Origin of the sequence: Streptomyces sp. NPDC059452, assembly GCF_042750035.1 — a bacterium.
Lineage (GTDB): Bacteria > Actinomycetota > Actinomycetes > Streptomycetales > Streptomycetaceae > Streptomyces.
On the sequence record NZ_JBHYVE010000039.1, the window covers coordinates 1 to 51051 of the forward strand.

The window sequence follows — 51051 nt, forward strand, 5'->3', positions numbered from 1 at the left end:
GGACAATCCCGCCCACGCGGGATTGTCCGACACCCCCTAGGCCCGCCGTCTCGCACCCCGCCCGGGGAAGAGCCTCACAAGCGGTTCCCCCCGCCCCACGGGCTGATGCCCACCGGACGTCCGCATCCGGACTCGCCCGGACTCCCTGCCCGGCGAGCCGTCCCGCACGGCCGCGCTCGCCCCCCGGCGCCTCGCCACCCCTTCAGCCCCGCCCCCGTCCGCCCGCAGCCGGCGGACACCTCCGCGACACAGGCCTGGTTACTCTGAGCACCGAGGGACGCGATCGATATGACGGCATCCGACAGCAGTATCCGCATCTTCACGGAATGGCTTCTGGACCATCAGTCCGTCCTCGTCGAAAAAACACTCACAGCGATCTGGCGCGACGGAATACCCACGAGTCCGCTCGCGACCGATCCAGCGCTGACGAGGGTGGTCCGGCAGGAGACCGAGATGCTCGTCGCACAGTTCCTGCGAGGGCTCGGGAACCGGCAGAGAGTCCCCATACAGTCGCACGGGGCCCGGCATCTCGCCCGTCTCGCGGCGTTGCACGGTACGCCGCTGGAGGATGTCATATCGAGTTACCGGATAGCGCACGGCGTGGTCCAGGACTGCTTCTTCCAGGCAGCACGGGAATCGGGAATAGGCCCCTCCTGCGCATTGAGCGTCCTGCAGTTCTGTTGTCTTCAGTTACTGCGCCAAACGGAATCTCTCATCGGCCTCGTGACCACTGAGTACATGGACGAGATGGAGATGATCGGAAGCGACGAGAACGCGCTGCGGCTGCAAGCGGTACGGTCGGTTCTCGACGAGGCGGAGCCCGCACCCGAACTGCCCTCCTACGACCTGAGCGCGGAACATGTCGCCGTCGTGGCCCAGGGCCCGACGGCGACGAGTCTGGCGGCCTTCGCGCACCAGTGCAAGAACAACGCGATCTCCATGTTCACCGACCGCAACATCGTATGGGCGTGGTTCAGCGGTTCCGTCGGCCCGACGGACGTCCATGAGGCCGTGACGGAACGGACGCAGCGCGGCTGTCTGGGTGCCGGGGAGCCGGGCAAGGATGTCGCGGGGTTCCGGCGGTCCCACCGGGAGGCCCAGTCCGCCTTCCGGGTGTGCGACTGGACGGGACGCAGGAGCGCGCGTTTCGCCGACATCGAACCGGAGGCCATCGGCCTCGCGGATGTCGATGCCACCCGCGCCCTGGTCCACCGCCGCCTCGGCCAGCTGGTGGGCGGAAGCGCCCGGCACAAGTCGCTCCGGAAGACGCTTGAGGTCTACCTCGCGTCCGGACAGAACGCCCGGTCCGCGGCCTTCAAACTCGGGCTCACGGAGCGAACGGTCGCCAACAGGCTCCAGGCGGCACGTGCACTCCTGCCGCCGGACACCCGGATCTCCTCCCTCGAACTCGGGCTCGCGCTTCGACTGCTGCCCCTGACCATCAGCAGGCCGACGGTGCGCCCGTAGGGTCTTGTCACGTCTCCGGGTAAGTGGACACGGTTAGGGGTCAGGTGTCCACGCGGCGTCCGACAGCGCGTCCTGCCCTCTGTCCTGGCGGCTGCTCCTGCCCGGCGGCTGGGACCAGCCGGAAGCCGCCGGTCGGCGGGCCCGCTGCCGGATCCCCGAAGGTGAGCATCACCACCCGAAGTGGCAGCTCGCGCTGGACATGCTCGGCGAACTGGCTGTGGCCGGCCTACGCACCGCAGGTCAAGGGCGAGATGACCGCCCAGACCAAGTCGGCCGTGCCTGGTCGGCCGTCTTACGGCGGGCTTGGCCGCGTCCGCCGCCCCGCTACCGCCCCCGCCCGGTCAGCCTGCGCGAACACGCCCTGACCGCAGGCCGCGACAAGGCACTCGCGGTCACCTGGCACAGGGGATCGAAAGCCGCCATGTCCGCCCTCTCCGTGTTCCTGCAGGTCCGCCTCGCCTGCCGCCGCCCGAAACCCGCCCCGGACGGTGTCATCGCACTGCGGTGGCTGATCGCCCAGTGGCCCGAGGGAGGGAACGAGCCGGTCACGTACTGGATCTCCAACCTGCCCGCCGGAGTCGCGCACGGGCGGCGCCGCAACGGCGCCCCGTCGCGTCCCGGCCTCCGCGTCCCCGGGGAGGACCGGCAACGGTCCGCCGGTCTCAGGGCCGCTGATCCCGGCCGTCCGGGTCAGCGGTTCCCAGGGTCTCCAGCAAGCGCAGCGCGAGGGCGGTCTCCAGCGATCCCGCGTCCGTGCCCGGCGGAAGGAGGTCACCGGCGTGCTGGAGCCGGTAGGCGACGGCCCGGCTGCTGACGTGCAGACGCCGCGCGGTCTCCCTGGCGTTCGACCCGCAGCCGAGGTAGATGCTGAGCGTCTTGCGGGCGGTCGCCGCCTGGCGGGTCGGCTGTGACAGATCTCCGAGCTGCCGCCGGATCAGGGTCTGCGACGCCTCGATGTCGGCCAGCGCTATGGCCTCGGGTGCCGAGGCGGAGAACCGCAGCACGGGCCGCTTCTGGTACGCGGCGACCCGGAGGGCCATGCGTGCCTCCGCGTGTGAATCGCAGAAGCCCTTGGGCCCCCGGGCCGGCTCTCCCACGCCGACCCAGCAACCGCTCTCGGCGGCTGCCTCCGCCGCGGCGATGACCACGTCCGCCTGGGGGACGGCGATCCATATCCAGCTGAGCTCCTCATCCGGCCGGACCACGCAGTGCGGTGCCTTGACCGAGCGCACCAGCGCCCGTACGACCCGCTCGGACTCCGGACCCGACGCGGCCAGCGCGACATGGTCGCCGCGCACGTTGTAGAAATCCAGACTCGCGGGACGCTCCCCGCTCAGCACCGCCCGGACCGCGCGGAGCTGACGCGGGCCCCGGGCGCGCATGATCGCCTCCGACTCCTCCCGGTACTCGACGACCACCAGCTCGCAGAGGTGCTCGATCTCGGCGAACAGGCGCCTGGTACCGAGCCGCACCGCGCCAAGGGCCGCGTACGTGTCCGCGGAGTCCGGTACCGCGTCGATCAGCGCCTCCTCCAGGAAGCGATGGCCCACGCGATAGGCGTCCAGCACCTCGCGCTCCGGTGTGCCGTTGCGCGCCGCCAGCCGGGCTATGTGGCGTGTCTCCGGGGGGCGCAGCGGCTCCGCGTCGTCGGTCAGCGCGTTGATCAACTGGTGGATCACCGCACGGGTCTCGGCCACCACCGTGTCCGCGAGCCCTGGCTCGTCGATCAGTTCCCGGCCGACGCCCAATCGCCTGATCCCGTCGATGACCCTCTCCGCCAACTCATCTCTGGACACAAGGAGTTGATCCCTGGCAACACACAGCAATTCGGCCTCATCAGTCACAGATGAAGCTTCTCAGGGTGCGCAGCTTTACGTCGAGGCTTGCGCACCCTGCACATGGCATCGCACGCATCGAGCCACCACAGTTGGGTCATGAGCAGCACCGAAAACAAGCCGCGGGCTTCCTTGTCCGAGATCACCGAGTTATGTCTGACCCCGGCGACCGAACTCGCGAGCCGGATCCGCCGACGTGACATCTCGCCACGCGAATTGACCGCGGCGTTCCTCTCCCGTATCGAGCAGCGCAATCCCGCGCTCAACGCCTACGTTCACGTGGCGGCAGACCAGGCGCTCGCGGCAGCGGCCGAATCGGAGCGGCAGCTCATGCGCGGGCGCCTCGCCGGCCCCCTGCACGGGGTGCCGATCGCCATCAAGGATCTGTTCGACTACAAGGCCGGTATGCCCAACACGTTCGGGGTCACGGCCTTCCGGGATTACGTGCCGGAGCAGACCGCCCGGCATGTCGCCGCGCTCGAGGACGTCGGGGCGATCGTGCTGGGGAAGACCAACACGCCCGAGTTCGGGCACAAGGGGCTCTGCGACAACAAGCTGTTCGGGCCGACCAGTACGCCGTTCGCCCTGGGAATGAACTCCGGTGGTTCGTCGGGCGGTTCCGCCGCCGCGCTGGCCGATGGGCTGTGTGCGCTGTCGCAGGGCTCGGACGGTGGCGGGTCGGTGCGGATCCCGGCCGCTCTGTGCGGCGTGGTCGGGTTCAAGCCGAGCTTCGGCCGGGTCGCGGACGCGGTGCGTCCTGACGCGTTCCTGTGCCAGACCCCGTACATGAGCAACGGCCCCTTGGCACGTTCGGTCGAGGACTGTGCACTGCTGCTGTCGTGCATGGTCGGCGACGACCCTCGCGACCCGACCAGCGTCCCCCACGACGGCACGGACTTCCTGGCGGCCACGCGCAGCGATCCGGGTGCTCTGCGCGTGGCCTACCTGCCCACCCTGGGCGGGTTCCCGGTCGAGGCCGGTGTGCGCGCGGTGGTCGACGACGCGGTGGCGGCCCTGGCGGAGGCCGGCGTTCACGTGGACAGGCCGCGGTTCGTGCTCCCGGTCTCGCACCGTGAGGCCACCGACCTGTGGGTGCGCAACGCGGGCGCCATCGCCTCGACCGTCGTCGAGGCGTTCGCCGCCGAGGGCGTCGACCTGCGCGACAAACCGTGGGAGGACTTCCCGTGGGCCCTGCGCGCGATGATCGAGCGCACCGACGGACGCACTCTGATGGACGGACGCCGTGACCAGGTCGTACGAACGGTGATCTACGACGCCTTCGCCGACCTCTTCGACCGCTACGACCTCGTCATCAGTCCCACACTGGCCATCGCCGGCTGCAACAACGCGGACGACGGATGGACCGTCGGCCCGGACAACGTCGACGGCGAGGACGTGGATCCCATCCTGGGCTGGTGTCTGACCCAGGTGTTCAACTTCACGGGACATCCGGCCATCTCGGTGCCGGCGGGGCTCACGGACGACGGTCTGCCCGTCGGCCTGCAGATCGCAGGCCGGCGCTTCGCGGACGCCGACGTCCTCTCGGCCGCGGCGGCCATCGAGCGCATACGGCCCTGGGCCCCGTACTACCGCACGATCGCGGCGGTCAGCCGCTGAGACCGTTCTCCCGCGGCCGGATCCAGGCCGGGGAGGCGTACAGGTACGGCCGGCGCGCCGCCCGCAGCGGAGACGGGCCGCGCGGGCGGGAGGCCGGGGTGAAGGCGCATGAACTGCGCCCACCGCCCTCCGGCGCCGGACCGTACCCTCAGGCGTCGCGTCGCCTCGCGACGCGATACGACGGCCGGACCATCCGTTGTGTGTCCTCATGACGGATCGGTGCGCTCGTCACACCATCGCCCGGCCGGCACGGCCTCGGCACATGCCGCGGCCCTGTCCGGGGCGATGAGCACGGTAAACACGTTCACGACACAAAGCCCACGGAGCCTCTCCGGGTGCACGGCCACTGTCACGCCTCCCCCCACACGGCCAGAACGTCACCGAGAAGCAGCACCGGACGAGGTATTCCGGGCCCTGGGGGAATGGAGAAAATGGTGGCACAAACTTCTCGACGCGATTTCCTGAGATCGGTGGGGATATCGGGGGGCGCCGGTGTGCTGTATTCGGCCATGGGGGCACTCGGATTCGCACCGGCTCCTCAGGCACACGCGAGTGAATTCCGTTCGCCGAGGCAGGGCGACTTCACCTCGGTCGGTATGCGGAACGGCAGGAAGGTCATCATCCTCGGTGCCGGCATCGCCGGCCTCGCCGCGGCGTACGAACTGGGCAAGGCCGGATACAACTGCCGCGTCCTGGAAGCGAAGAACCGTCCGGGCGGCCGTAACTGGACGGTCCGCGGCGGAACGACGGAGACCGACCTCGACGGCCACACCCAGACGGCGAATTTCGCTCCCGGCCACTACATGGAAGCCGGACCGGCCCGAATACCTCAGTCGCACGTGACGCTGGAGTACTGCCGTGAACTGGGCGTCCCGCTGGAGGCGTTCGCGAATCAGAACGCCAACGCGTACATCTACCACGAGAACAGCGCGGCACTCGCCGGGAAGCCGGTACGCTGGCGGACCGCGAAGGCCGACGTGTACGGCTATGTGTCCGAACTTCTCGCCAAGGCCACCGACCAGGGCGCGCTGGACCAGACGCTGACCGCGACCGACAAGGAGCGGCTGCTCGAATTCCTCAAGGACTTCGGTGATATCAAGGGCCGGGACGACAACTGGGCGTATACCGGCAGCAGCCGGCGCGGCTACTCGGTCGAGCCCGGAGCCGCTTTGGAGGCCGGTACGGTTCTCGCCCCGCCTCCCTCCCTCTCCGATGTCATCGCGAGCGGACTGGGACTCCGCTTCTCCTTCGAGTTCGACTACCAGCAGGCCACGATGATGTTCCAGCCGGTGGGCGGCATGGATGCCATTCCCAAGGCGCTGGCCAAAGCGATCGGCAGGGGCCGCATCGAGTACGGAGCCCGTGCGACCGCCGTGACCAACCGCTCGGACGGCGCCTCGGTCACCTGGGTGAACGCACAGGGGAGGTCCGTCACGGAGCACGCCGATTTCGTGGTCGCGGCCATCCCGCCGATGGTGATGGCCCGCGTCCGGCACAACCTCGGCCCGGACGTCACGGCCGCGCTCCTGTCACCCCAGCCATGGGAGGCCGGCAAGATCGGCCTGGAGTACCGGAGCCGGTGGTGGGAGACGGATGAGCGCATCTACGGCGGCGTCACACCGACCGACAACGACCTGTGCACCATCTGGTACCCGTCGTACGGCTATCACGGCAACCGCGGTGTCATCATCGGCTACTACAACGCCCTGGAACCCGCTGCCGCCTACGGCAGGCTGTCACACGCCGACCGTGAGCGCAGGGCGGTCAGCCAGGGGGTGAAGATTCATGGCAAGAAGTACCGCACCGAGCTGGCCTCCTCCTTCAGTGTGGCGTGGCATCGCACCCCGTTCATCGAGGGCGGCTGGGCAGGATGGTCCTCACAGACGGGGACCGAGTACCAGACCCTGAACCGGCCGACCGGGAACGTCTATTTCGCCGGTGACTGGCTCAGCAACACCATCGCCTGGCAGCACGGAGCGTTCACCTCCGCCCGCAAGGTCGTCACGGAGATCCACACCAGGGCGCTGGCCCGATAGGCCGGTGCGGCGTCGCCGTTCCAGCGGACCGCGAGAGGCAACGGCGCCGCCGCGCGTGGGCGGATCGTGGACGCGATCATCTGTGGAGTACGGCACCGGGTGCGCCTGGCGTCGGCTGCCGAAAGACATCCCGCTCCGGTCGACGGTGTACCGGTGTCCCACTGCGGGATGACGGACTCGCGGCATTGGTCACCGCCGTCGGCGTCTCCGACAACGCCGGCGGCATCCATCTGCTCCCGAACGATCCTGCGGGCCCACACGATCCGATCGTCATGACCCGCCGGCCTCGGTCAAAAGCGCCGGACCTCATCTGGTCCCCAACCGGTCCCCGGAAATGATCAAGGGCCGGTTTCGGATTGCTCCGAAACCGGCCCTGATCTGCGACTGTCTCCAGTCGGGACGACAGGATTTGAACCTGCGACCCCTTGACCCCCAGTCAAGTGCGCTACCAAGCTGCGCCACGTCCCGATGCTCTTCCGCCCGGTTGCCCGGGGCGGCGTCGCAGGACAAACATTACCTCACTCCGAGGACCGGATCGACGTCCGTGCCTGCTGGGCGCGGGCTGCCAGGCCCTCGGCTCCGCAGGCCATGGCCTGCTTCTGGGCCCGGGCGAGCTCCCGGTGCGAGCCGGTGGCGATCCCGTAGTCGACGCGGGCGAGCGCGTGCTCGTAGGCGGAGGACGACCTCTCCAGGTGGCGCACCGCGTCGGCGAGCAGTTGCTCCGCCTCCTCGGGCGGGGCGAAGAGGGAGACACAGCGCAGGGCTTCGCCGATCGCGGTGTCCGTGCCGAACCGTTCGGCGTGCACCCGGGCGCGGGCCGCGAGATGTGCCGCGCGGCCCGGGTCGTCGTCGGCCAGTGCCCGGGCGAGGTCTCCGGCCCAGGGTGCCCAGATGCCGTTGAACCGTTCGCGTGCCTCCAGGCCGGCGCCCGCCGCTTCGAGTTCGGCGATCGCCTCCTCCTTACGGCCTTCGGCGAGCAGCAGGCGGCCCCGGATGCAGGGGCCGTCCGGCAGGACCATGGCGCTGGGGTAGGGCGGGCCGAAGGCGTAACGGTCGGCGATGACGCGGGCCTCGGCGATGCGGCCCCGGGCCAGCAGGGTGTCGATGAGCAGGCAGGCCGCGTCCCAGTGGACGGGCAGGCCGGAACCGACACGGTCGGCGAGGCGGAGCCCTTCGCGCAGGAAGCCCTCGGCCTCCGCGAGACGGCCGCGACGGCGGTGGACCATGCCGAGCAGGGTGTGGGCGAACGCCAGGTGGGCCCCGCTCCAGCCGGAGATCTCGAAGGCGCGCACGGCTTCGCCGAAGAGGCTCTCGGCCCGGTCCAGCTGGTCGGTGAAGGCGTAGGTGATGCCGACCATGGTGGGCAGCTCGAAGCCCCACTCGGAGTCGGTCCAGCCGAGGCCGCGTGCGGGGCTGCCGTCGATCAGGGCGCGCTCGCACAGGTCGACGATGACCTGGGCGTTCTCGCCGCGCAGCATGGCGTCGAAGGCCCGCAGGGTGAGCAGGGCCCGCTCCGCGTTGTCGCGGCCCTTGAGGTGGTCGGCGTTGCGGGTGAGGCGCCGGGAGCGGGCCGGGCCGTCGTCCTCGGTGACCTGCATGCCCTCCCACATGAAGTGCGCCGCCTGCAACCGCATGAGGCCGGGTCCCGGTGCCGTACGGGCCGCCTCGGCGGCCAGGGAGAGCGCCGCGTCCTTGAGCTGGTTGTTGTGGGCGAGCGCGGCGGCGAGCCGGAACGTGGCGTCGACCCGCAGGCCGTCGTCGAGCCCCGGCATGTCCAGGGCCGCCCGCAGGTGCTGCACGGTGGTGGGCGGCGAGCTGAGCAGGGTGGCGCAGCCGAGCTCGTACAGCAGGACGGCCCGGTCCTTCGGGCGCGGCGGCTCCTCCAGGGCCCGCTCCAGGCAGCGCCGGGCCGCTTCGGGGGCGCCGACGGCGAGGTGCTGGCCCGCGGCCTCGCGGAGCTGGGCGACCAGCTCCTGGTCGTCGTCCGGGTGGACCTCCAGCAGGTGCCGGGAGGCGGCCGCGGCACCGAGACCGGCCCGGGTGATGGCCCAGGCGGCGCGGCCGTGCATCGCGGTGCGGGTGGCGGGCGGGATGGAGCGGTAGACGGCGGTGGCGATCAGCGGGTGGACGAACTCCAGCGGGTCGAAGCCGCTGACGATACGGGCGTCGCGCAGCCGGGCCGTGCAGTCGGCGGCCTCCGCCGAGCTCATCCCGGCGAGGGTGGCGGCCAGCTCCTGGGAGATGTCGGTGCCGAGCACGGCGGCGGCCCAGGCGAACCGGTTGGCGTTGGTGCCGAGCCGCTCCAGCCGGGCGACGAGCCCGCTGCCCCGGGCGGAGGCGCCCAGCTCCCGCAGCTGCCCGGCCGATTCCTCGACCGGGGCCAGCTCCTGGTCCTGGACCTTGGCGACCAGCTCGACGGCCTCGTACGGGTTGCCCCCGGTGACGGCCCACACCTCGCGGCAGAACGGGTCGTCGGCGTGCTCGCCCAGGGCCGCGCGGGCCAGTTCGGCGGTGGCGTCCGGGGTCAGCGCCCGCAGGGCGACCCGGGTGACCGTGCTGTCGCCGTCCGAGCCGCGTTCGGCCTCGCGGTCGGCGACATAGCTCGCGTTGCGCTCGGCCATCTCCTGCGGCCGGTACGCCTGGACGACGAGGAGCGGCAGTTCACCGAGGCGGGCGGTGAACGAGGCCAGCCAGGACAGGGATTCGCCGTCCGCCCAGTGGGCGTCGTCCACCAGAAGCAGTAACGGCCGGTGGCTGAGGCGGGAGGCGAGCCGGGCGACGACGTAGTCGAGGCCGTCCCGGACACCCTGCGGGTCGGGCTGCGGGCCGCTGGGCTCGGCCAGTCCGAGCGCGGGCGCGGTGGTGTCGTACCAGTCGCCGAACAGAGCCCGGGTCTCGTCGGGCGGGAACCGGTCGAGGGCGGGCTGCAGCAACTGCCGTACGACGTGGAACGGTACGGAGGTCACGGTCTCGCCGCCACGGGCGGACCAGATGGTGCAGCGGTCGGCGGCCATCGCCCGGATCTCGGCGAGCAGGGCGGTCTTGCCGAGCCCCGCCTCCCCGCTGAAGACCAGGAGCCCGCCGACGGCCTGCGCTCCGCACAGATCGTCCACCGCCTTTGCGGCAGCGGCGAGTTCCGGTTCACGCTCGTACAACGGCCGGGACGGCTTCATGCCCACCCTTCCCCAAATGGCATGCAGTGACGTCGGCCGAGCCTAGCCGTGCGCGGGTGCTCACCGACAGGGTTCGGCCCATTCCTTGCAGGTACGAGGCACAATCGAGTAGTGAACGAGACGCGCAGGGACCGTGACACCGAGGGCCGGGCGCGCAACGCGCGCCCCCGGGACGGCCTGGGGCGCCCGCTGCCGTACGGGACGCCCGGGGTCGAGCGGCAGCCGGAGGGCGTCCTCCGCACACCGCCCGAGACGCTGCGGGAGGCGCAGCGTCTGCTGGACGCGGGGATGCCGTTCCACGCCCACGAGGTGTTCGAGGACGCCTGGAAGTCGGGACCGCAGAGCGAGCGCGAGCTGTGGCGGGGGCTCGCGCAGGTGGCGGTGGGGCTGACCCACTCCGCGCGCGGCAACACGGCGGGCGGGGCACGGCTGCTGCGCCGGGGCGCGGGCGCCCTCACCCCGTACGCGGCGGCCCGGCCGCACGGCATCGCGGTCGGCGGACTGGTCGGCTGGGCGCGGGAGTTGGCCGTCCGGGTGGAGTCGGGACCGATGGTGGACGCGGCGGCCGAAGCGCCCCGGCTGCTGGGGTAGCGGGGACCTCCTACGGTCGGGAGCGGTGGCGGAACACCCGGTCCGCGAACCGGGCCGCCGCGCAGCCATTACGATCCGGCTCCATGAGCACTTCTGACCAGGACCAGGACCGGGACCAGCGCAAGGGCCGGGCCCGGGGCACCGACACCCCGATAGCCGAGGCCGCCGACGGCGAGCCCGCCGGGGGAACGAACGAGCACGGAACGCCGGACGCGGATGGCGCGGAAAGCGCGGGGGGCGTGGAGGGCCCGGGGAGCGTGGAGGACCCGGGGGCCGTGGCGAGCCCGAGGAGCGTGGAGAGCCCGGGGGCCGTGGAGGCCGCAGAGCGCCCGAGGGGCGCGGAGAGCGCGGAGGCCGTGGAGATCCCGGCGGGCGTGGCGAGCCCGGGGAGCGTGGCGAGCCCGGAGGGCGTGGAGGGCGCGGAGAGCCTGAGGGACGTGGAGGCCCCGCAGAGCGCGGCGGGCGCGGCGGGCGCGGCGAGCCCAGGGAGCCCGGGGGACGCGGAAAGTTCCGGGGACGTGTCCGACCCCGAGGCCCCCGGCCTCGGGAAGAGGCTCACGCCCCGTCAGGCGCGGCGGCTGCGTATCGTCCTCTCCTCCGTGGGCATGGTCGCGATGGGCGTGGTCCTGGCCCTGCGTATCGCGAGCCGGTCCTCGGTGCTGGTCGTCGGTGTGTACGGGCTCGCGCTCATCCTGTGCGGCCTGGTGATCGAGCTCAGCAGGAACGGCCGCACCCGGCTCGGCAGCTGGCTGCTCGGGGCCGGGCTGGTGGCCGCCGTGGGCGCGGACTGGCTGCTGCTTCCCTGAGGATCGGAGACGTATGACGACCTTCCCCGCCCCCGCTTTCCGACTCCCGCCGGAGGACCGGGCGTCGAGCCCTCGCACCGGGTACACCAGGGCCCACTGGGAGGCCGCCGCCGACGGGCTGCTGCATGCCGCCCGGCGGTGGGCCACCCCCGGCGGGGCGCTGCTCGACCTGCCCGGGCCCCCTTCGCACTCCGGTGTGCGCTCCGACGGGCTGGAGGGGTACGCGCGGACCTTCCTGGCCGCCGCCTTCCGGGTGGCCGGGGCCGAGGGGAAGGACCCGCACAATTGGCTGGATCGTTACGCCCGGGGGCTCGCATCCGGGACCCGTACGCCCGGGCGGGACGACGCGGAGTCCTGGCCCCTCATCCTGGACCACCATGTGCAGGGCCAGCCCATGGTGGAGTCCGCCTCCGTCGCGCTCGGGCTGCGGCTCACCCGGCCCTGGCTCTGGGACCGGCTGGAGCCCGGGGTCCAGGACCGGGCCGAGCAGTGGCTGCGGGGTGCGCTGCGCCACCTTCCGGCGGGCAACAACTGGTACCTCTTCCCGTACACGGTCGCCGGGTTCCTGGAGTCGGTGGGGCGCGGCGACGCGGAGACGGCCCGGGCGCGCGAGCGGGCGCTGGAGCTGCTGGAGGGCTGGTACCGGGGCGACGGCTGGTACGCCGACGGGGACGGGCGCGCCTTCGACCACTACAACGGCTGGGCGCTGCACCTGTATCCGGTGCTGGACGCCCATCTCGCAGGCGACGAAGGGGAGTCCGCGCGCCACGGGGCGCGGCTGCGTGAGCACCTGGAAAGCTTCTCGCTGATGTTCGGCGGCGACGGGGCCCCGCTGCACTTCGGGCGCTCGCTCACCTACCGCTTCGCCGCGAGCGCGGGCGTCGCCCTGGGGGCGGTCTCCGGCCACACACCACTCGCCCCCGGGGTCTCGCGGCGGCTGGTCAACGGGTCGCTGCGGTACTTCCTGGAGCGGGGCGCGAGCGGCACCGACGGACTGCTGAGCCTCGGCTGGCACGGGCCTCACACCGCGACACTCCAGTCCTATTCAGGTCCCGCGTCACCCTATTGGGCATCGAAGGCGTTCGTCGCGCTGCTGGCCCCCGCCGGACACCCCCTGTGGGCGTCGGTGGAGGAGGCGGCGCCGAGCGAGGGCCCCGACCGAGTGCTGTCCGTACCGGCCCCCGGCTTCCTGGTGCAGTCGACGCGCGCGGACGGGATCGTACGGCTGCACAACCACGGCAGCGACCATGTCCGGCCGGACGAGGGCGAGTCGGCGGCCGACACCGACCCGCACTACGCGCGGCTCGCCTACTCCACCGTGACCGGTCCGACCTCGGCGGCGAACCCGGCGGACAACCACCTGTCGGTGACGGTCGGCGGGGTACGCAGCACCCGGCGCCGTATCCATCCGCTCGGGACCGGGCACGGCGACGGCTGGGGCTGGGCCGGGTCCTGGCACGTGCCCGTGTTCCCGGCGGGCCCCTCCACCGCCCCCGGGCTCCGGGTGGAGAGCGTGACGGTGGCGCGCGGCCGCTACGAGCTGCGGGTGCACCGGGTGCTGGGCGCGCCGGACGGGGCGCGGGCCGAGCTGACCGGCTGGGCGGCGGAGCCCGGGGGTCCGGTGCGCTCCGAGCTGTACGGGCTCCACGGCTGGGAGACGCGCGAGGAGGTACGGGCTCCGCAGGGCACGGCGTTCACGCGCTGGGCGGTGCTCCCCCGGCTGGCCGCCGACACGGCGGGGACGGTGGTCCTGGTGGCCCTGGCCTCGCTCACGGCCGATCCGGAACTCACGGCCGCCCCGGAGCTCACCTCCGACTCTGCGCTCGACGCCGACTCTGCGCTCGCCGCCGCTCCGGGGTTCACCGCCGCTCCGGAGGCCGGGTCGTCGGAGTCCGTCGTGGACGAGGTGGACGTACGGCCCGGTCCGAACGGTGACACGGTCGGGGTCCGCTGGGCGGAGGACGGTACGAGGACGCGGATCACCTTCGGCCGGGGGTCGGTCGCGGTGGACCACGCGTAGCCGGGCCTCAGGCCGAACCGCGGAAGCGCCCCGGAACAGGGAGGACCCTCGGCGGGCCCGGACCGCCCGCAGAAGCCCTCCCCCGAGCACGCGAAGGCCCCGACCGGTTCGGCGGTCGGGGCCTCGGTCGGCCCGTGCGGAGGCCGTCGGCCCGTGGGAGGGCCGGGGTGCGGCGGTGCGGGCGCCGCAGGTCAGGTGGTGTCGGGGTTGCCCTTGCCGTGGTTCGGGAGGTCCTTGCCGCGCGGTCGGCCGCGTTGCGGGCCGAAGAGGTGGGCGGCGGCTCCCGCCACCACCAGTCCCGTGGCGATCAGGAGGCCGTGGCCGATGGCGATCCCCATGCCCAGGGCGGTGAGCCCGAAGGTCATCCAGAGCCAGGCGTTGCGTCGGCGGTACTCACGGGGGCTGCGCGGGGTGCCGTCGGCCATCGCCGCCGCGAAACCGGGATCGTCGCGATGCAGCTGCTCCTCAAGGGCGCGAAGCTGTTCGTCGTACGTGGGCATGGTGTCTCCCTCCCGGTACGGAGACCTCTCGGTCCCACCAGCGCCGGCCCCGTGGATACGGCACGGGCAGGGCCCCCGGGGCCCTGAGTTCATGATCGACGGGGGTGCCGGGAAGGGCCATCGGGGGCAGCACCCATATCCGGGCCGTGCACCATGTAGATGTGCGGCGGGCCGTGCGCGCCACCACCGGCGGGCGGGGGCGCCCGGGCGACGGCGTGCTTCCCGCGCGCAGCGACGATAGTGGAGGCTGTCAACGCCCGCAGGCACCCGCGCGCGAAGGCCCATGAACACCTGTAAACGTCCATGAACACCCGCGAACGTCCATCAGTCCATCACCGTCCGCGAACAACCGCGAACCCTTCCGACGCCCGATGGAGGCCGTGCTCCCTTGTCCCTCTTCTGGCGGATCTTCCTGCTCAACGCCGCTGTGCTGGTCGCCGCGGGCGCCTTGCTGCTGCTCGGCCCGATCACCGTCTCCACACCGGTCCTGCTCACCGAGGCGATGATCCTGACCGGCGGGATCGCCTTCATGCTCGCCGCCAACGCGGCCCTGCTGCGGCTGGGCCTCACCCCGCTCCAGCGGGTCACCCGGGCGATGACCACGACCGACCTGCTGCGCCCGAGCCCGCGTCCCGAGGTGGCCGGGCACGGGGAGATCGCCGCCCTGATCGAGACGTTCAACACGATGCTCGACCGGCTGGAGGCCGAACGCGCCACCAGCAGCGCCCGCGCCCTGTCCGCGCAGGAGGCCGAGCGCCGCCGGGTGGCCCAGGAGCTCCACGACGAGGTCGGGCAGACCCTTACGGCGGTCCTGCTGGAGCTGAAGCGCGTCGCCGACCAGGCCCCCGAGCCGCTCCGCGGCGAGCTGCGGCAGGTCCAGGAGATCACCCGGGGCTCGCTGGACGAGATCCGCCGGATCGCCCGTCGGCTGCGCCCCGGGGTGCTGGAGGAGCTGGGCCTGGTCAGCGCGCTGACGGCCCTCATCACCGAGACTCCGAAGCCCGACGGGCTGACCATCCGTCGGCAGACGGGCAAGGATCTGCCCGAACTGGACGCCGAGGCCGAGCTGGTCGTCTACCGGATCGCGCAGGAAGCGCTCACCAACACCGTCCGCCACGCCCGTGCCTCCCGGCTCGAACTCTCGCTCCGCCGCAGCCCGAGCGGGGTGGAGCTGCGCATCCGCGACGACGGCCAGGGGCTCGGGGACGCCCCCGAGGGCGCGGGACTGCGCGGAATGCGTGAGCGGGCCCTGCTGGTCGGCGCCGAGCTGTTCCTCGGCCCGGGCCCGCAGGGCGGTACCGAAGTACGTCTCGATGTGCCCGTCCGGAACGGAAGCCGCTGACCATGCCCCACTCCCCCTTCCCGTCCCCGTCCCGGCCCGCCGCCGCGCCGACCCGGATCCTGCTGGCGGACGACCACGCCCTGGTACGCCGGGGGGTGCGGCTGATCCTCGACGGCGAACCGGACCTCACGGTCGTGGCCGAGGCGGGCGACGGTGCCGAGGCCATCGAGATGGCCCGCGCCGAACGGCCGGATCTGGCCATTCTGGACATCGCGATGCCCCGGCTGACGGGGCTCCAGGCGGCACGCGAGCTGTCCCGGGTCCTTCCGGGCCTGCGGATCCTGATGCTGACGATGTACGACAACGAGCAGTACTTCTTCGAGGCGCTGAAGGCGGGGGCGGCCGGATACGTCCTCAAGTCGGTCGCCGACCGGGACCTGGTCGAGGCCTGCCGGGCGGCGATGCGGGACGAGCCGTTCCTCTACCCGGGGGCGGTCACCGCGCTCATCCGCAACTTCCTCGACCGGGCCAGGGACGGCGAGGAGCTGCCGGCCCGGGCGATCACCGAGCGCGAGGAGGAGATCCTGAAGCTGGTCGCGGAGGGGCACTCCTCCAAGGAGATCGCCGAGCTGCTGGTCATCAGCGTCAAGACGGTGGAGCGGCACCGGGCCAACCTGCTCCAGAAGCTCGGCCTGCGCGACCGGCTGGAGCTCACCCGGTACGCGATCCGCGCGGGCCTGATCGAACCGTGAGCCCCCCGGGGCCCGGGCCCGGTCGGTCGGTCAGCCAGTCGGTCAGTCGGTCAGTCGGTCAGTCGGTCAGTCGGTCAGTCGGCCCGGACCATCGCAGGCACCGGGCAGTTCATGTGATTCTCACCCTTCCCGCATAAGGTGCACCCGTGACCCAGATGACCCCGCCCGGCTGGCACCCAGACCCCGGGCATTCAGGTAAAGGCCCCGCTCAGGAACGCTGGTGGGACGGAGCGCAGTGGACCGGCCACGTCCGCCCGTCGCCCGCTGCGGCCCGTCGGCGCGGAATCCGTATCGGCGTCGGAGTGACCGTCGGCGCCCTGGTGCTCTCCGCGATCGGGGGCGGGATCTACCTGCTGGGTGAGAGCAACGGCGGACGGCCGGGCACCGCGGCCACCTCACCGTCCGCCACCCCCTCCGCCCCCGGCGGATCCGGCGGTTCCGGCGCACCGGACGGCGGGAACGGGGACGACGGCGGCGGCGGCGGGAACGGGGACGACGGCGGGGAGAACGGCGGCAGCGGCCACCCCGGCGAGCAGGTCCCGCCCGGCGAGCCGGGCTACGCCACGGACCTGGCCGCCGGGATCAGCATGCCGGTGCCCAAGGGGTGGACGGGAAAGTCGGCTCCGATCGGCGCCGGTCTCACGACGGGTGAGCACCCCTGCCCCGGCGGCTCCGACAAGACGTGCGTACGCGGAGGGATCTTCTCGGCCCCCGCCGTGGCCCTGAAGCTGACGGCCAAGACCCCGGAGGCGGCGGCCAAGCAGGACATCGCCGTCAACGCCGAGGAGTCCTACGGCGGGGACGCCTACGGGAAGGTCAGCTCGCACGAGGAGCTGAAGTCCGGTCCGGTCACCGTGGCGGGCCGACAGGGGTACGCGGTGCGCTGGAAGGTGGTGACGGAGAAGGGCGACGACGGTTACGTGGAATCGCTGGTGTTTCCCTCCCCCGCCTCCAAGGACATGCTCGTCGTGGTCCGATCCGGTTTCGACATCAACAAGGACGCGCCGAAGTTGTCCGTCCTGGACGAGATCGTCCAGGGCATCAAGGCCGCACCGGGCGCGGGCAACGGCGGAGCCGCCTGAGCCCCACGGCGTACAGGGGGCCGGGCGGGACCTCGATTCGGTGTCCCGCCCGGCCCCTGTCCCGTTCAGTCCGTACGCATCAGTCCGTGGCGTTGGCCCGCGCGTTCAGCCCGTCGCGGTCGCCGGATCGCTGACTCCCGCGGCCCCCGTCTCCACATGGCCCGCGAACCGGCGCAGGAACCCCGGCTCGCCTCCGACGGTGACGGACACGTCGTACCAGCGCCGCCCCGCCCGCAGGTCCACCGTGCGCGACACGGTGGCCCCCGGCCGTACGGTGACCGTCTGCTCCGCTCCCCCGTAGGCGCTGGCGTTGACGATCGTCAGTACGGCGTCCGTGACACCGGAGTTGGTGAGCGTCAGGTCCAGGTTGCCGCTGGTGGCGTTGTGGCGCGCGGTGGCCTCGGGCCCTGCGGTGGCACCCGGGCTCCGGAACGTACGCAGGAATCCGTTCGGGCCGTGGGCGGTGAGGTCGTGGCTGCCGCCGGACCAGGCGGAGTTCCAGCTGTCGGTGAGCGTCCGGCCCGCGCTCGCGGTGTACGTCCACGGGGCGTCGGTGCGGTTGCCGGAGGTGACGTAGAACTGCGCCCCGGCGGCCGTACCGGGGCTGAACGTCAGCGCGATCTTCCCGGTGGCCGGATCGACGGCTCCGTCGACGTACGGCTCGTACGGCAGCGGCCGGGTCGGCCGGCTCCCGGGCTCCTGGACGGGCATGGCACCGACCGCCGGCGGGGTGGGCCGGTAGTCGGGGTGGCGTTCGCGGTCCGGGGGCTCGTACGCCGAGGTGTCCGGCAGGTCGTCGGGCGCGGGCGCGGTGCGGCCGAAGTCGAAGGCGGAGGTGAGGTCGCCGCAGACCGCGCGCCGCCAGGGCGAGATGTTCGGCTCCTGCACGCCGAAGCGCTGCTCCATGAACCGCAGCACGGAGGTGTGGTCGAAGACCTCGGAGCAGACGTAACCGCCGGTGCTCCAGGGCGAGACGACGAACATCGGCACGCGCGGGCCGAGCCCGTAGGGACCGGGTCCGTACGAGGGTCCGCCCGGGTAGATCTCCGTGGTGGTGTCGGCCGTGGACAGGCCCTGGGCGGGCGAGGCGGGCGGGTAGGGCGGGACGACGTGGTCGAAGAAGCCGTCGTTCTCGTCGTACGTGATGAACAGGGCGGTACGGCTCCACACCTCGGGGTCGGAGGTGAGGGCGTCGAGCAGCCCGGCGATGTACCAGGCCCCGTAGTTGGAGGGGAAGTTGGAGTGCTCGCTGAAGGCCTCGGGGGCGGCGACCCAGGAGATCTGCGGCAGCGTTCCGGCCCGTACGTCGGCGGCGATCTCGTCGAAGTAGCCGCCGCCGGCAGACACGTCGGTGCCCCTGCGCGCCTTCTCGTACAGCGGGTCACCGGGCTCGGCGTTGCGGTAGTTGTGGAAGTAGAGCAGCGAGTTACAGCCGTAGTTGCCCCGGTAGGCGTCGTTGATCCAGCCCCAGCGGCCCGCCGCGTCCAGTCCGTCACCGATGTCCTGGTAGATCTTCCAGGAGACCCCGGCCTGTTCCAGCCGCTCGGGGTACGTCCGCCAGCCGTACCCCTGCTCCTCGTTGCCGAGCACCGGCCCGCCGCCCGTACCGTCGTTGCCGGTGTGACCGGACCAGAGGTAGTAGCGGTTGGGGTCGGTGGCCCCGATGAAGGAGCAGTGGTAGGCGTCGCAGAGGGTGAAGCGGTCGGCGAGCGCGTAGTGGAAGGGGATGTCCTCACGGGTGAGGTAGGCCATGGTGGTGGGGGTCTTGGCCGGTATCCACCGGTCGTAACGGCCTCCGTTGTACGCCCGTTGGCCGCCCGGCCAGTCATGGTTGAGGCCCTGGAGGAACTGCATGCCCAGGTCGTCGGCGGTCGGGTGGAACGGCAGCGTCACCTTGCCCGCCGCATCCGCCTGGTGCCAGACGGGCTTCCCGCTCGGCAGGGTCACGGGCCGGGGGTCGCCGAACCCGCGGACGCCCTTCATCGCCCCGAAGTAGTGGTCGAAGGAGCGGTTTTCCTGCATCAGGACGACGATGTGCTCGACGTCCTCGATCGTCCCGGCGGCCCGGTGGGCGGGGATCGCGGCGGCGCGGTCGATGCTGCCCGACAGGGCGGTGAATCCCGCGGTCGCACCGGCGAGCTGGAGAAAGCGGCGCCGATTCATCTCACTCATGCGTGGGGCCTCTTGGAGTGGGGGAACAGAAGCGAACAGAATGTTCCAAGGGAAACGAACAGAAGGGAAGAGGTCGTGACGGGCCGGTGAATGCGGACCGTACGGCCCGCCAAGGGGGGCCATCCGCGGGCCGGGACAGTTCGAACGGATCAGGCCTGAACCGTTCGGCCGGGGGTATGCGGGTGGAGCGACGGCTGCACGGGGCGGCCGGTCCGGCGGGGGATGGGTCATGGAGCAGTTGATGCAGTTGATGACGAGCGGCACCAGCGGGCAGGACGGGCGGGAGGCCCGCACGGCCGCCGTGCGGGGCAGCGCCGCGTACGAGATGGATTCGGGCGAGATCGCCCGGGCCCGGGGCTTCGTACGGGACTTCCTCACCGACGCCCGGTCGCTGCACGGCCTGCCCGTATCGGCGCGGGCGATGGATGTCGCACAGCTCGTGGTGAGCGAGCTGGCCACGAACGTGTGCAAGTACGCGCCGGGCCCGTGCCTGCTGGACCTCGAAGCGGACGAGGACCTGCTGACCGTCACCCTGTGGGACTCGGGCTCCGTGCTCCCCGCCGCCTCCCAGGCCGACCCCCGGCGCACCGGCCAGCACGGTCTGGAGATCGTCCTCCTGGTCTGCCAGAGCTTCGAGGTGCGCCGCGATCCGGTGGGCAAGCGCGTCCGCGTACAGATCTCGCTGGTCGACGACCTGAACGGGGACCCGGCCGGTCAGACGTCCTGGTAGCGCTCCATGAGGTTCCGCCCGGCATGTTCCGTACGGCATGTTCAACACGGCCGGGCTGGAGCTGAGGGCACGCGAAGAACGCCCAAAGAACAAGGGCCGGTCTCGGATTTCTCCGATACCGGCCCTGAACCACGACTCTCACGAGTCGGGACGACAGGATTTGAACCTGCGACCCCTTGACCCCCAGTCAAGTGCGCTACCAAGCTGCGCCACGTCCCGTTGCCCGTCTGACCTGGGGTTTCCCCTGGCCGAACGCGCATGAGAACAATACCGCACTTGAGCAGGTGGTCACGAACCCCTTTCCCCTCTTGACCTCAACCTTGGTTGATGTTGAACGCTCGGTGGCATGACGAATACGACCGCCGCCCCGGTACGCGGCCTCCCCGGCTTCCACGACCTCGACCGGCTGATCACCCTCATGACCGGCGCCGAGAAGCACGCCCCCGCCGCACATTCCACGACGGACGCCCTATGGGTGCTCTACAGCAGGGTGCTGCGCGGCTTCGGGACGTACGACTCACCGCTCGGCCACCACCCGGACCGGCTGCTCGTCCCGGGCGCGGAGATCGGCAGCGGCTCGCTGGGGCACGGGCTGCCGCTGGCCGTCGGGACCGTCCTCGGGCTGCGCACCCAGGTGCTCACCGACCCCCGGGTGCGGGTGCTGGTGGGGGACGCCGAGCTGGACGAGGGCAGCACCCACGAGGCCATCGCCCATGCCGGACCGGCCGGTCTCGAACAGCTGCACACGCTGGTGATCGACAACTCCTCCGCCACCCACGGCCGGCCCGGCGGCATCTTCGGCACCGCCCACTGGCTGCTTGCCGACCGCGCTCCGCAGCCCGGCGGCGATGCCCTGCCCTTCGACGCGCTGGTCGTCTCCGTCCATCCGGGCGGCGACGTCGAACTCACCGAGCTGAGCGCCGTGCGGGCTCGCTGGCCGCACCTGGACCGCCTGCCTGACGGCGGGTTCGTCGTCGCAGCATCCCGCGCCCGCCGGTACGAGGACGCGGATCAGGTCCAGGTCTTCGACGTGCTCGGCCGCGAGGCCTCCTCCTTCTCCGTCGGGGACGCCATCGAGCACATGCTCGTGGACGAGGCCGGCCATATCTGGGCCGGGCACTTCGACGAAAACCCGGTCGGAATCCGCCGCTGGAGCCCTACAGGCCACATCTACTGGACGTCCGACGGCGCAAGCTCCCTGGCCTCTTCGACTGCTACGCCCTGAACGTGTCGGGCACCACCGCCTGGGCGTGCACGTACACCGACTTCCCGCTCGTCGAGATACGCCCCGACCGGCCCGTGAGGGTGTGGCCGAACCAGGTACGGGGCGCCAAGGCACTGGCCATCCACGGCGAGCGGGTCGCCTTCTACGGCGGCTACGGCGAAGAGGTGGACCGGCTCACCCGCGGAGAACTCACCGAAGCATCCGTCGAGCCAACGGACGTCGGCCTGCTCACCCTGCCCGACGGCCACCTGCCCGGCCGCCGCCGCGCCGTCAGCCGAGGAAGCAGGATCTATGTCCAGGCCGAGCCGTTCACCGCGTGGGGCGTGGTTGACCTCAGCAGCTGAGCCCCGAAAGGAGAGACATGCGGCAAGATGCGGACGCATGCCCCTCTCAGCGCGTTTCACCATGCCGGGCCAGGTCCGGGCTGTGGCCACATCCGACCCCTCTGGGCCACTGACCGTGACCGGTTACGGCCCGAATCCGCTGGCGACCGTCATCACGAGGGTCGACCTTTCAGGCAAGGTGGAGTGGCAGCGGACCTACCCCGGGACAGGCAAGCCGCAATCCCGTCTGGCCACGGACGGCGCGCTGTGGCTCGCCTACCCAGACCGCGACGGTCAGCTCCTGGAAGGTGTTCTGCCGGACGGTTCCACCGGGCCCACCGCCCGCCCGGAGTGCCATGCCGATGAGGAGATCGGCGCATTCGTCCTCCTCGACGACGGGTTCGTCATTTCCTGGGTCAGCGGCTCCCGCATGGTCCGTAGGGAACGAAGCCGACCCACCTCTGTACCGGAGCCTCGCGTGGCCCGGTACACGAGAGAGGGGGAGTGCCTCTGGTCCACGCCGATTGCGCTCGGTGCTGTCTCGTTCCCGGGTGTGGTGGAGATGGGAGACCGGACCGGATGGGAGATCCGGCCGCGTAGACCTTGGGTCCCGGAGGAGATCGGCATTGATCACTGGGAGCCACTGCTCGTATCGGCCGACCGGATCGCAGCCAGTTTCACCGACACACGGGGTGGCATCGGAAGGACGTTCTTCCTCGACCTGGACAGTGGCGCGACCATCTCGGTCACCGCTCCCGCTCCCACAGGCCGAAAGGCGATAGCCGGCCCTGGCCAGTTCCTGCTCGGATCCCAGGGTTACGGTGCCTTCACGACCGGCCGTTTCGGCCGGGACGGTGTCGAAACCGCGCGCTGGGCCAGTCATGGGGCAATGCTCGTCGACAAGAACGGCGGCGTCTGCGGCCCGGAGCTCGAAAACAACCTGCCTTCGCGATCACGCTTCCGGCGGCTCGCACCGGACAACAGCCTTGTGGACGGGCCGCCACTGGCGGGTTACTACACGTCCTACCCCGCGATGGACTGCGAGGGAACCGCGGTGTTCTGGCGAGACGGCAAGCTGCTCGCTGTGGACACGGATCTCGCCGGACACGAGCTATTCGCCATGGATGACAGCCGAGCGGTTGTCGGTCGTGCGCTACTGCTGAGCGAAGGCAATGCAGTCGTCTCCCTGGACAACGAGGTCCTGGTCTTCCGTACACCGCTGGGGTCCCTGGCCGAGGGTCCCTGGCCGTGCGGGGAAGCGAACCTCAGGGGCAATCCTCTCCTGAGCTGAAACTGCCTGCGTGACGGCGGAGGAAACTGAAACTGAAGCTGAGCATGGAGCTGGCAGGACGGGTCGACTACAAGATTCGTTCACAGGACGCGCTCAACAGCCATGTCGCCTCACCCTTCAGGCCCTGGTCGGCAGGCTCCGGACGGGGCTGCGGTGGGTGGTGCTGTCGGTGCGCCTGTCCAGCTCGGTCCGGAGTTCGACGGCGACGCGCTCGCGAAGCCGGTCGTTGTCCTCCCGCAGGGCCTGGGCGGCGGCTTCGGCGTCGCGGTCAGTGGCCATCGTGGGGTTCTCCGGTGCGGGCGTGGGCGGTGACGATGTGCTCCAGGCGGTCGAGCTCGTGCTGTTCGCGGGCGTGTCGGAACGCGGGGGCCAGCGGGTCGTCAACGAGCGGCCGTAGCCGCTCGATCTGGACGAGGACCTGTTCGATGTCGCGGTCGGTCCGTGCGATGTTGACGCAGTTCGGGCGGCAGTCGTCGAGGTCAGGTGTGCGGCGGGTGCTGTCCTCCTCGCTGCGCAGGCGGCAGGCTGCTCGCTTGGGGTCCAGGACGCAGGTCATGCCCTTGCCGGGGAAGATCTGGAGGTCGGGGTTGGCGAGCATGGTGGTGGCGTGCCGCTTGGTGCGCAGGACTCGGCCGGCGAAGCGAGTGGCGGCTTGGACGCGGTGCCGGTAGGTCTCGGCTGCTGGGCCGCTGACCTGCTCGCCTTCACGTAGGCGCTGGTGTGCGTCGGCGAGAGTGTCCAACCGGGCCAGCCAGTCTTCGAAGGCGAGGCCGTCGGGGAAGCCGGAGGCCTAGTTTCCTAATGGTGGAGTCGGGTATTGGAACTGCCCGAATGCCTCCCAGGCCCAAGTGCGGTTGGCGGCCTGAGGAGGCCCGACCGCCTCGCTCCGGAACCTGCGGTGCAGCAGGGGGACTACCGGGTGTGCTCAATGGGATGCAGGACAGCGGCGTCGCAGTCACAGGGAGTAGACACACCACAGAAGTTGGACCAGAACCTGAAATCCAGCAACAGCCGCTTGTGGCTAGAGACCGCCACGACACCCTCGACGGCTGGACGGTCAAGGTCCCGGGCCACCCGGACGAGGCCGAGGCGCTGCTGCGGGAGGCGGTGGACGGCGACGACCGGGTGTACGTACGCCTCTCGCTCCAGGCGAACCGGGAGGCGCGGCCGGTGGGCGCGGGCACCGGGTTCTCCGTGGTGCGCGAGGGGCGGGGCGGGACCGTCGTCGCGGTCGGCCCGATGCTCGACAACGTCCTCGCGGCCACCGAGGGGCTGGACGTGAGCGTGCTGTACGCGACGACCGTGCGGCCGTTCGACGCGTTGGGCCTGCGCCGGGCTGTGGACTCGGGGGCGGGTCCGGGGCTGGGGCTGGGTGCGGGTCCGGGACCGGGTGCCGATGTGGTGATCGTGGAGCCGTATCTGGCGGGCACGTCGACGGCCCGGGCGAACGACGCGCTCATGGAGCTGCCGCACCGGGTGCTCGGCCTGGGGGTGGGGCGCGCAGAGCTTCGGCGGTACGGGCAGATGGACGAGCACCTGGCGGCGCACGGGCTCGACCCGTGGGGGCTGCGGGAGCGGATCACGGGGTTCCTGCGGGCCTGAGACGGCGGCCAAGCCCCCGCCGGGCGGACCCGGGCGGCCTCTGCTCCGTACGCACAGGGACTCCATACGCACAGGACTCCGTACGCACGAGACTCCGCCCCACGGACTCCGTACCCACGGGGCAGCGTGCCCATAGGGCAACGTACCCATGAGGCAACGTGCCCCCGGGGCAGCGCCCGGCCCCTCTCCCCACCAGGCAGCGCCCCCTCAGCCCTCCCCCGGCCGCTCCAGCTCCGGATGCGCCGCCCGCAGCCGGCGCGGGGCGACCTGGCACCAGGCGTCCGCGAGGATGGCGGCGAGCTCCCCGGCGTCCTCCAGTGCGGTCAGCCGGACCCGCATCCAGGCGTAGTGGTCGTCGTGCCCCTCCTTCAGGAAGAACTTCTCGGGCTCGGCGGCGATCAGCTCCGCCCGGTCCTCCTTGGGGCACTTCACCCCCATGGCCGTGTCGTCGTCGCCCAGCGAGGCGAAGATCTTGCCCGCCACCCGGAAGGTGGGCTGCCCCCACGCGAGCTTCTCGCTGGTGCCGGGCAGGGACAGCGCGGCCGAGCGCACCTCGGCGGCGGTGACGGGGGCGTCGTTCCTGGCGGTCATCCCGGTGCTCCGATCCGGTGGTCCCGGCGGCCGATGCCGGGCTTCGACCGTAACGCCCGGCACTGACAACCACCCGGCGTCCGCCGCAGACCTGGGCCGGACCTGACCGGCCGGACCGTGCGACGCCTCGGACCGAACCGGACAAGCCCGCAGACCGGGCCCCCCCTTCAGCCGCGGGCGGCGAGGAGTTCGCCGTACCAGGCGAGGGTGGCGTCGACAGCTGCCTCCAGTGGCGTGGGCGTCAGCCCGAAGGCCTTCTCCATGGCCGAGGAGTCGACGATCTGGGCCTCGGTGTGCTGGTAGAACATCTCCGCGTACTCCGCCATGAAGGCCTCGTCGAAGGGGCCGAACGGGCGGGGTTCGGCGATCACGGTCAGCTCCAGCGGACGGCCGGTGCGCTCCTCGACGAGGGCCAGGATCTGGCGGGTGGTGCGCGCCGGGGCGGTGGGCAGGTGCCAGACCCGGCCGTCGCCCTCGGGGCGCTCCCCCAGGGTGGCGAGCCCGGCGGCGACATCCCCGATGTACGTGTAGCTGTGCGGCAGGTCGATGTCGCCGAGGGCGGGGACCGGCCGGCCGGTGAGGGCGGCGGGGAAGACGGCGCCCCCGAGCGTGGAATTGAGGACCCCGGGGCCCACGAAGTCGGCGGAGCGCCCGAGGACGACGGCGAGCCGGCCCTCGCGGTGGGCGGCGAGATAGCGGGCGTCGAGCTCGGCCCGCATGCGGCCCTTGCGCGTGGTCGCGTTCCACGGTGAGTCCTCGGTCATCACCGCGCCGTGCGTCTCGCCGTACGGGTAGAGCGTGTCCAGGACGACGAGCCGGGCCCCCTCCCGCTCGGCCGCGCCGAGGACCGCCTCCTGGATCTTCGGCATCACCTCCACCTGGAGGTGGTAGCCGACGTTGACGCAGTGGTACACGACGGCGGCCCCGGCCACGGCCGCGCGGGCCCCTTCGGGGGTGGCGACATCGGCGGCGTACCGTTCGACGCCCTCGATCGCCGGGCCGCCGCCCGACCGGGAGACGAGCCGGACCGGGTGGCCCCGGCGGACCAGCTCCGTGGCCAGGGCCGTACCGGCGGGTCCGGAGCCGAGAACGGTGTGCCGTGCGGGTGCGGTGGTCATGGTGTTGCCCCTTCGGGATCGGTCCGGCGGTCGGCCTGTACCGCGTCGTCCTCGTCGCGACGTCGATACAGCCACTCACTTCCGTTAGAGACTGTAACCCTCGCAATGATTCATCGCAATAGCGCTTGTTAGAATCTATAACAGGCAGGAGTGAGCTCGGCCGGTGAAAGGGGTGCCGCGATGGAACGGACCCAGCAGGGACCGCGCGCCCGCTACCGGGAACAGACCCGCGCTGAGATCAAGGACGTGGCGCTGCGCCAGCTCGCGGAGGGCGGCGGCGCCCTCGCACTGACGCGGATCGCCAAGGAGATGGGGCTGTCCGGCCCTGCCCTCTACCGCTACTTCGCCAACCGGGACGACCTGCTCAACGCCCTGATCCGGGATGCGTACGACGATGCCGCCACCGCCATGGCACGGGCGGCGGCCCGCTCGACGAGGGATGCACACGGCACCCGCGCCCGACTGCACGATCTGGCCGAGGCGTACCGCGCCTGGGCGATCGCCGAACCCCACCGGTATCTGCTGATCCAGGGCGCCCCGGTGCCCGGCCATGTCGCCCCGGCCGACACCCTGGAGCGGGCCCGTGCGGTGTTGGGCCCCTTCCTGCCGCTCTTCGCCGCCGGTGAACCCGGTGCCGCGGTGGCCACCACGGTGGACGAGATGACGGCCTGGCTCGCGGCGGACGCGTCGGTGGGGGCGTGGGTGGCCCGGTACGCCCCGGAGGCGACGGGGGCTCCGAGCAGCGCTGACGGCACGACCACGGCGGCCGGGGACGTCCGGGCCGCCTCGGCACTGGCGGGCGCGGTGCTGGCCTGGGCGCAGTTGCACGGGTCGGTGAGCCTGGAGGTGGCCGGTCAGTTCGCCGGGATGGCGCACCAGGGGGCGACGCTGCTGGGCGCCCAGATGGAGCTGCTGGCGGACGCGTTCGGGCTGGAGTGAGGCCGGACGGGCGGGCAGGCCGCAGGAGGCCGGACGGGCGGGCCGGTTGAGGCCTCACGGGTCACAGTGAGGCCGCACGAGTCGCCCCGTACGCCCTGGGAAGCCGGTCAGGGGTGCCGGTCTGGGAAGCCTGTCAGGGGTGCCGGTCAGGGGTGCCGGTAGCCCTCCCGGTGGTCGATCTGCCGGACGAGCTCCTGGGCGAGGGACTTGATGGTGTCCAGCCCCGCACGTCCCCAGGGGCGCGGCACGGTGTCGACCGCGCAGACGGTCCCGAGAGCGATCCCCGTACGGTCGATGAGCGGGGCGCCGAGGTAGGAGCGGACGCCTATGTCGTCGACCACCGGATTTCCGGCGAACCGTGGATAGTCGCAGACGTCCTCCAGGACCAGGGCCTTGCGCCGCACGACCACATGCGGGCAGTAGCCGTGGTCACGGGCCATGTACCGGGCGCCGCGGTGGCCGCCCGCCGCGACGGCCCCGAGCTCCTGGCCGCCGCGGTTCCCGGCCGGGGTGTGCAGTCCGGCGAAGAACTGCCGGTTCTCGTCGATGAAGTTGACCATGGAGAAGGGCGATGCGGTCACTTCGGCCACCCTGTCGGCAAAGGCGTCGAAGTCGTCGAACGAGGCGTCGGGGCGTTCCCCGAGATCCAGCCTCCGCAGCCGTTCCGCGCGGGCCGGGCCGTCCCGGTCGGCGGGGGTCAGCAGCATCCGGCCGGTGGCGAAGGACGTCACTGGTGGGCCCCGAAGGCCTGGAGCGGTGCGGGCGCCGAGGTGGCGTTGATCAGATGCTGTACGAGGGTGACCAGCGCCCCCGTACTGGAGCTGGCGATCCGGGCGTCGCACAGGACCACGGGCACCTCGGGTCCGAGGTCGAGCGCGGCCCGGATCTCGTCGGGTTCGTAGCGGTAGGCGCCGTCGAACTCGTTGACCGCGACGATGAAGCCGATGCCGCGCCGCTCGAAGAAGTCCACGGCGGCGAAGCACTCCGCCAGCCGCCGGGTGTCGGCGAGCACCACGGCGCCGAGGGCGCCCTGGGAGAGCTCGTCCCACATGAACCAGAACCGTTCCTGGCCCGGCGTCCCGAACAGGTACAGGACGTGCTGTTCGGAGAGGGTGATGCGGCCGAAGTCCATCGCCACGGTGGTGGCCGTCTTGGACTCGACGCCCTCCAGGTTGTCGGTGCCCACGCTGACCTGGGTCAGCAGCTCCTCGGTGCTCAGCGGGGCGATCTCGCTGACCGCGCCCACGAAGGTCGTCTTGCCGACGCCGAATCCGCCCGCGACCAGGACCTTGAGGGCCACGGGGAAGAACTCGGTGGTTCCGGTACGGTCAGAGCTGTCGTCGTAAACCATCGAGCACTGCCTCCAGCAGGGATCGGTCGGTGGGTGTGTCGTGGAAAGCCGGGGCGTGCGCGGTGACCGCGCCGCAGTCGACCAGGTCGGAGAGGAGGACCTTGGTGACGACCGCGGGCAGCTTGAGGTGTGCGGCGATCTCGGCGACGGACATGGGCCCCTCGCACAGCCCGAGGGCCACGGTGTGTTCGGGGCCGAGGTGGATGTCGGGTTCGATGCCCGTGGCCATGACCAGGGAGAGCAGATCGAATCCGGTGGACGGCCGGGTCCGGCCGTTGCTGACGGTGTACGGGCGGATCAGCCGGCCGGCCGCGTCGTCGAGCAGGGGCCCGTCCTGCGGGGCCGGCATCCTCACAGCCCCGGGGTGAACGGCGTCCCGGCCGGCTGCCGGAGCGGGGTCATCAGATAGGGGCGGACGCTCTTGACCAGCATCGCCATCTCGTAGCCGAGCACCGCCGCGTCCGCCTCGCGTCCGGCCAGGACAGCGAGACAGGTGCCGGAGCCCGCGGTGGAGACGAACAGGAGCGTGGAGTCGAGTTCGACGACCACCTGCCGTACGTCACCGTTGTCCCCGAAACGCGCCCCGGCACTGCGGCCGAGGGAGTACAGCCCGGCGGCCAGGGCGGCCATGTGGTCGGCGCTGTCCGGGTCCATGCCGTGGACGGATTTCACCAGCCCGTCGGCGGAGAGAAGTACCGCGCTGCGTGTGTAGGGCACGCGTTGGACCAGTCCGCTCAGCAGCCAGTCCAGGTCCGAGACCTGACCGGACGCCATGTCGCTCGCCATCGTGTCTACTCCTTGAAGGTCGTGTCTTTACGGGGTTCCGGCACGGCGTGGCCCGGCAGGAAGGGGTCGGCCGGAAACGCCTGGGCCGGGCGGGCGGTCTGCGGGTGGTGGCCGGGGTGCGCGGGCGCTCCGGGCGGGGTGGCGGCTCCGCGTACGGGGGTGGTGGTGGCTCCGCGTACGGGGAGGGGGGCGAGGGTCTCCAGGGGGGCGTCGAGCGCGGAGGGCGTACCGCTGCGGCCGCCGTAACCGGTGCCGTTCTCCTCCTCCTGGGCGTTCTGTGCCTCGGCGAGGTCGACACCGCGCCGGAAGGCGGCCATGAGACCCGGATCGTGGAGGGCGTGCTCGTCCTCGACCCGGGGTGCGGGCGCCTCCCGCAACTGCGGGACGAGGTGTTCCTGGTTGGCCCGCTTGGGCAGCTCGGGGCGGGCGGCGGGCGGGGCGGGGCGGTCGACCCGCTCCGGGATGAAGGCGGGCGGCGCGGACCGGTCGGGGACGGACGCGGCGGACTGGGCCGGTACGGGCCGGTCGGGGGCGGACATGGCGGACGCGGCCGTTACGGGCCGGTCGGAGGCGGATGCGGCGGGCGCGGGCCGGTCGGGAGCCGACGCGGGCGGTGCGGGCCGATCGGTCCGCTCGGCGCGCAGGGGAAGGGGCGGGGCCTCGCCGCGCGGCTGCTGCGGACGGCTCTCCGGCGCGGCATGGGCGTGCGAACCCGGCGCCTGGGCGTCGCGCGGGTGACCGGCGGGCACCCCGCCGGGGGCCGCGTGGACCGCAGGCGTACGGCCCGCCTGTACGGGCGGGGGTACGGGCGGCCCGTCCTGGGCGGGCGGCCGGTGCACGGCTCCGGGCGGCGGTACGGGGGCGGCGCCGGGCGCGGTGGCGGTGTCGGGGTCGGTCCCGAGGAGGTTCTGCGGCAGGACGAGCACCGCCTGCGTGCCGCCGTAGATGTTGCTCTGGAGGCGGACCGCGATGCCGTGGCGGCGGGCCAGGGCCGAGACGACGAACAGACCGATCCGGCCGTCCTGGAGCAGGTGGGCGACGTTGACCTGGTCGGGGTCGGAGAGGAGGGCGTTCATCCGGTTCTGCTCGTGGTCCGGCATCCCGAGGCCGCGGTCCTCCACCTCCAGGGCGAGACCGGCGGTGACGCGCTGGACGCGCAGCAGGACCTGGGTGTGCGGGGCGGAGAACACCGTGGCGTTCTCGACCAGTTCGGCCAGCAGGTGGATCACGTCGGCGACGGCGTGGCCGCGCAGGGTGCCCTCCATCGGCGGGACCAGCTTGACCCGGGGGTACTGCTCGACCTCCGCGATGGCCGAGCGCAGCACCTCGGTCATGGTGACCGGGTTGCTCCACTGGCGCCGGGAGACGGCCCCGCCGAGGACGGCGAGGTTCTCCGCGTGGCGGCGGATGCGGGTGGCCAGGTGGTCGACGTGGAAGAGGCCCTTGAGCAGATCGGGGTCCTCGACCTCGTGTTCCAGCTCGTCGAGGATCTGGATCTCGCGGTGGACCAGGGACTGCAGCCGCCGCGCGAGGTTGACGAAGACCTCGACCTTCTGCTCGTTGCCCGCGGAGCTGAAGAGCTGCGAGGCCTGGACGACGGCGGCCACCGCGGCGTCCTGGGCCCGTCCCATCTCCTGGGCGAGCAGGTCGAAGGCGTCGCCCTCGGAGGCGGGCGGCGGCGGGGGGCGCCGGGTGGTGACGGGCTCTCCGGCGCGGAGCTGCTCCACCGCCCGCTGGATCTCGGCCTGGCCCTGGGCGCTGGCGCGGCGGAGCGACAGCGCCCGGTCGAGGACGCCCCCGGCCACGCGGTGGGCGCCGAGGTAGGCGGCGGCGACGGCGGCGACGGCCAGGGCGGCCGATCCGCCGAGCGCGGCCCACAGGCTCGGGGACGGGTCGACGGCGCCGTCGCGGATCGTGAAGATGACGGCTGCCGCGCCGCTGAGCAGGGCGGCGATGGTCGGCAGCAGTGCGGTGCGCAGCAACTGGGGGCGTATGCGGGACTCGACGGAAGGCTGTGCGGCACGCGGCCTGCTCGTGGCCGAGTGGGCGCGCGCGCCGGGGCGGCCGTGGCGCCCGCCCTCGCGGCGGTCCGGTCGCGCGGCGGGTGCGCGAAGTTGAGACATCAGCGTCCTCGGTACAGGGGGCACCAGGAATCGGCGTTCCTGTCGGCTTTCTTGCGGTGGCACCTACGGGGTCGGTCGGACTCGGGTCATCGGCCGGGCAGGCCCGAAGGAAAGCGTGGGAGCCCCGCGTTGATCACCGAGCACACACGGTAGTCGCGACCGACCTGTGTGCGACGGGCAGTTGTAGAACTTGCCCGCCATCCGTCCCGCTCTGGTATGACCTCTCGCACGGGCGCCCGATTACTCCGCATTGACCCCGGACCGCCCCCACCCCCGGGGCTCCGGACGGGACCACCTGAACGATGATCGGACCGGTGCGGCTACCATATGAGCGCCGCCTAGCTCGAAAGATAAACACGTGACTGTCAATGACGACTCGTTCACCAACTGGATGCACCGCGAGGAGATCGCGGAGTCGATGATCCCGATCATCGGGAAGCTGCACCGTGAGCAGGACGTGAACGTCCTGCTGCACAGCCGCTCCCTGGTGAACAAGTCGGTGGTCAGCATCCTCAAGACCCACCGCTTCGCCCGGCAGATCGCCGGTGAGGAGCTGTCCGTCACCGAGACGATGCCGTTCCTCAAGGCACTGACGACGCTGGATCTCGGCCCCTCCCAGATCGACATCGGCATGCTGGCCGCGACGTTCCGCACCGACGGCCGCGGTCTGACGGTGGAGGAGTTCACCGCCGAGGCCGTCGCCGGGGCGACCGGCGCCAACAAGATCGACCGCCGCGAGTCGCGCGATGTCGTCCTCTACGGCTTCGGCCGTATCGGCCGCCTCATCGCCCGGCTCCTCATCGAAAAGGCCGGCTCCGGCAACGGACTGCGGCTGCGCGCCATCGTCGTACGCAAGGGCTCCGGCCAGGACATCGTCAAGCGCGCCTCACTGCTGCGGCGCGACTCGATCCACGGCCAGTTCTCGGGCACGATCACCGTCGACGAGGCGAACAGCAAGATCATCGCCAACGGCAACGAGATCAAGGTGATCTACTCCGACGACCCGACCTCGGTGGACTACACCGAGTACGGGATCAAGGACGCGATCCTGATCGACAACACCGGCAGGTGGCGCGACCGCGAGGGGCTCTCCAACCACCTGCGCCCCGGCATCGCCAAGGTGGTCCTGACCGCCCCGGGCAAGGGCGACGTCCCCAACATCGTGCACGGCGTCAACCACGACACGATCAAGGACGACGAGCAGATCCTGTCCTGCGCGTCCTGCACCACCAACGCGATCGTCCCGCCGCTCAAGGCGATGGCGGACGAGTACGGCGTCCTGCGCGGCCACGTGGAGACCGTCCACTCGTACACCAACGACCAGAACCTGCTGGACAACTACCACAGCTCCGACCGTCGCGGCCGCTCGGCAGCGCTGAACATGGTCATCACCGAGACCGGCGCCGCATCCGCCGTGGCCAAGGCGCTGCCCGACCTGGACGCGCCGATCACCGGCAGCTCCATCCGCGTCCCGGTGCCGGACGTCTCGATCGCGATCCTGAGCCTGCGGCTGGGCCGTGAGGCCACCCGCGAGGAGGTCCTCGACTACCTCCGTAACGTCTCGCTGGCCTCGCCGCTCAAGCGTCAGATCGACTTCATCAGCGCCCCCGACGCGGTCTCCAGCGACTTCATCGGCTCGCGCCACGCCTCGATCGTCGACGCGGGCGCCACCAAGGTCGACGGCGACAACGCGATCCTCTACCTCTGGTACGACAACGAGTTCGGCTACTCGTGCCAGGTCATCCGGGTCGTCCAGCACGTCTCCGGCGTGGAGTACCCCACATACCCGGCCCCGGCCGTCTGACCGGGAGAGGGCCCCTCCGCCAGGAGAGGACCGCACCACCGCACGGCTTCACGGGCCGGCACCTCCGTATCCGGGGTGCCGGCCCGCTCGTGTCCGGCTCCCCCGCACAACGTGCCCGGCCCCACACCCTCGCCTGTTGCAGGACCGGAGGCACTCCGGGACAGAATGGGGCTCTGCCCTGCACAGTTCTGAGCGCAAGGAAGCCCAATTCATGACAGACAGACATGATATGGATGAATTGCATGGTGACCACGGTTCCCTGGCAGCGCAGTTGCGTTTACTGCGTACGCGCCGTGGCCTGACCCTCAGTGCACTGGCCAAGCGCACCTCCTACAGCCGGTCCTCCTGGGAGCGCTACCTCAACGGCAAGGCGCTGCCGCCGAGAACGGCGATCACCGAGTTCGCGGCAGCCGTCGGCGTCCCGGCGACCCCGCTCCTGAGACGGCGCGAGGAGGAGCAGGAGCATCGGAGACCCGGTTTCCGGAACACCCTGCTCCACCGCGAACCGATGGAGCCCGGCGGGACCGCCCACCACAACGGCCCGGGGCGCGACGGTCCGAGTCGCGACAGCCAGGCCAACGACGGTCAGCCGGGCGGCAGCCAGGCGCTCGACTGCCAGGAGCATGGCGGCCAGAGGCATGGCGGCCAGGGGCACGACGGATCGGCGCCGGACGAGGGGGAAGCCTCCGCGGGGGCCGACATGTCGACAAGTCAGGGGGCCTCGGGGGACGGTGAGGCACCGGGAGAGGTTACGGGGACGACGCCCGGCGGTCCGGTGAGGACGGGGGCGCCGGACAGCGCGCCCCAGCCGTCCCGGACGAGAATGACGCTCGTCTCCGCGGCCTCCGCCTGCACGGCGCTGGCGGCCGGAATCCTGATCGGGGGCTGGATATTCGGCGGCAGTGACGCCGAGGGCCAGAACCGGGAGAAGGCACAGGGCGATCCCCTCTGTCTGGAGTTCGAATGCCGGGACAAGGACTCGCAGCGGATGGGGTGCCACATCGGGGCCTGGACGTCCGCCGCGACCTGGTCGGGCCGCACCTACATCGAACTGCGCTACAGCCCGCGCTGCCGGGCCGCCTGGGCGCGGATCACCGATGCCCATGTCGATGACACGGCACGGGTCGTGGGCTCCCGGGGGGTCAGCAACGAGCGCTCGGTGACGTACGAGAACGACACCTACTCCCCCATGGTCGAAGCGCCCTACCCGGCCTCCGCGCGGGCCTGCGGGGTGATCCAGGGGAAGGAGACCTGCACCTCGGCGGGCGGGCCCTCGCCCATGCCGCCCGCACTCACGGACGAACGCGAACCGGCCCGCAGGCCCGCGCCGACGGAGAGCGGCTGAGGATCTCCCTGCCGGTCGGCAGGCACTGGCCGGGCCAGGTCAGAGCCTCACCGGCCCGGGGGGGGGGGGCCCCCCCCGCCCCCCCTCCCCGGGCTTCTCCCGCAGTTCACCGCTCCCCCGCCGTCACCGCTCGCCCGCCACATCGAGGTCCCGCCGCACGACCGGTTCGCCGCCCGGAACCGCGTCCGGTGTGGCGGTGGTACGCCACTGCGGGGCCGCCATCGGCGCGGAGACCGCCCGCCACCAGGGCTCCACCGGAAGCGTTCCGGCAGGCTCGAAGGGTTCGCCCGGCCGGGGGAACGCCGCCGCCTGCTCGGCCTCCTCGGCGGCGTCCTTCGTCCACTCGCCGGGCTCGGCCCAGGCGTGCGGGGCGAGGTTGAAGGTGCCCCAGTGGATCGGCAGCATCACCCCGTGCGGGCGGCCGCCCTGGAGGTCCAGGTGGGCGCGCATCCCCTCGGCGGGGGTCATGTGGATGTCCGGCCAGTACTCCGAGTAGGCGCCGATCTGGATCATCGTGGCGTCGAAGGGGCCGTGCTCGGCCCCGATGTCCTGGAAGCCGGGGAAGTAGCCGGTGTCCCCGCTGTGGTAGATCCGGTGCTCGGGGCCGGTGACGGCCCAGGAGGCCCACAGGGTGTGCTGGTTGTTGCGCAGGCCCCGGCCGCAGAAGTGGCGCGCGGGGGTGGCGGTGAGGCTGATCCCGTTGACCTTCGCCGTCTCGTTCCAGTCGAGCTCGCGCAGCCGGTCGGGGGCCACTCCCCAGCGCTCCAGATGGGCGCCGACACCGAGCGGCACGGCGAAGACGGTGTCCGTGCCCGCCAGGGCGCGGATCGTCGGCAGGTCGAGGTGGTCGTAGTGGTCGTGGGAGATCACCACCACGTCGACGGGGCCGAGCGTCGTGAGCGGCACGGGCACCGGGTGCAGCCGCTTGGGCCCGACGAACGGGAACGGGGAGCACCGCTCGCCCCAGACCGGGTCGAACAGCACCCGGCGGCCGTCGATCTCGGCGAGGACGCTGGAGTGGCCCATCCAGGTCAGCCGGAGCCCGGTGGCGGGCGGTGCGGCCAGATCGGCGAGGGTGGTGGCATGGACCGGCACAGTGCCCGCCGGCGCCCTGCGGACCCGCTGCTCCTTCTGGAAGTAGACCTTCGCGAACTCCAGCGTGGAACCGGACGGCCTGGTCCGGGCACCCAGCGGATTCTGGAACACCCCGTCGGCGAAGTTCGGCGAGCTGAGGATGCGCTGCATCCGTGCTCCCGCCGGATCGGCCCCGAAGGGCTCGGAGCGCATCGAACGCAGTTTCGTACGGAAGGGGACAAAGTAGTCGGCGCCGGTCACAACATCTCCTGGGGGAGTCGGTGTCGTCCCATTATCGTCGGACTGTCCGACAGGGCGAGAGGATCGCGGTGAACGGAGCAGCGGGTCCGGTGGGGCGGCTCAGCCACGCGGCTGCCCGTAGACGTGCTCGATGTGCAGCGTGAGCAGGACCCTGCCGTCCTCCACCATGGCCCGCCGGTAGTCCTCCCAGTCCGGGTGCTCGCCCTTCACGTCGCGGTAGAGCGTGATCAGGGCCTCCACCGTGGCATCGTCCCGCTCGGCGGCGGGCGGGGTCAGCTCGGCGGTGCCGTCCACGACGGTCCAGGCCCAGCGGTCCTCGCTCGTGACGTGGTAGCTCGCGCGGGGGTCCCGCCGCAGGTTGCGGGTCTTGGCCCGGCCCTCGGTGATCGACACCCGGATCACCTGCTCGTCGGGGTAGTAGGAGTGGTTGACGTTGGACAGCTGGGGCCGCCCGTCCCGCTTCTGGGTGACCAGCACTCCCCCGTCGTACTCGCCCACAAGGCGGAGGAGCGCTTCCTGTGCCGGTTCGAATGACGTCATGCAGGGTCCAACGTGGTTGCCGCCCCCAGGATTCCGGGCCCGGCAGCCTCCTCGGGACCGTCACATCCGGGAGCCCCCATCGCGTCGCACTGGTGACGGCAGGCGCTCCGGTGACCGGCAGTGACCGGAGCATTGACTAGGGTGGTCGCGTGGCTAGAGTCCGGTTGAACGTGGCGGAGCGGCGTGAGGAGCTGTTGCGGGCGACGGTCGAACAGATCGAGATCCGCGGGGCGTCCTCCGTGCGGATCGCCGATGTGGCGTCCGCGCTGGGGGTGAGCAATGCGCTGGTCCTCTACCACTTCTCGACCAAGGAGAGGCTGGTGGCGGCGGCCTTCGCGTACGCGGCCGAGGCCGACCTCGCCCATCTGCGCAAGCTGCTGGCCCGCCGTACCACCGCCGTGCGGCGGTTGCGGTCCGCCGTGCGGTGGTACGCGCCGACCGGGCAGGCCAAGGGGTGGCGGCTGTGGATCGAGGGGTGGGCGGCGTCCCTGCGGGAGCCCGCCCTGCGCGAGGTCGCGGGCGACCTCGACCAGCGGTGGAAGGCGGAGCTGGCCAAGGTCATCGAGGAGGGCGCCGCGGCCGGTGAGTTCCGGTGCGAGGACCCGGTGGCGGCGGCCTGGCGGCTGACCGCCCTGCTGGACGGTCTCGCCGTACAGATGACCTCGTACGCGGGTCCGCTCTCCCGGTCCACGATGCTGCGCTGGACCGACGAGGCCCTCGCCCGCGAGCTGGGCATCGACCCCACCGCGCTGACCGGCTGAGCCGCCGACCGGCGAACGGGCTGAGCGGCCGACCGGCTGAGCGGACAGCGGGCCGACGGCTGTCAGCTGTCTGCTTTCGGCTGTCGGCTTTCGGGTCAGGTCTGGCGCACCGGGGCGTAGGCGGTGCCGTCCAGGCCGAACGTCCAGGCGACCCCGTCCTTGGCGGTCCGCGTCGCGGGCGGTACGCGCAGCCAGTACGTGCGGTGCGTGCCGTCCGGCTCCGGGGTGGAGTTGACCACCTCGACCATCACCACGTCCTCGTCCCCGTCGAGCGCGATGCGCCAGAGGATGCCCGTCTCGTCGCGGTGGACGGGCTGGGCCCCCGACTCCGTGAGGTAGCGGTCGTAGCCGTAGTACTCCAGCATCACGCGGCGCAGCTCCGCGTTCTCCTCCTCCCGTATGCGCCGCGGGGTCAGGACGGCCAGCTCCGCCAGGAACGCGGCGGGCACCGGCATGCCGCGCCACGCGTACAGGGCGAACCCGTCCCCGTAGGCGAGCGCCGGCCCCTCTCCGTGGTCGAGCCTCCCCGCCTCGTCGCGGTGCAGGACCCCGGGCCGCTCACTGATCACCACGGCCCTCTCGTACGGCCACCACCAGCCGGCGTTCCGGGCGACCTCGGCCAGGCCGGTGAGCCGGTCGCCGCGCCCGTCGAAGGCTGCGAGCCAGGCCGCGTCGTGCTGCCCGAGCACCGCGTCGAGCAGCACCAGCCGCACGGCCCCCTCGTCCTCGGGCCGCGGTGCCAGGTCGGCGACGACACCGGACCGGATGCGCTCGGCGAGCGCGGCCGTGGTCTCCCAGAGCTGGGCCCCGGTGGCGGACCAGAGGGCGGACCAGCCCGCCGGGCCCAGCTCGTCGTACATCCGGCGGCGCTCCTCGGCCCACGGCCGGGTGCGGACCTCCTCGCGCACCGACCGTCCGGCGTCGGCCAGCTTCTCCACGATCTCGACGGCCGCCCGGGGCGAGGGGGCCCAGACGATCCGCTCGGGCTCGGCCAGTCCGGCGGTGCGGTAGGCGCGCCGCACGCCCTCCTCGGCGGCCGCCCGGTCCGCCGCTCCGGTCGCCGCCGCCACGTCCCGCCAGGAATTCACGTGCTGCATCGGTTGTCCCGTCCCCTGTTCCTGTGTTCCTGATTGCTTGTGGTGCTTGGTTGTCGTGCTCTGTCGTCGTGCTCAGTCGTCGTGCCTGTCGTCGTGCTCGGCCCGTTGCCGGAGTCCGTACGGGAGGTCAGTCAGCGACGATGCGGATCGCGCCGGGCGCGTACTCCCGCTGACGCACCACCCGGAACCAGCCCTGCGGCAGCGGAATCGTGGCGTGCTCCTCGTGCACCACCCGCCCGCCCTCCGGGAGATGGAGCAGCATCGGGCCGAAGGGGCCCGCCTCCCGGATCAGCCGGCCGGGTCCCTGCACGGCGTGCGCGTGTCCGGTGACCTCCCCCAGCGCGAGCACCAGCCGCCCCCGCCCGTCGCGCAGTTCGCCCGGAGCCTTGAGGAAGGGGGCGGGCACGGCCGACTCCTCCAGCGCCATGATCAGTACATCGCCCTGCCGGTACACAGACGTCTCCCCTCGGTCACGGCACCCGCTTTGCCGTCCACGGGAAAAACGCTACGGGCAGGGTCTGACAACGGGCCCTCACGGCGGCCCGGAGCGGTCCCGGTCACCGCGTTGTCAGTGCGGCTTGATAAACCTTGCGGACATCAGCCGTCCCCAGGATCAGGAGCTCAGGGCCATGTACGGTGCGCAGCATCTGCACGAGTTCGGCGGCCTTCCCGCCGTCGACTACCAACACACGGACGACCCGGCCGCCCGGCCCGCCGCCGACGCCGTGGCCTGGCGCGTCTCCGTCGATCCGTACGGCGACGAGGGCCGGGACCGGCCCTGGGCGGAGGAGTTCGCCGCCTTCCTGGACGCGGTCGACCCGGCCGGGGTCAGGGCCCTGATCATCGGCCAGTGGGGCGAGGCGTACGAGGAGGACTCCGCCGTCCCGATCGGCCTGGTGATCGCCGCCGCCGACCGGCTGACCTCGCTGGAGGCGGTGTTCGTCGGGGATCTGGAGGCGGAACAGGCCGAGATCACCTGGATCGAGCAGTCCGATGTCACGGCGCTGCTGGCCGCCTTCCCCGCGCTGACCGAGTTCGGGGCGCGGGGCGGCACCGGTCTGGTGTTCCCGCCGACGAAACACGAGCGGCTGCGGGCGCTGACCGTCCAGGCGGGCGGTCTGCCCGTCGGGGTGGTCCGGGGGGTGCTGGACAGCGAACTGCCCTCCCTGGAGCGGCTGGATCTCTGGCTCGGTGTGTCGGCCTACGAGGGCGACACCGAGGTGGCGGACCTCGCGCCACTGCTCTCGGGCACCCGGTTCCCCCGCCTGCACCACCTGGGACTGCGCAACAGCGAGGTGGCGAACGAGATCGCGGCGGCCCTCGCGTCGGCGCCGGTCGTCGCCCGGCTCAGGACGCTCGACCTGTCGAACGGGACGCTGGGCGACGAGGGTGCGGCCGCGCTCCTGGAGGGGCAGCCGCTCACCCATCTCGACGTGCTCGATCTCCACCACCACTTCCTCACCGAGGCGATGGAGCAGCGGGTCCGCTCGGCCCTGGAGCCGTACGGGGTGCGCGTCGACCTGTCCCAGCGAAACGAGCCGTGGGGCGGCCGCGGCGTCGAGGGCCGCTACACCGCCGTCTCGGAGTGAGGTGTCATGACGTACATCGACATTCAGCACCCTGAGCGCTTCCACGGTCTGCCGGTCCACACACCGGCGCCGTCCGTGCCCCTGCCCGCCGCCGACGCGGTGGCCTGGCGGCTGGAGTGCGACTACGACGAGCAGACGGACTTCGCCGTCCTGTGGCAGCAGTTCCTGGACACCGTGGACACCACGCGGGTCCGCGCGCTCCTCATCGGCCCCTGGTGGCGTGAGGACTACACCCCGTTCGCCCCGGTGCGGGACCTGATCGTCGCCCACGCGGACCGCTTCCCGGCCCTGCGGGGGCTCTTCCTCGCCGATGTGGTGGGCGAGGAGTGCGAGGTGTCGTGGCTGCGCATGTGCGACATCACGGCGGTGCTGGAGGCGTTTCCGTCGCTGGAGGAGTTCACCGTACGCGGCTGCGGCCAGGAAGGGCTGGTGCTGCGGCCGATCCGTCATACGGCGCTGAAGTCGCTGCGCTTCGAGTCCGGTGGCCTGCCCGGCGGTCTGGTACGGGCGGTCGCCGCGAGCGAACTGCCCGCGCTGGAGCGGCTGGACCTGTGGTTCGGCAGTTCCTGGTACGGCGCCGACGCCACGGTCGACGACATCCGGCCGGTCCTGTCGGGCGGCGCGTTCCCCCGGCTGCGCCATCTGGGCCTCCAGAACAGCGAGCTCCAGGACGAGATCGCGGCGGCCGTGGCGGCCGCGCCCGTCGTCGCCCAGCTGGAGACCCTCGCGCTCTCCATGGGCACCCTCAGCGACACGGGCGGCGAGGCGCTGCTCAACGGGCAGCCGCTGAACCATCTGGCCACGCTCGACCTGCGCCATCACTTCCTCACCGGCCCGGTGCTGGACCGGATCAGGGCCGCGTGTGCCCCGGCCGTGGTCGAGGGCGGCGAGGCCGAGGAGGACGACGGGGACCCGGACGAGGAACCGGAGCGCTATGTCGCCGTCAGCGAATAGCCGCGCAGGCGGGGCGGCCCCGCGCTTCGTGGTCGTGGGCAATCCGGAGAACCGCCGGGTCGCCTTCTTCCGGGAGGCCGTGCGCGCCGCCGGACTGCCCCCGGTCCGGGTGGTGTCCTGGCTCCAGGTGCTGGGCGGCGAGGCGGTGTTCGGGCCGGGCGAGACCGTACGGATCGACTCGCCCGGTGAGGACGCGGAGGTGGAGCGGCTGCTGCGCGGGGTCGACGACCCGACCCGGGTGGAGGGTTCGGCGCGGTGGTACGCCGGGTTCCTCGCGGCGGTGGGCGAGGTGGCACGGGCGGCCTCGGCGGCCGGTGCCGAGCTGCTCGCCTCCCCCGGTGACCTCGCCGCGCTCTTCGACAAGCGGCTCTGCCATGCCCTCCTGGCGGGTGCGGGGGTCCCGGTGCCCGCCTCGCCCACGTCCGGGCCCCGCGCGGCCGAGGTGCGGGGCTGGTCGGACGTACGGGCGCTGATGGCGGAGCACCGGATGCCCCGGGCGTTCGTGAAGCTCGCCCACGGCTCCTCCGCCTCGGGGGTGCTGGCCGTGGAGACGGCAGGTCCCGGCCGGGTCCGGGCGAGCACGTCGGTGGAGCGGGACGCCGAGGGGCGACTGTTCAACTCGCTCCGGGTCCGCCGGTACACCACGGAGCAGGAGGTGGGCGCCCTCGTGGACGCGCTCGCCCCGGACGGGCTGCACATCGAGCGCTGGCTGCCGAAGGCCTCCCAGCGGGGGCGGGCCGCCGATCTGCGGATCGTGGTGGTCGGCGGCCGGGCGACTCACGCCGTCGTCCGCACCAGCCTCTCCCCCATGACCAACCTCCATCTCGGGGGCGCCCGCGGCGATCTCGACGAGGTCCGGGCCGCCGTGTCGGCGGTGGGCGGTTCCTGGCGCGAGGCGCTGGCGATCTGCGAGCGGGCCGCCGCCTGCTTCCCCGGGACGCTCTGTGTGGGCGTCGATCTGCTGCCCGGGGCCGGCTGGCGGCGCTTCGCCGTCGGCGAGGTCAACGCCTTCGGCGATCTGCTGCCCGGGCTGACCGGTCTGCCGGGCAGTGGTGCCGAGGGGCTGGACACCTATGCGGCGCAGGTCGCCGCCGTACTGGACCGAACGAGGAACGACCATGCCGTCACATCTCCCTGACCCCGCCACCGCCTCGGGCCGACCCGATATGACCGAGGTCGTGGGCAGCCATGACCTGCTGCTGGTCACCCTGGACACCCTGCGCCACGACGTCGCCGTCGAGCTGGCCGCCGCCGGGCGCATCCCTCACCTGGCCGCCCATCTGCCCGGCGGCGCATGGGAGAAGCGGCACGCGCCGGGCAGCTTCACCTATGCCTCGCACCAGGCGATGTTCGCCGGGTTCCTGCCGACGCCCGCCGCCCCCGGCCCGCATCCGAGGCTGTTCGCGGCCCGGTTCGCGGGCAGTGAGACGACGGCGGACGGCACGTTCGTCTTCGACACCCCGGACCTGGTGTCGGGTCTGGCCGCCGAGGGGTACCGCACGGTGTGTATCGGCGGCGTCGGCTTCTTCAACCGGCAGGGGCCGCTGGGGTCGGTGCTGCCCGGGATGTTCCAGGAGAGCCACTGGGAGCCGGAGTTCGGCGTCGCGTCACCGACCTCGTTCGAGGCGCAGGTGACCCGGGCCGAGAAGGTCGTGGCAGAGCTCCCGCAGGAGCAGCGGCTCTTCCTCTTCGTCAATGTGTCCGCACTGCACCAGCCGAACTGGTTCCACACCCCGGGCGCAACCCGCGAGGCGGGCGACTCCCGGGCCACCCACGCGGCCGCCCTGGAGTACGTCGACCGGCACATCGGCCGCCTCTTCGCCGCCGCGAGCAGCCGCCGCCGCTGCTTCGCCGTCGTCTGCTCCGACCACGGCACCGCCTACGGCGACGACGGCTACACCGGTCACCGGCTCGGCCACGAAGCCGTCTGGACCGTGCCGTACGCCCACTTCTTCCTCGAACCGGGGGCCGCCCGATGACCACCGCCACCACCAGCAACAGCGCTCCCGCCCCGCCCGCCGTCCGGCCGTACGAGAGCTACGTCTACGCCTATCCGCACAAGACGGCCTACCGTCCGCTCCCTGCCCCACCCCCGCTGCGCGAACTGTGGGCGGCCGAGCCCAGGAACGCCCTCTCGCTCTACCTGCACATACCGTTCTGCGAGGTCCGCTGCGGCTTCTGCAACCTGTTCACCCGGATCGGGGCGCCCGAGGAGCTGACGACCCGCTATCTCGACGCCCTGGACCGGCAGGCCGTGGCCGTACGGGACGCGCTCGGCGACGACGAGCCGGTACGGTTCGCGGCGGCGGCCTTCGGCGGCGGAACGCCCACCTTCCTGACGGCGGGCGAGCTGGAGCGGCTCTGCGGCATAGCGGAGAAGCGGATGGGCGCCGACCTGCTCGCGGTGCCGCTGTCGGTGGAGACCTCCCCGTCCACCGCGACCGCCGACCGGCTGGCGGTGCTGGCGGACCGGGGCACGACCCGGATCAGCATCGGTGTGCAGAGCTTCGTGGACGAGGAGGCACGGGCCGCCGTACGCCCGCAGCGCCGGGCCGAGGTGGAGGGTGCCCTCGGCCGGATCCGGGACGCCCGGATACCTGTGCTGAACATCGACCTGATCTACGGCATCGACGGCCAGACCGAGCGCACCTGGCTCACCTCGCTCAACGCCGCGCTGGCCTGGGAGCCCGAGGAGCTGTATCTCTACCCGCTCTACGTCCGCCCGCTGACCGGACTGCACCGGCTGGGTGGCAAGGCCGGTCCGGAGGCGGAGGCCCGCGAGCAGGCGGCCTGGGACGAGCAGCGGCTGCGGCTCTACGCGGTGGGCCGGGACCATCTGCTGGCGCGCGGCTACGAACAGGTGTCCATGCGGATGTTCCGGCGGGCCGACGCACCCCAGGAGGGCCCCGAGGACTACGCCTGCCAGACCGACGGCATGATCGGCCTGGGCTGCGGGGCCCGCTCCTACACGTCCGCCCTGCACTACTCCTTCGACTACGCGGTCGACATGCGGGAGATCCGGAACATCATCGACGACTTCACCGCCACCGAGGACTTCTCCCGGGCCCAGGTCGGGCGGTACGTCGACACGGCCGAGGCCCGCAGGCGCCATCTCCTCCAGTCCCTCCTCCAGGCGGCGGGGCTGCCCGTGGACGACTACCGCGCCCGCTTCGGCACGGACCCCCGCGAGGACTTCCCCGCCGAGCTGGAGCGGTTCGCCGCCCTGGGCTGGCTGGACACACGGGCCCCGGAGGGGCTGCTGCGGCTCTCCCCGCCGGGCCTGGCCCACTCGGACGCGCTGGGGCCCGCGCTGTTCTCCCCCGGGGTGCGGGCCGCGATGGCCGCGTACGAGCGGAAGTGAGCCCGCCGTGGACCTGACCATCCTCTACCGGGGCCCGCTGGCCTCGTGCGACTACGACTGCCCGTACTGCCCGTTCGCCAAGCGGCGGGACAGCCGGGCGCAGTTGACCTCCGACCGGGAGGCGCTGGAGCGGTTCACCGCGTGGGCGGCGGCGCAGACCGGTGACCGGCTCTCCGTGCTGTTCACCCCCTGGGGCGAGGGGCTGGTGCGGTCCTGGTACCGGCGGGCGCTGACCGAGCTGTCGCAGCTCCCGCACATCGGCCGGGTCGCCATCCAGACGAACCTGAGCGGCCGCACCGCCTGGCTGGCGGACGCCGATCCGGAGCGGATCGCGCTCTGGTGCACGTACCACCCGGGGCAGACACCGTACGAGCGGTTCCTCGGCAAGTGCCGGGAGCTGTCTCGGCAGGGCATCCGTTACAGCGTGGGCGTGGTGGGGTTCGAGGCCCATCTCGGCGAGGCGCGGCGGCTGCGGGCGGCGCTGCCCGCCGAGGTCTACCTCTGGGTGAACGCCGCCGAGGGGCGGACGTACACCGACGAGGAGGCGGCCCGCTGGACGGAGCTGGACCCGCTCTTCCCGTACAGCAGGCATCCGCACCGCTCGGCCGGGCTGCCCTGCCGGACGGGCGAGTCGGTGATCTCGGTGGACGGGGACGGCACGGTGCGGCGCTGTCACTTCGTCAGGGCCGAGCTGGGCAACCTCTACGACGGCAGCTACCGCCGGGCGCTCGGCCCCCGGGCCTGTCCGCTCGCCGTGTGCGACTGCCACATCGGCTATGTGCACCTGGAGACGCTGCCGCTGTACGACGTGTTCGCGGGCGGCGTCCTGGAGCGGATACCGGCGGGGCCGGGCGCGGGCCCGGCGCCGGACGGGCCCATGGCCCCGGGTCCGGGCCCGTCCCGGCGTACGCTCCCCCTGCTCGGCCCCTGAGGTCTACAGCGGCAGCAGGTCCGGCCGCTTCGCCTCGACGTGGTCGCCGGACGATTCGCCGCGCAACCGCCGGCCGATCCACGGCACGAGGTACTCCCGCGCCCACTGGATGTTGTCGCGCCGCTCGTCGAAGGGGCTGCGCTGGGCCTGCGGCGGCCAGGGCTGGTCCGGGTCGGCCGGCACCTCGTGGCCGAGGACCTGGGCGGCGCGCAGCGCGACCCGGGTGTGGCCCTCGGGCGAGAGGTGGAGCCGGTCGGCGTCCCACGCGCGCCGGTCCTGGACCGAGCGCAGCGACCACAGGTCGAGCACGGGGCAGTGGTAGCGGTCGGCGATGGCCCGCAGATGGACGTTGTACGTGGCGATCTTGCCGCGCATGTGGCGCAGCACCGGAACGCCCCGGGTGTCGAACCCGGTGGTGACCATGACCGTGCCGACCGCGCCGGTCAGCTCCGCGACGGCCCGTTCGAAGCGCTCGGCCAGGTCGTCGGGGTCGGCGCCGGGCCGGATGATGTCGTTGCCGCCCGCGCAGAAGCTGACCAGGTCGGGGGCCAGTTCCTTGGCGCGGGGGATCTGCTCCTCGACGATCTGGTCGAGGAGGCGTCCGCGTACGGCGAGATTGGCGTAACGGAAATTCCCGTGCCGGGTTCCGTCCGGGTCGGTCGCCGCGTCGGGGGCCGGGAGCCGGTCGGCGAGGAGAACCGCGAAGCGGTCCGCCCAGCCGACGAAGGTGCCGTCGGGGCCGGGATCTCCGACGCCCTCCGTGAAACTGTCCCCGATCGCCGCGTACGACCCGATGATGTTCTGCTGCTGGGTTCTCGAATCGTCTGCCACAAGGCCATATCCTGCACCGTTCAATGTGACCTACGCGACCGTAATACGGGGTTGACGGGTGGTGAGATAGACCACCCGGTCAGATTTGGGTAAAGGCGGAATAAGTGGAGGGGCGGTGCGCCGCCGCGCACCGCCCCTCGATCACTTCATGCCGTCTCGATCACTTCACGCCGTCCGGAACGGCTGCCCCCGGGTCAGAGGGAGACGCCGTGCTGCCGCAGGTAGGCGACCGGGTCGACGTCGGAGCCGTAGCCCGGGCCGGTGCGGACCTCGAAGTGGAGGTGCGGGCCGGTGGAGTTGCCGGTGGAGCCGGAGAGGCCGATCTGCTGGCCGCCGGTGACGGTCTGCCCGGCGGAGACGCTCAGCGAGGACTGGTGGGCGTACTGGGAGTACATGCCGTCCTCGTGCTTGATGACGACCTCGTTGCCGTACGAACCGCTCCAGCCGGCCGAGACCACGGTGCCCGGGCCGATGGCGCGGATCGGGGTGCCGGAGGCGGCCCGGAAGTCGGAGCCGGTGTGGTAGCCGCTGGACCAGCTGGCGCCGGAGGCGCGGTACTGGGTGGTGACTTGGGCGTTGTCCAGCGGGGCGGTCCAGCCGGAGCCGGTGGACTCGGAGGAGCCGGTCTGCGTGGAGGTTCCGGTCTGCGCGGCGGCGTCCGACTCGTCGGCCGAGAGAACGTCCGCCTTCGGAGCAGCGGCCTTCGGAGCAGCCTTCGGGGCCTGCTTCGGCGCGGCCTGGGTGGCCGGCTGGGCCTTCTTCGGCGCGGCCTTCGGGGCAGCGGCCCGGGGAGCCGGGGCGGCCTTGTCGGCCTCCGAAGGAGCGGCGGAGCCGGACGCCTTGGCGCCGAGGGTGAGCTTCATGCCCGGGAAGATCAGGCTGGGGTTCTCGCCGACGGTGGAGCGGTTGTCCTGGTACAGCTTCTGCCAGCCGCCCTTGACCTGGTGCTCGGCCGCGATCTTCGACAGGTAGTCGCCGGAGACGACGGCGTACGTCTTCGGGGCGGTCTTCGCCTTGGCGGGCGCGGCCTGCGGTGCGCTCTGCTCGGCGGCGGCCGTGGCGGCCGCGGGCTTGACGGCGGGGGCCGCCTTCTCCGCGGCGTGCGCGCCGGTGGCGCCGATCAGCGGGAGGGCGAGTACGGCGCCGCCGGTGCCCGCGGCGACGACGCCGCGGTGGATCGGGCCGGACTTGGTACGACGGTGCTTACCCTTTGCGGGCATGGGGAAGTTCCTCTCCGGCGCCTGCGAGGTGAGCTGTCGGGTTCGGGCTGGAGATGCCCGGCCGCCGGACGGCGGCTTCACCCCGAGCCGGTCCGGATCTCTCCGGGCCGGCGGCTTACCTGGTTCCCCCGCTCCTGCCACACGTGAGTGGGTGGGTGCGAATTCCGGGCGGCGGCAGGATTAGGCGGTCCGTCCGGATTGACGGTGACCGTAAACGAGTGAGGACGACGGGAACAAGCCGTCGGTTGCCTACCGGAATCATCGATTCAATTCCGCTCCGGATTTCCCGTCACACTCCGTGGATTACGGATCTTGGCTTTCCGTACGGAGACCGGGAAACCGCCGGGCCCCATCCGCCACGGTCCGTCACGGATATGATCCCGCTCACCCACGAAATCCCATCTCCCCCATTAGCGGGGCATGTTCTGCGAAATGCACCAATACGGACATGCCGTCGGCGCCACTCCTGACACCCCGTCAGTGGACCGATGATTTCCTGACGAATCGATGTCGTATCGTCACGGGAGCGCCCTCGCCGGAGAGCAGCGCCGATTCCAGACATTCCAGGAGCTACCGTGACGCAGCAGGTGCCACAGGTCCCGCCGACCGAGACCGCACTGACCGGAGTCCGCAACTTCCGCGATGTGGGCGGCCTGCCCACCGGGGACGGGCGGCGCACCGCCTTCGGCCGGCTCTACCGCAGCGGCCACCTGGCGCACGCCACCGCCGAGGACGCGCTCTTCCTCGGCGGGCTCGGGCTGCACACCGTCTTCGACTTCCGCAACTCCGCCGACCACCGGCTCGACGGGTTCGACATCGAGCTGGCCGGTGTCCGCAATGTCAGCATTCCGCTCTCCGACCCGGCCGACGGCGCCGAGTTCTGGCGGCTGGTGCGCGACGGGAACATCGAGCAGCTCCGCTCGGTCCTGGCGGACGGCAAGGGCGCCGAGCGCATGATCCGTATGTACCGGTCGACCATCGTGGACCGCACCGCCGAGCACAGCCGCGTCCTGCACGCCCTGGCGGAGGACAGCGTGCCCGCCCTGATGCACTGCGCGGCGGGCAAGGACCGGGCGGGGCTGTCGATCGCGGTCTCGCTGCTCGCGGTCGGCGTCGAGCGCGAGGCGATCGAGGCGGACTACCTCAAGTCCAACGATCCGCACCGCCGGTACAAGGTGAAGCGCACGGACATGTCCGAGATCGGGATGTCCCCCGAGGTGCTGGAGCTCCTCAACCCGCTCTTCGGCGCGCAGCCCGAGTACCTCGCGGCGGCGTTCGCGGCCATCGACGAGACCTGGGGCACGACGGACCGCTATCTGACGCAGGGGCTGAACGTCTCCCCCGAGACGCGGGAGCTGCTGCGCCTGCGACTGCTCGACCAGGGCTGAGGGATCGGCCGGGCGGTCACTCCGCGCCCGCCACCACGAAGAGCAGATAGAGGAAGGCCGCGATCACGTGGCCGACCACCAGGTAGGCGAAGAGCCGGATCACGAGACCGCGCGGCATCCGGCGTTCCTGTGAGTCCTTCGCGGCCTTGGGGTGACGCGGACTCAGCGGGTCATAGTGTTCGGAATCGGACATGACGGTCCTCTCTGACGGCCTCGCGGCCGATGGGGCGAAGGGGTCAGCGCGGGTGGAGGGGTCAGCGCGTATGGAGGGCGTTGCCGAGGCAGAGCTCGGCCGCCGGGCTCTGGAGCAGGGAGTGGACGAAGAGCAGCTCCGCCCCGCTCCGGTCCAGGGCCGCGATCCGGTGCGGGGTGAGCGAGTCGAAGTGGGCGCTGTCGCCCGGGTCCAGATCGTGCACGGTCTCCCCCAGCGCGACCCGCAGCCGCCCGCCGAGGACGTACAGCCACTCCTCACCGGGGTGCACCCGGACCAGATCGCCCTGGGCGCCGTACGGGACACGGACCCGCAGCGCCTGCATGGCGCGGCCGGGACTGCCTGCCCGCCGGTACATCCAGCCGTCGGCCTCGGCGCCCTCGAAGGCGCCGCCCCGGACGATCGCGTCCCGCTCGGGCGGCTTCTCGCCGAGCAGCTCGGAGACGGTCGTACCGTAGATACGGGCGAGGCCGAGCAGCATGGGCAGCGAGGGCTGTCTGCGGCCCGTCTCCAGCCGGGAGAGGTGGGCCGGGGAGAGTCCGGCCCGCTGAGCGGCGGTCTCCAGGGTCAGTCCGCGCCCTCGGCGCAGGTCGCGCAGTCGGGGTGCGACGCCGGGGATCTCCTCGGCCGCCTCTTCGTCCGGAGGGTTCATGTCTCCATTGGGCCAGGAACTTTCCTCCCGGGCAAATAAATTGCCCGGGAGGCAAAAACTCAGCGGTTGGCCACGGCCTGCTTGACCAGGGTCCGGCCGAAGTCCCACATCAGGCCGCCGCCGCTGTGCGCGTCGTCCATCACCTCGGTGAACGCCGCCACGAAGCGGTCCACCTCCGCCTCCCCGATGATCAGCGGCGGGATCAGCTTGATCACTTCCAGGTGGTCGCCGGAGACCTGGGTGAGGATGCGGTGCTTCTGGAGCAGCGGCACCACGACCATCTGGGCGAAGAGTCCCTTGCGGGCCGCCTGGAGCATGGTCCAGCGGCTGCGGAGCTTCAGCGAGGAGGGGCGGCCGAACTCGATGCCGATCATCAGCCCGCGCCCGCGCACCTCGTGCAGCAGCTCGTAGCGGTCCACCAGCGCCGTCAGCCGCTCCCGCAGCAGATCACCGGTCCGCCGGGCGTTCGCGACGGTCTCCTCGTCCTCCATGACCGTGAGCACCGCGAGCCCCGCCGCCATGGCCTGGGCGTTGGAGCCGAAGCTCGCGGAGTGGACGAGGACCCGGTCCATCGAGGAGTAGACCTTGCGGAAGATCCAGTCCTTGCCGAGCGTCGCGCCGACCGGGACGTAGCCGCCGGAGAGCGCCTTGGCCACGCAGACGAGGTCGGGCTCGACGCCGTCCTCGTGCTGGTAGGCGTAGAAGTCGCCGGTCCTGCCGAGCCCGGTCTGCACCTCGTCGGCGATCAGGAGGGCCTTGTGCCGGTGCAGCAGCTCCTGTGCCTCGCGCAGGAAGCCCGGTGGCGCGGCGTGCACGCCCTTGCCCTGGATCGGCTCGACGACCAGGGCCGCCACATCCCCGCGCTTCAGCTCCCGGCGCAGCGCGTCCAGGTCGCCGAGCGCGATCGGGGTGTCGGGCAGCAGCGGGGCGAAGCCGTCCCGGAAGCCGCTCTCGCCGTTGACGGAGAGGGAGCCGGTGGTCAGCCCGTGGAAGGCGTGGTCGCAGTAGAGGACGCGGGGCTTCCCGGTGGCGTACCGGGCGAACTTCAGGGCCGTCTCGACCGCCTCCGTACCACTGTTCCCGAAGAAGACGCGGTCCAGGTGCGGGCTGTGGCCGAGCAGCTTCTCGGCGAGCAGCCCGGGCAGCGGCTGGCAGTCGAAGCGGGTGAGGTCGGCGAGCTGGGCGTCGAGCACGTCGTGCAGGGCCTTGCGGACGACCGGGTGGTGCCGGCCGATGCCCATCACGCCGAACCCGGCGAGCATGTCGAGGTAGTCGTTGCCCTCCGCGTCCCAGAAGTACGCGCCCTCGGCCCGCTCGTAGACCTTGTCGAAGCCGATGGTGTGCAGCATGCGCGGCAGCTGGTGGTTGAGGTGGCGCGCATGCAGCTCGTACCGCTCGCCCCTGCGCTCCGCGAGGAGCCGTCCCAGGTCGAAGCCCTTCGGCCCGCCGTCCGTCATCGCCCGCCCTTCCCCTTCGTACGTCTCGTCGCGTCGGTACGTTCCTAGGGCCTGTCGTCAAACTGCCGTCGGCGCCCGAAGCGCGGCAGGCGGCGGTTTGTCGTCCGGGCCGGGGGGGCCGGGACGACCGGCCCCCGCGCCGTCAAGGGGTCAGCGGTTGCCC

General features: G+C 71.9%; 45 protein-coding genes, 2 tRNA genes, 3 pseudogenes and 1 riboswitch. Of the genes and pseudogenes, 26 read left to right on the plus strand and 24 right to left on the minus strand.

Annotated features, from left to right (window positions below; genetic code table 11):
* The first annotated feature begins 723 nt into the window (after window positions 1-723).
* Window positions 724-1467 (plus strand): helix-turn-helix domain-containing protein, encoded by a 744-nt coding sequence (locus ACFW9Z_RS32850; protein ID WP_384646628.1) that lies wholly within the window; start codon window positions 724-726, stop codon window positions 1465-1467.
* Between the two features lie 55 nt (window positions 1468-1522).
* Window positions 1523-1684: pseudogene (locus ACFW9Z_RS32855) on the plus strand (transposase); the annotation flags it as partial.
* Between the two features lie 445 nt (window positions 1685-2129).
* On the opposite strand, the gene ACFW9Z_RS32860 reads toward ACFW9Z_RS32855, so the two are convergent.
* Window positions 2130-3263, minus strand: coding sequence for a PucR family transcriptional regulator (locus ACFW9Z_RS32860; protein WP_384646630.1), 1134 nt, complete (start codon window positions 3261-3263; stop codon window positions 2130-2132).
* A gap of 87 nt (window positions 3264-3350) precedes the next feature.
* Here ACFW9Z_RS32860 and ACFW9Z_RS32865 point away from each other — a divergent pair, with 87 nt between their 5' ends.
* Window positions 3351-4919 carry an amidase gene (locus tag ACFW9Z_RS32865; RefSeq protein WP_384646633.1) on the plus strand — a complete coding sequence of 523 codons (1569 nt, stop codon included), beginning with the start codon at window positions 3351-3353 and terminating at the stop codon, window positions 4917-4919.
* Window positions 4920-5341: 422 nt separating this feature from the next.
* Window positions 5342-6955 (plus strand): flavin monoamine oxidase family protein, encoded by a 1614-nt coding sequence (locus tag ACFW9Z_RS32870; RefSeq protein ID WP_384646635.1) that lies wholly within the window; start codon window positions 5342-5344, stop codon window positions 6953-6955.
* Window positions 6956-7349: 394 nt separating this feature from the next.
* Here ACFW9Z_RS32870 and ACFW9Z_RS32875 read toward each other — a convergent pair.
* A tRNA-Pro gene (locus tag ACFW9Z_RS32875) sits at window positions 7350-7423 on the minus strand.
* Window positions 7424-7473: 50 nt separating this feature from the next.
* Window positions 7474-10128 (minus strand): ATP-binding protein, encoded by a 2655-nt coding sequence (locus ACFW9Z_RS32880; RefSeq protein ID WP_384646637.1) that lies wholly within the window; start codon window positions 10126-10128, stop codon window positions 7474-7476.
* A gap of 111 nt (window positions 10129-10239) precedes the next feature.
* Here ACFW9Z_RS32880 and ACFW9Z_RS32885 point away from each other — a divergent pair, with 111 nt between their 5' ends.
* The 3 genes from ACFW9Z_RS32885 (at window position 10240) to ACFW9Z_RS32895 (ending at window position 13545) form a co-directional block, all read left to right on the plus strand.
* Window positions 10240-10719 carry a DUF309 domain-containing protein gene (locus tag ACFW9Z_RS32885; protein WP_384646640.1) on the plus strand — a complete coding sequence of 160 codons (480 nt, stop codon included), beginning with the start codon at window positions 10240-10242 and terminating at the stop codon, window positions 10717-10719.
* 392 nt (window positions 10720-11111) lie between these two features.
* The gene (locus ACFW9Z_RS32890; RefSeq protein ID WP_384646719.1) at window positions 11112-11525 is read left to right on the plus strand and encodes a hypothetical protein; all 414 of its coding nucleotides are present in this window, start codon (window positions 11112-11114) and stop codon (window positions 11523-11525) included.
* 13 nt (window positions 11526-11538) lie between these two features.
* Window positions 11539-13545 (plus strand): DUF2264 domain-containing protein, encoded by a 2007-nt coding sequence (locus ACFW9Z_RS32895; RefSeq protein WP_384646642.1) that lies wholly within the window; start codon window positions 11539-11541, stop codon window positions 13543-13545.
* Between the two features lie 191 nt (window positions 13546-13736).
* On the opposite strand, the gene ACFW9Z_RS32900 is transcribed toward ACFW9Z_RS32895, so the two are convergent.
* The gene (locus ACFW9Z_RS32900; RefSeq protein WP_384646644.1) at window positions 13737-14045 is read right to left on the minus strand and encodes a DUF3040 domain-containing protein; all 309 of its coding nucleotides are present in this window, start codon (window positions 14043-14045) and stop codon (window positions 13737-13739) included.
* A 388-nt stretch (window positions 14046-14433) separates the two neighbouring features.
* Here ACFW9Z_RS32900 and ACFW9Z_RS32905 point away from each other — a divergent pair, with 388 nt between their 5' ends.
* From ACFW9Z_RS32905 to ACFW9Z_RS32915, 3 genes are all read left to right on the plus strand, one after another.
* Window positions 14434-15387 carry a HAMP domain-containing sensor histidine kinase gene (locus tag ACFW9Z_RS32905; RefSeq protein WP_384646646.1) on the plus strand — a complete coding sequence of 318 codons (954 nt, stop codon included), beginning with the start codon at window positions 14434-14436 and terminating at the stop codon, window positions 15385-15387.
* A gap of 2 nt (window positions 15388-15389) precedes the next feature.
* A complete protein-coding gene (locus ACFW9Z_RS32910; protein ID WP_384646648.1) occupies window positions 15390-16079 on the plus strand; it encodes a response regulator in 690 nt (229 codons plus the stop codon).
* Window positions 16080-16234: 155 nt separating this feature from the next.
* A complete protein-coding gene (locus ACFW9Z_RS32915; protein WP_384646721.1) occupies window positions 16235-17161 on the plus strand; it encodes a DUF2510 domain-containing protein in 927 nt (308 codons plus the stop codon).
* Between the two features lie 105 nt (window positions 17162-17266).
* Here ACFW9Z_RS32915 and ACFW9Z_RS32920 read toward each other — a convergent pair whose 3' ends face one another.
* Window positions 17267-19333, minus strand: coding sequence for a phosphocholine-specific phospholipase C (locus ACFW9Z_RS32920; RefSeq protein ID WP_384646650.1), 2067 nt, complete (start codon window positions 19331-19333; stop codon window positions 17267-17269).
* A 229-nt stretch (window positions 19334-19562) separates the two neighbouring features.
* On the opposite strand from ACFW9Z_RS32920, the gene ACFW9Z_RS32925 reads away from it, so the two are divergent.
* The gene (locus tag ACFW9Z_RS32925; RefSeq protein ID WP_384646652.1) at window positions 19563-20063 is read left to right on the plus strand and encodes an ATP-binding protein; all 501 of its coding nucleotides are present in this window, start codon (window positions 19563-19565) and stop codon (window positions 20061-20063) included.
* Window positions 20064-20208: 145 nt separating this feature from the next.
* Here the strand turns inward: ACFW9Z_RS32925 and ACFW9Z_RS32930 are convergent.
* Window positions 20209-20282 (minus strand) — tRNA-Pro (locus ACFW9Z_RS32930).
* 127 nt (window positions 20283-20409) lie between these two features.
* Between ACFW9Z_RS32930 and ACFW9Z_RS32935 the strand changes: the two are divergent.
* The 3 genes and pseudogenes from ACFW9Z_RS32935 to ACFW9Z_RS32945 form a co-directional block, all read left to right on the plus strand.
* Window positions 20410-20955, plus strand: a pseudogene (locus tag ACFW9Z_RS32935) (transketolase); the annotation flags it as partial.
* Between the two features lie 335 nt (window positions 20956-21290).
* Window positions 21291-21632, plus strand: coding sequence for a hypothetical protein (locus ACFW9Z_RS32940; RefSeq protein ID WP_384646654.1), 342 nt, complete (start codon window positions 21291-21293; stop codon window positions 21630-21632).
* A gap of 82 nt (window positions 21633-21714) precedes the next feature.
* The gene (locus tag ACFW9Z_RS32945) at window positions 21715-22902 is read left to right on the plus strand and encodes a hypothetical protein (protein ID WP_384646656.1); all 1188 of its coding nucleotides are present in this window, start codon (window positions 21715-21717) and stop codon (window positions 22900-22902) included.
* Between the two features lie 117 nt (window positions 22903-23019).
* Here ACFW9Z_RS32945 and ACFW9Z_RS32950 read toward each other — a convergent pair whose 3' ends face one another.
* Window positions 23020-23181 carry a hypothetical protein gene (locus tag ACFW9Z_RS32950; protein WP_384646658.1) on the minus strand — a complete coding sequence of 54 codons (162 nt, stop codon included), beginning with the start codon at window positions 23179-23181 and terminating at the stop codon, window positions 23020-23022.
* Window positions 23171-23644 carry a hypothetical protein gene (locus tag ACFW9Z_RS32955; RefSeq protein ID WP_384646660.1) on the minus strand — a complete coding sequence of 158 codons (474 nt, stop codon included), beginning with the start codon at window positions 23642-23644 and terminating at the stop codon, window positions 23171-23173. The genes ACFW9Z_RS32950 and ACFW9Z_RS32955 overlap by 11 nt, the downstream gene beginning before the upstream one ends.
* Before the next feature lie 293 nt (window positions 23645-23937).
* On the opposite strand from ACFW9Z_RS32955, the pseudogene ACFW9Z_RS32960 reads away from it, so the two are divergent.
* Window positions 23938-24504: pseudogene (locus tag ACFW9Z_RS32960) on the plus strand (transketolase); the annotation flags it as partial.
* A 207-nt stretch (window positions 24505-24711) separates the two neighbouring features.
* Here the strand turns inward: ACFW9Z_RS32960 and ACFW9Z_RS32965 are convergent.
* Window positions 24712-25095, minus strand: coding sequence for an MmcQ/YjbR family DNA-binding protein (locus ACFW9Z_RS32965; RefSeq protein ID WP_384646662.1), 384 nt, complete (start codon window positions 25093-25095; stop codon window positions 24712-24714).
* A 167-nt stretch (window positions 25096-25262) separates the two neighbouring features.
* A complete protein-coding gene (locus ACFW9Z_RS32970; RefSeq protein WP_384646664.1) occupies window positions 25263-26213 on the minus strand; it encodes an NAD-dependent epimerase/dehydratase family protein in 951 nt (316 codons plus the stop codon).
* 180 nt (window positions 26214-26393) lie between these two features.
* Here ACFW9Z_RS32970 and ACFW9Z_RS32975 point away from each other — a divergent pair, with 180 nt between their 5' ends.
* Window positions 26394-27152, plus strand: coding sequence for a TetR/AcrR family transcriptional regulator (locus ACFW9Z_RS32975; protein ID WP_384646666.1), 759 nt, complete (start codon window positions 26394-26396; stop codon window positions 27150-27152).
* Between the two features lie 146 nt (window positions 27153-27298).
* Here ACFW9Z_RS32975 and ACFW9Z_RS32980 read toward each other — a convergent pair whose 3' ends face one another.
* The 5 genes from ACFW9Z_RS32980 to ACFW9Z_RS33000 are packed head-to-tail and all read right to left on the minus strand — an operon-like array spanning window position 27299 to window position 31412.
* Window positions 27299-27883 (minus strand): GAF domain-containing protein, encoded by a 585-nt coding sequence (locus tag ACFW9Z_RS32980; protein ID WP_384646668.1) that lies wholly within the window; start codon window positions 27881-27883, stop codon window positions 27299-27301.
* On the minus strand, window positions 27880-28503 hold the full coding sequence (locus ACFW9Z_RS32985) for an ATP/GTP-binding protein (RefSeq protein ID WP_384646670.1): 624 nt from the start codon (window positions 28501-28503) through the stop codon (window positions 27880-27882). Before ACFW9Z_RS32985 ends, ACFW9Z_RS32980 begins: the two co-directional genes overlap by 4 nt.
* Complete coding sequence (locus ACFW9Z_RS32990; RefSeq protein ID WP_384646723.1) at window positions 28481-28852, minus strand: DUF742 domain-containing protein; 372 nt, start codon at window positions 28850-28852, stop codon at window positions 28481-28483. The genes ACFW9Z_RS32985 and ACFW9Z_RS32990 overlap by 23 nt, the downstream gene beginning before the upstream one ends.
* 2 nt (window positions 28853-28854) lie before the next feature.
* Entirely contained in the window at window positions 28855-29289 is a 435-nt protein-coding gene (locus ACFW9Z_RS32995; protein WP_384646672.1) for a roadblock/LC7 domain-containing protein, read from the minus strand.
* Between the two features lie 5 nt (window positions 29290-29294).
* Window positions 29295-31412 carry an ATP-binding protein gene (locus ACFW9Z_RS33000; RefSeq protein ID WP_384646674.1) on the minus strand — a complete coding sequence of 706 codons (2118 nt, stop codon included), beginning with the start codon at window positions 31410-31412 and terminating at the stop codon, window positions 29295-29297.
* A gap of 358 nt (window positions 31413-31770) precedes the next feature.
* Between ACFW9Z_RS33000 and ACFW9Z_RS33005 the strand changes: the two genes are divergently transcribed.
* Window positions 31771-33216, plus strand: coding sequence for a glyceraldehyde-3-phosphate dehydrogenase (locus ACFW9Z_RS33005; RefSeq protein WP_384646676.1), 1446 nt, complete (start codon window positions 31771-31773; stop codon window positions 33214-33216).
* A 229-nt stretch (window positions 33217-33445) separates the two neighbouring features.
* A complete protein-coding gene (locus ACFW9Z_RS33010; protein ID WP_384646679.1) occupies window positions 33446-34561 on the plus strand; it encodes a helix-turn-helix domain-containing protein in 1116 nt (371 codons plus the stop codon).
* A 123-nt stretch (window positions 34562-34684) separates the two neighbouring features.
* Here ACFW9Z_RS33010 and ACFW9Z_RS33015 read toward each other — a convergent pair whose 3' ends face one another.
* Complete coding sequence (locus ACFW9Z_RS33015) at window positions 34685-35896, minus strand: MBL fold metallo-hydrolase (protein WP_384646681.1); 1212 nt, start codon at window positions 35894-35896, stop codon at window positions 34685-34687.
* A 99-nt stretch (window positions 35897-35995) separates the two neighbouring features.
* Entirely contained in the window at window positions 35996-36436 is a 441-nt protein-coding gene (locus ACFW9Z_RS33020; protein ID WP_384646684.1) for a PPOX class F420-dependent oxidoreductase, read from the minus strand.
* A 149-nt stretch (window positions 36437-36585) separates the two neighbouring features.
* Between ACFW9Z_RS33020 and ACFW9Z_RS33025 the strand changes: the two genes are divergently transcribed.
* A complete protein-coding gene (locus ACFW9Z_RS33025) occupies window positions 36586-37197 on the plus strand; it encodes a TetR/AcrR family transcriptional regulator (RefSeq protein ID WP_384646685.1) in 612 nt (203 codons plus the stop codon).
* 95 nt (window positions 37198-37292) lie between these two features.
* Here the strand turns inward: ACFW9Z_RS33025 and ACFW9Z_RS33030 are convergent, their stop codons facing one another.
* Together ACFW9Z_RS33030 and ACFW9Z_RS33035 are read right to left on the minus strand one after the other, a co-directional pair.
* Complete coding sequence (locus ACFW9Z_RS33030) at window positions 37293-38294, minus strand: DUF6745 domain-containing protein (protein ID WP_384646687.1); 1002 nt, start codon at window positions 38292-38294, stop codon at window positions 37293-37295.
* Between the two features lie 127 nt (window positions 38295-38421).
* On the minus strand, window positions 38422-38748 hold the full coding sequence (locus ACFW9Z_RS33035; protein ID WP_311603243.1) for a hypothetical protein: 327 nt from the start codon (window positions 38746-38748) through the stop codon (window positions 38422-38424).
* Between the two features lie 175 nt (window positions 38749-38923).
* Between ACFW9Z_RS33035 and ACFW9Z_RS33040 the strand changes: the two genes are divergently transcribed.
* From ACFW9Z_RS33040 to ACFW9Z_RS33065, 6 genes are read left to right on the plus strand one after another with little or no spacing between them, the layout of a single operon-like run.
* The gene (locus tag ACFW9Z_RS33040; RefSeq protein ID WP_384646690.1) at window positions 38924-39883 is read left to right on the plus strand and encodes an STM4015 family protein; all 960 of its coding nucleotides are present in this window, start codon (window positions 38924-38926) and stop codon (window positions 39881-39883) included.
* Between the two features lie 6 nt (window positions 39884-39889).
* Window positions 39890-40837 carry an STM4015 family protein gene (locus ACFW9Z_RS33045; protein ID WP_384646692.1) on the plus strand — a complete coding sequence of 316 codons (948 nt, stop codon included), beginning with the start codon at window positions 39890-39892 and terminating at the stop codon, window positions 40835-40837.
* Complete coding sequence (locus tag ACFW9Z_RS33050) at window positions 40818-41975, plus strand: STM4014 family protein (RefSeq protein ID WP_384646694.1); 1158 nt, start codon at window positions 40818-40820, stop codon at window positions 41973-41975. Before ACFW9Z_RS33045 ends, ACFW9Z_RS33050 begins: the two co-directional genes overlap by 20 nt.
* A gap of 28 nt (window positions 41976-42003) precedes the next feature.
* Window positions 42004-42816 carry an STM4013/SEN3800 family hydrolase gene (locus tag ACFW9Z_RS33055; protein ID WP_384646725.1) on the plus strand — a complete coding sequence of 271 codons (813 nt, stop codon included), beginning with the start codon at window positions 42004-42006 and terminating at the stop codon, window positions 42814-42816.
* Window positions 42813-44198: an STM4012 family radical SAM protein gene (locus ACFW9Z_RS33060; protein WP_384646697.1), complete on the plus strand. Its 1386-nt coding sequence runs from the start codon at window positions 42813-42815 to the stop codon at window positions 44196-44198. Before ACFW9Z_RS33055 ends, ACFW9Z_RS33060 begins: the two co-directional genes overlap by 4 nt.
* A gap of 7 nt (window positions 44199-44205) precedes the next feature.
* Complete coding sequence (locus ACFW9Z_RS33065) at window positions 44206-45129, plus strand: STM4011 family radical SAM protein (protein ID WP_384646699.1); 924 nt, start codon at window positions 44206-44208, stop codon at window positions 45127-45129.
* Window positions 45130-45132: 3 nt separating this feature from the next.
* Here the strand turns inward: ACFW9Z_RS33065 and ACFW9Z_RS33070 are convergent, their stop codons facing one another.
* Both ACFW9Z_RS33070 and ACFW9Z_RS33075 read right to left on the minus strand, forming a co-directional pair.
* Window positions 45133-45960, minus strand: coding sequence for an SGNH/GDSL hydrolase family protein (locus ACFW9Z_RS33070; RefSeq protein WP_384646701.1), 828 nt, complete (start codon window positions 45958-45960; stop codon window positions 45133-45135).
* Between the two features lie 194 nt (window positions 45961-46154).
* Window positions 46155-47180, minus strand: a complete 1026-nt coding sequence (locus ACFW9Z_RS33075; protein WP_384646703.1) for a peptidoglycan DD-metalloendopeptidase family protein — start codon at window positions 47178-47180, stop codon at window positions 46155-46157.
* A gap of 3 nt (window positions 47181-47183) precedes the next feature.
* Window positions 47184-47344, minus strand: a riboswitch (cyclic di-AMP (ydaO/yuaA leader).
* 411 nt (window positions 47345-47755) lie between these two features.
* Here ACFW9Z_RS33075 and ACFW9Z_RS33080 point away from each other — a divergent pair.
* Window positions 47756-48568, plus strand: a complete 813-nt coding sequence (locus ACFW9Z_RS33080) for a tyrosine-protein phosphatase (protein WP_384646705.1) — start codon at window positions 47756-47758, stop codon at window positions 48566-48568.
* 16 nt (window positions 48569-48584) lie between these two features.
* Here the strand turns inward: ACFW9Z_RS33080 and ACFW9Z_RS33085 are convergent, their stop codons facing one another.
* The 3 genes from ACFW9Z_RS33085 to ACFW9Z_RS33095 all read right to left on the minus strand — a co-directional run bounded on the left by ACFW9Z_RS33085 (window position 48585) and on the right by ACFW9Z_RS33095 (window position 50888).
* A complete protein-coding gene (locus ACFW9Z_RS33085; RefSeq protein WP_384646707.1) occupies window positions 48585-48761 on the minus strand; it encodes a DUF6126 family protein in 177 nt (58 codons plus the stop codon).
* A gap of 61 nt (window positions 48762-48822) precedes the next feature.
* Window positions 48823-49431, minus strand: coding sequence for a helix-turn-helix domain-containing protein (locus ACFW9Z_RS33090; RefSeq protein ID WP_384646709.1), 609 nt, complete (start codon window positions 49429-49431; stop codon window positions 48823-48825).
* A 59-nt stretch (window positions 49432-49490) separates the two neighbouring features.
* Entirely contained in the window at window positions 49491-50888 is a 1398-nt protein-coding gene (locus tag ACFW9Z_RS33095; RefSeq protein ID WP_384646711.1) for an aspartate aminotransferase family protein, read from the minus strand.
* Between the last annotated feature and the right edge of the window lie 163 nt (window positions 50889-51051).

Bases quoted from the DNA above. Each gene is read 5' to 3' on its own strand.
- ACFW9Z_RS33060 (WP_384646697.1), top strand. From the start codon at position 42,813: ATGACCACCGCCACCACCAGCAACAGCGCTCCCGCCCCGCCCGCCGTC.
- ACFW9Z_RS33045 (WP_384646692.1), top strand. From the start codon at position 39,890: ATGACGTACATCGACATTCAGCACCCTGAGCGCTTCCACGGTCTGCCG.
- ACFW9Z_RS33075 (WP_384646703.1), bottom strand. From the start codon at position 47,180: ATGCCCGCAAAGGGTAAGCACCGTCGTACCAAGTCCGGCCCGATCCAC.
- ACFW9Z_RS32965 (WP_384646662.1), bottom strand. From the start codon at position 25,095: ATGACCGCCAGGAACGACGCCCCCGTCACCGCCGCCGAGGTGCGCTCG.
- ACFW9Z_RS32995 (WP_384646672.1), bottom strand. From the start codon at position 29,289: ATGGCGAGCGACATGGCGTCCGGTCAGGTCTCGGACCTGGACTGGCTG.
- ACFW9Z_RS33040 (WP_384646690.1), top strand. From the start codon at position 38,924: ATGTACGGTGCGCAGCATCTGCACGAGTTCGGCGGCCTTCCCGCCGTC.
- ACFW9Z_RS32985 (WP_384646670.1), bottom strand. From the start codon at position 28,503: ATGGTTTACGACGACAGCTCTGACCGTACCGGAACCACCGAGTTCTTC.
- ACFW9Z_RS33090 (WP_384646709.1), bottom strand. From the start codon at position 49,431: ATGAACCCTCCGGACGAAGAGGCGGCCGAGGAGATCCCCGGCGTCGCA.
- ACFW9Z_RS33010 (WP_384646679.1), top strand. From the start codon at position 33,446: ATGGATGAATTGCATGGTGACCACGGTTCCCTGGCAGCGCAGTTGCGT.
- ACFW9Z_RS33030 (WP_384646687.1), bottom strand. From the start codon at position 38,294: ATGCAGCACGTGAATTCCTGGCGGGACGTGGCGGCGGCGACCGGAGCG.
- ACFW9Z_RS32900 (WP_384646644.1), bottom strand. From the start codon at position 14,045: ATGCCCACGTACGACGAACAGCTTCGCGCCCTTGAGGAGCAGCTGCAT.
- ACFW9Z_RS32870 (WP_384646635.1), top strand. From the start codon at position 5,342: ATGGAGAAAATGGTGGCACAAACTTCTCGACGCGATTTCCTGAGATCG.
- ACFW9Z_RS33000 (WP_384646674.1), bottom strand. From the start codon at position 31,412: ATGTCTCAACTTCGCGCACCCGCCGCGCGACCGGACCGCCGCGAGGGC.
- ACFW9Z_RS32915 (WP_384646721.1), top strand. From the start codon at position 16,235: ATGACCCCGCCCGGCTGGCACCCAGACCCCGGGCATTCAGGTAAAGGC.
- ACFW9Z_RS32975 (WP_384646666.1), top strand. From the start codon at position 26,394: ATGGAACGGACCCAGCAGGGACCGCGCGCCCGCTACCGGGAACAGACC.
- ACFW9Z_RS32990 (WP_384646723.1), bottom strand. From the start codon at position 28,852: ATGCCGGCCCCGCAGGACGGGCCCCTGCTCGACGACGCGGCCGGCCGG.
- ACFW9Z_RS32920 (WP_384646650.1), bottom strand. From the start codon at position 19,333: ATGAGTGAGATGAATCGGCGCCGCTTTCTCCAGCTCGCCGGTGCGACC.
- ACFW9Z_RS32970 (WP_384646664.1), bottom strand. From the start codon at position 26,213: ATGACCACCGCACCCGCACGGCACACCGTTCTCGGCTCCGGACCCGCC.
- ACFW9Z_RS32880 (WP_384646637.1), bottom strand. From the start codon at position 10,128: ATGAAGCCGTCCCGGCCGTTGTACGAGCGTGAACCGGAACTCGCCGCT.
- ACFW9Z_RS33055 (WP_384646725.1), top strand. From the start codon at position 42,004: ATGACCGAGGTCGTGGGCAGCCATGACCTGCTGCTGGTCACCCTGGAC.
- ACFW9Z_RS32910 (WP_384646648.1), top strand. From the start codon at position 15,390: ATGCCCCACTCCCCCTTCCCGTCCCCGTCCCGGCCCGCCGCCGCGCCG.
- ACFW9Z_RS32895 (WP_384646642.1), top strand. From the start codon at position 11,539: ATGACGACCTTCCCCGCCCCCGCTTTCCGACTCCCGCCGGAGGACCGG.
- ACFW9Z_RS33095 (WP_384646711.1), bottom strand. From the start codon at position 50,888: ATGACGGACGGCGGGCCGAAGGGCTTCGACCTGGGACGGCTCCTCGCG.
- ACFW9Z_RS33020 (WP_384646684.1), bottom strand. From the start codon at position 36,436: ATGACGTCATTCGAACCGGCACAGGAAGCGCTCCTCCGCCTTGTGGGC.
- ACFW9Z_RS32950 (WP_384646658.1), bottom strand. From the start codon at position 23,181: ATGGCCACTGACCGCGACGCCGAAGCCGCCGCCCAGGCCCTGCGGGAG.
- ACFW9Z_RS33085 (WP_384646707.1), bottom strand. From the start codon at position 48,761: ATGTCCGATTCCGAACACTATGACCCGCTGAGTCCGCGTCACCCCAAG.
- ACFW9Z_RS33050 (WP_384646694.1), top strand. From the start codon at position 40,818: ATGTCGCCGTCAGCGAATAGCCGCGCAGGCGGGGCGGCCCCGCGCTTC.
- ACFW9Z_RS32925 (WP_384646652.1), top strand. From the start codon at position 19,563: ATGGAGCAGTTGATGCAGTTGATGACGAGCGGCACCAGCGGGCAGGAC.